Genomic DNA, 55,038 nt, shown 5'->3' with positions numbered 1-55,038 from the left:
GCGGTCAGCGGCATGACGTCGTTGGCCCCGATCATGATGACCACGATATCGGGCGCGGATTTGCCTACGAGCTCCCGCAACCGGGCCGGCCAGTCCAGAAGCTCCGGGCGGCTTAAGCCCGTGGAGCGCTGACCGTCGCGGGAAAAATCCAGGCCGGGCGCGCCGGCCAGGGCGTGTTCGAGCTGTTCGCCAAGGCTGATGGACAGGGAATCGCCGATCACGAGCAGGCGTTTGGCCCGTGTCTGGGACGACTGGGGCGGTGACGCGGTCTTGGCCAAAGGTGAGGCCTGGGTCGCCGTTTTGGGCGCGTCAGCGGATTTGGGCGCTTCGTCCTGGCCGCAGGCCGTGCCGAGCAAACAGGCCAGGCAGGCCAGGGCGGCCAGGATGCGGCGGGCCGGGCCAGGGGCGGCCCGCCGGGCGGCCTGCTCTCGGCGAACGGTCGCGGCCGGCTGACAGGCTGGCGTTCGGCGTTGCGGCCCGGGGGCGGCGTCCTTGGCGGTCGGATTGGGCACGTGGTCTCCAGCCGCCTATTTGGGGGCTGTCTGGGCGGCCTGGGGCGCGGCGGCGGCCGGTTTCTTGGCCACGATCTCCACATCCTTGGCCAGGGCGGCCAGGAAGGCCTGGGCCAGGACATCGCCGCCGGCCACGGTGAAGTGGACCTTGTCGTTGGCCCGCACCTTGATCTTGACCCCTTTGTCGTTGGGCAAAAACGTCGAATAATTGCCCTGATCGTCGGCCAGCAGCGTCCAGGTGTCCAAGTAGGTGCTGTTGCGGAACTTGGCTGCCTCGGTTTTGACGATGTCGTTCATGATCTCGACCTGCTTGGCGTAGGGCGCGTCGCCCATGACGGGCAGGCCGATCCAGTAGTTGCGGATGTTTTTTTCCTGCATGGCGGAAAGGAAATCCTCCACGCGCATGGAAAAGACTTCCGGCCAGGTCTTGTTGGGATTGCCGGGCGAGCGGGGCTTTTCATTGACGTTGATGTACTTGGCGTCGTTGGCCCCCATCATGACCACGACCAGATCGGGCTTGTACTTGTCGAGAAAGACCCGCAACGCCCGGCTCCAGTCATAGTATTTGGGATTGGCCAGGCCGCTTGAGACCTTGCCTTCCTCGATGAGTTCCAGACCCTCGATTTCGGCCACGCTGCGTCGCAGCGACAGGGACAGGCCGATGGCCAGGGAATCGCCGACCACCAGCAGCTTGCGCGGAGCCGGTCCCTTGCCCTGGGTTAGGGCTTGTTCCCCGGAGCCGGGCTGGCCGGAAAGGGGCGGGTGGGCCACGGCCGGCCCGGCTCCCTCGCCCTCGGCCGCGCCCGGTTTGGGGGGCGACAAGGCGGCCAGCAGATTGTCGGCGTCGATGGGCTCGTCGGGCTTAAGCAGAGGCTGGTTGGGGTCCAGGCGTTCGCGTAGGGCCTGGGCGGCGGCGTCGGAGGTCGGCTCCTCGCGGCAGGCCAGGTTGTTTTTATACGTCTCGTCGAAATAGGCAGCTATTTCGCAGTCAAGTTGCCGCCAGTGGGCGGCCAGCTGGGTCTCGCGCCAGAGGTTGCGTACCCGGCGCACCTGCCGGGCCGCTTCCGAGGCCGGGCCGTCGCCCATACGGTCGTCCACCCAGACCGACACCTTTTCGATGTTGGCCAATATGGCGACGACCAGGGCGATGCAGTATACGAGGCAGGCTTTTTTCCAACTCATGGATGTTACTGGGGTGTCGACGTTTGGCGCGCGGGTTGGCGGCGTCAGGGCGCCACGGGCAGGCCGGTGGCGATGCGGTCGGTGAGGAGCTTGCAGCCGGCCGGGCTGAAGTGGACCCCGTCCTTGCCGCGAAGAGAAACGGCCTTGCCGGCCACCGGCTTTTTGGCCGAGAAGTTGCCGGAATTGTCGGCGAAAAGATCCCATGAGTCGATGAAACGGCAGCCCTTGGAGGTGGCGCAGGCGGCCCGCATGGCTTCGTTGGCGGTCCAGGCCTTCTGGCTGAAGGTCTTCTCGCGCATGGGCGGCAGCCCCACCCAGGCCACGGGCACGCCCCGTCCGGCGGCGATGGACAGAAACCGCTCGGCCTTGGCCTGGAAATCCCGGGACCACTCCGGCGTGCCCTTGCCGTTTTTGGCGTCGTTGCCGCCGAGCATGACCACCAGGGCGTCGGGCTTCTCGGCGTCCAGAAATTCGCCCAGGGCCTTTTCCCAGTCATAGAATTTCGGGCTATTGAGACCGCTGGAAACCTTGCCCTTGCTGGCCAGGGCCACCGGCCCCCGGGGCTTGAGGGATTGCTCAAGGGTCATGCCCAGGCCCACGGCGAAGGAGTCGCCGACGATGAGGATTTTTTTGGGAGAGCAGGCCGGTTGGGCCGCGGCGGCCAGGGATTGTGCCGTGGCCGGCTCGGCCTGGGCCGGCTGGTCCTTGGGCTGTTTTTTTGCCCAGGCTTCGGGGGCGAAAACCGCCGCGCCAAGGCAGGCAGCCAGAAGCGCCGCCGTGAAAACTCGGGACAGGAAAGGGGAGGTGCGCCCAGGACAAGGGCGGTCCAAAACATTTCGCATCCGCTGGCGTATAGACGCGGCATGGCGCTTTGTCCAGAAGCGAAGGGGCGGCCAACCTGGCTGGGGCGTCGTCATGTCCCCGAGGTCGCCTGATTGGCGGCCTCGGGGAACAAGGACGTTTGTTTCGGAAAAAGACCGTGTCGGGCGGGTCGCCGCCCATGGCCCAGCTAGTTGAGGTAGCGGCTGGCCACCCAGCCTTCCTGGCCTCGGGTAAAGGCCCAGACATGGGTCCAGTCCCCTTGGTGGCTGAGCACCTGCACCTGTTCGCCGACATTGAGGGAGTTGATGATGTCGCAACGCGTGGAACCGCAGCTGCGAAGGCTCAACCCCTGAGTGTTGACCACGGCGTAGACCGCGTCCGGCGGCACGACCACGCCGGCCGGCAAGGGGATACAGCCGTAGCCCGAAGCGTAGTAGTAGCCTTCGGGGCAGGCCGGCGGCGGCACGTAGACCATGGGCGCGGCCGTGACCGTGCAGCCCGAAAGCGCCGCGACCAATCCCAACAATGCCAAGAGATTCCAGATCGTCTTCATGCAAGCCTCCTGGGCCGGGAACACATGCCGGCCTGTCGCCTCCGCCCCTGCCTCGTTCTGGCCGGCAGACGGGGAGGTTTTCCCATCTGCCGCTTCTAGCACCGGCCCTGGCCCCGGTCAACGCGGCGACAAGGCGGCAGGCCACGGCGGCCATGACAGCGCTTTACAAACGTCGCGGTTGAAGGGTAACGATTTCTTTTTTACCAATTCTGGGAAGTCGCTCCGAAAGGATATCGCAATGCCCCGACATTTTTTGACCATCCTCGATTTCAGCCGCGACGAGGCCGCCCGCATCCTCGACCGGGCCGCTGCCATGAAGGCCGCCGACCACCGCAGCGATCTGCTGGCCGGCAAGACCTGCATTCTCATTTTCGAAAAAGCCTCCACCCGCACCCGGGTGTCCTTCGAGGTCGCCGTGCGCCACCTCGGCGGCTGGCCCATCTTCATGACCCAAAACGATTCCCAACTCGGCCGCGATGAGCCCATCCGCGACACCGCCCGCGTGCTGTCGCGCTACGCCGATTGCCTGATCGTGCGCACCTTCGGCCACGACAAGCTGGTCGACCTGGCCGGCTACGGCTCCATCCCCGTGGTCAACGCCCTGTCCGACGCCTACCATCCTTGCCAGATCATGGCCGACCTGCTCACCATGCGCGAGCACTCCGGCCGCCTCGACGGCCTGAAACTGGCCTACGTCGGCGACGGCAACAACATCGCCCATTCCATCGTGAACGCCGCCGCCCGCTTCCCCATCCGCGTGGCTATCGCCTCGCCCGACGGCTACAAGCCCGACCCGGCCGTGGTGGCCAAAGCCCAGGGACAGGGAGCCGACGTCACCATTACCACCGATCCGGCCGAGGCCGCCGCCGGAGCCGATTACCTTTATACCGACGTCTGGGCCTCCATGGGCCAGGAAGCCGAACACGCCGCGCGCGTGAAGATTTTCGCCGGCTATCAGATCAACGACGCCCTGCTGGCCAAGGCCGCGCCCGGGGCCAAGGTGCTCCATTGTCTCCCCGCCCACCGGGGCGAGGAGATCACCGACGCCGTCATGGAAGGCCCGGCCTCCATCGTGTGGGACGAGGCCGAAAACCGGCTCCACGTCCAAAAGGCCATCCTCGAATGGGTTTTTACGGCGGCCGGCTAGCCCCCGCGCGCCAAGGTTCGCCCCGTATCCAGCAATATTCCGGCCCGCCCGTCGCCGCCGCCTGATCTCCTGGCGGCTCGCCGGCCGGCCGATCCAAGGAAAGCGCCATGAGCACCATCAAGAAAGTCGTCCTGGCCTACTCCGGGGGCCTCGACACCTCGGTCATCCTCAAGTGGATCAAAAAGACCTACAACTGCGAAGTCATCACCGTCACCTGCGACCTCGGCCAGGAAGAGGAACTTGACGGCCTGGAAGAAAAGGCCCTCAAAACCGGCGCGACCAAGGCCTACATCGACGACCTACGCGAAGAGTTCGCCAAGGACTTCATCTTCCCCATGCTGCGGGCCGGAGCCATCTACGAAGGCCGCTACCTGCTCGGCACCTCCATTGCCCGGCCGCTTATCGCCAAGCGCCTGGTGGACGTGGCCCGGGCCGAGGGCGCTCAGGCCGTGGCCCACGGCGCCACCGGCAAGGGCAACGACCAGGTGCGCTTCGAATTGACCACCGGCGTCCTGGCCCCGGACCTGCGCACCATCGCCCCCTGGCGCGAATGGGATTTCGCCTCGCGCACGGATCTGCTCAATTTCGCCAAGGACAACGGCATCCCCGTGCCTTCCGACAAGAAAGGCTCGGACCACAGCATGGACCGCAACCTCATGCACTTAAGCTTCGAGGGCGGCGAGCTGGAAGACCCCTGGAACGAGCCCAGCGCCGACACCTATCTGCTCACCGTGCCCGTGGAAAAAGCTCCTGACGTGGCCGACGTCGTCACCATCGACTTCGAGCACGGCGACCCGGTGGCCATCGACGGCGAAAAGCTGTCCCCGGCCGCGCTCATCAAAAAGCTCAACACCCTTGGCGGCAAACATGGCGTGGGCCGCATCGACATGGTCGAAAACCGCTTCGTCGGCATGAAGTCGCGCGGCGTCTACGAGACCCCGGGCTGCACCATCCTGCACATCGCCCGGCGCGACCTCGAAGGCATCTGCCTGGACCGCGAAGTCATGCACCTGCGCGACAGCCTCATCCCGCGCTACGCCGAAATGGTCTACAACGGCTTCTGGTACGCCCCGGAACGCAAGGCCCTGCAGGCCATGATCGATCAGGCCCAGGAGCGCGTCACCGGCACGGTGCGGGTCAAACTTTACAAGGGCCAGGCCTATCCCCTGGGACGCAAGTCGCCCAACAGCCTCTACAACCCCAAGCTCGCCACCTTCGAGAAAGACGAGGTCTACAACCAGGCCGACGCCACCGGCTTCATCCGGTTGGTGGGGCTGCGGTTGCGGGGACTGGGGCAGTAGCGGGCGAGTAGAGAAGCGAAGAGAAGAGGAAGATGCCTCCGGCGGCCGGGAGGGGGTGACCCCCTCCCGGACCCTCCCCGACAGGGCGTGCGGCGGCTCGGTCGGGAACGTCGGACGGCGGGACGCCGAACGTTTGGGGGCGCAATTTCGGGCAACGCGCCGGCCGCAAAGCCGGCCGACACGTTGCCCGAAATTGCGCCCCCAAGGTGCGCCAGCGGCGAAGCGCCGCATTGGAAGAGGGGGGCGGCAATCCCCTTTGGAGTTTTTTGGGGAGGGAGGGGGCCCGGGGGAGGGAACCCCTTTTTTGCAAAAAAGGGGTTCCCTCCCCCGGGCTTCGTTCTTTCCGGAGGAAAGCGACATGTCCACGAAAATGTGGGGCGGGCGGTTTGGCGAGGGCACCGGGGCCTTGATGGAGGCCTACAGCGAATCCGTTTCCTATGACCGGCGCATGTACCGTCAGGACATTGCCGGCTCCAAGGCCCATGCGCGCATGTTGGCCAAGCGCGGCGTGCTTGCCGGCGAAGAGGCCGAGCGCATCGTGGCCGGTCTGGATCTGGTGCTGGAAGAGATCGAGTCCGGGGTCTTTCCCTGGCGGCTGGAGCTGGAAGACGTTCACATGAACATCGAGCAGCGCCTGACCGAGCTCATTGGCCCCTTGGGCGGCAAGCTCCACACCGGGCGCAGCCGCAACGATCAGGTCTGCCTGGATTTCCGCCTTTACGTGGCCGAGAGCCTGGAGGTGTGGACGAGGCTTTTGCGCGAGCTGGCCGGGGTGTTTGTCGACCGCGCCGCCGAGCATAAGGACACGCTCTTGCCTGGCTGCACCCATCTCCAGCCGGCCCAGCCGGTGAGCCTGGCCCAGCATCTTTTGGCCTACGCCTGGATGCTCAGGCGCGACTGCGAGCGGGCCGAGGACGCCTTGAAGCGCGTTCGCGTCTCGCCGCTTGGCGCGGCCGCCCTGGCCGGCACCACCTATCCCCTGGACCCGTCCATGGTGGCGCGCTCGGTGGGCTTTTCCCACGCCTTCGGCAACAGCATGGACGCCGTGTCCGATCGGGATTTCGCCCTGGAGTCGCTATTTTGCGCCTCGGTCATCATGGCGCACTTAAGCCGCTTTTGCGAAGAAATCATCCTCTGGGCCAACCCGCGTTTCGGCTACGTCGCCCTGCCCGACGCCTACGCCACCGGGTCGAGCATCATGCCCCAGAAGAAAAATCCCGACGCCGCCGAACTCATGCGCGGCCGGGTGGGGCGGGTCTACGGCTCGCTCATGGGGCTTTTGACCGTGCTCAAGGGCCTGCCGCTGACCTACAACCGCGATCTCCAGGAAGACAAGGAACCCTTTTTCGATGCCGACGACACGGTGCGGGCCTCGCTTCGGGTCATGGCCGGGATGCTCGCCGAGCTGCGCTTCCGCCCCGAGCGGATGCGCGAGGCGCTGGGGCAGGGGTTTCTCAACGCCACCGAGCTGGCCGACTACTTGGCCGCCAAAGGCGTGCCCTTCCGGGAAGCCCACCACATCACCGGCCGGGCCGTGGCCCAGGCCGAGGCCCTGGGCATCGGCCTGGAGCAATTGACCTTGGAGCAATTGCGTGTATTTTCCCCGGCCATAGAGTCGGATGTTTTCGAGGCGCTACGGTATGAAACCGCCGTGGCCAGGCGCAACGGACCCGGCGGCACAGGTCCTCAATCCGTGACCAACCAGATGGCGGAACTTTCCCGATGGCTTCAAAGACCCTGAATCTCCAGCTGCATTGCCTCCAGGCAATAAGCGGCATCATCGACCAGGCCCTGGACCTGGAGCAGTCGCTCCAGGACATCCTGCGCATCCTGGCCGAGACGCTTTCCATGAAGCGGGCCACCATCACTTTGGTGGACCGCTCCACGGGCAAGCTGGTCATCAGCGTTTCCCAGGGGTTGTCTCCCGAGGAGAAGCGGCGCGGGGTCTACGGCTTAAGCGAGGGCGTCACCGGACTTATTTTCCAGACCGCCGAGCCGTACGTGGTGCCGGACATCCGCCACGAGCCGCTGTTTCTCAACAAGACCCAGTCGCGCAAGATCGAACGCGACCGCATCTCCTTTGTCGGCGTGCCCATCATCCTCCACGGCCAGCCCATCGGCGTGCTCAATGTGGACCGGCTTTTTGGCGACGAGGTGGACTTCAACGAGGACGTGGCCTTTCTCACCGTCGTGGCCACGCTGATTGGCCAGTTCATGAGCCTCAACGAGAAGTACGAGGCCAAGGTCGAAGTCCTCAAGCGCGAGAACGTTTCGCTGAAGTTCAAGCTCTCCCAGGAATCCCGGGGGCTGTACATCGTCGGGCGCAGCCTGGCCATGCAGGATGTCCAGCGCCAGATCGAAAAGGTCGCCCCGACCCGGGCCACGGTGCTGCTGCTTGGCGAATCCGGCACCGGCAAGACGCTCATCGGCCGCATCATCCACGACCTCTCCGAACGCAAGGACTATCCCTTCATCAAGGTAAACTGCGCCTCGATCCCGGAAAACCTGCTGGAATCGGAACTGTTCGGCTACGAAAAGGGCGCGTTCACCGGCGCGGACCAGACCAAGCCCGGCCGTTTCGAGGAAGCCAACAAGGGGACCATCTTTCTCGACGAGATCGGCGAACTGCCCCTGGGGCTTCAGGCCAAGCTCCTGCGTGTGCTGCAGGACAAGGAATTCGAGCGCCTTGGCAGCAACAAGACCCGGCAGGTGGACGTGCGCATCCTGGCCGCCACCAACAAGGATCTGGCCGCTCTGGCCGAGGTCGGCGCGTTCCGGCCGGACCTCTATTACCGCTTAAACGTCTTTCCCTTGCAGACCCCGCCGCTTCGGGAGCGCAAGGAGGACATCCAAAGCCTCATCATCCATTTCCTCAACAAGGTTTCCAAGGAATACGCCCGCAACCTGACCTTTTCCACCGAGGCCCTGGCCGTGCTCAAGGAGTACGACTGGCCGGGCAACGTGCGCGAGATGGAGAATCTGGTGGAGCGGCTGGTTATCCTGGCGGAAAACGAGCGTATCGACGCCGACCTCATCCGGCCCTATCTCACCATCCCCAGCCGCGACGACAGTTACGAAGCCGAGTACGGCAGCGAAGGCGAAGGCGCGCCGTCGCTCAAAAGCCTGGAAAAGTCCGTCATCATCGACGCCCTGCGCCGCCATGGCGGCATCCAGCACAAAGCGGCCAGGGAACTCGGCATCACGCCCCGGCAGATGGGCTATCGGGTGAAGAAATTCAATCTGGAATCCATGGTGGCCGTGCAGCGGGTGAAAAACCGCTGATCACCAGCCCTCGGACGCATCAAACAACGGCCGCCCCGTAATCGGAGGCGGCCGTTGTCATTTTGGGGAGGTGCAAGGCCTGTTGACTGGCCGTCTCACGCGCCTTCCCCTCTTCTACACTCCGGCCGCAGCCGGCAGGCCAAAGCTTTAGGCCGTCTTTTCCAGATACAACCGATTGAGGGCGTCGAACAGCTGGACGCGAACGGTCTCGAATTGCTCCATGAGGGCCGAGGCTTCGCCGCTTTGGCCCCGGCTGACGAGCCCGGCAATGCGGCGGGCCAGGGCGTGGACCTGCTCGTGATGGCGGCCGATCTCGTCGAAAATCGGCTGGCCGGCGAAGGAACGGCGGCCGTCGGCGTCGTACCACTTGCCGAACTGGCACTGGTGGTGGTCGGCCACCTCCGAGGGATCAAGGCGGATGTGCCCGAGCAGGATCGACTCCAGCCTGGCCCGCCAGGCCAGGTGGGCCGTCTTGACGGCGGCAATGTCAAAGGGCGGCTTGCCAAGGTCGAACTGGCCGATCTGGTCGGTCAGCAAGCCGGTTAAGCGCGTCAGCTCCCGGGACGAGGAATTGACCTGCTGGGAGGCGGCGGCCATGCCGGCTACGGACTCGGCCACGCCGGCCGCTCGGCCGGAGATGTCCCGGGCCGCGTCCAGGCCGTGGCGGGCTTGTTCGCGCATGTTCTCGGCGATGCGCGCCGCGCCGGAGAGGCTTTCGGCAATGGCGGCCGTGGCCTGGGAATGCTCTTCCGTGGCGTTGGAGCTGGTGAAGATCATATCCCGCAGGCTGTCCACGGTTTCGGCGATGGCTCCGACCTCGCCGCCGACGTCGCCCATGGCCCGCATGAGCCCCTCGGCTCCGGCGATCTGTTCCTCGGCCAGCCGGGCGCTGGCTTCCACGGCGGCCACGGCCTGCTCCGTCGCCGCCACGTTGCCCTTGGCCATGGCCTGGATAGAGGTGATGGCCGCGCCCACGTCCCGGGTGGCGGTCATGGTCTTTTCGGCCAGTTTGCGGACCTCGTCGGCCACTACGGCGAACCCCCGGCCGGACTCGCCGGCCCGGGCCGCCTCGATGGCGGCATTGAGGGCGAGCAGGTTGGTCTGGTCGGCGATGTCGGCGATAACGCCGAGCACTTCGCCGATGGATTGGCTGTCGCGCCCTAGCGCCGCCATGTCGCGTTGGAGATTGGACGCCTGGTCGCGCACGCCGACAATGGAGTCGGCCACCTGGCGCAGGCCGGTTGCGCCTGTCGCGGCGCGCTCTCCAAGGCCGGCGATTTCCACGGCGTTGCGACGGGCCGCCTCGGCGGCGCGTTCCACAGCCTCCCTGGCCCGATCCACGCTGGCGGCGATCTCGTCGCTGGCTTGGCGCGTCTGCTCCACCGATGCGGCCACCGAGGCGATGTGGGCGGCGGTATCGTCGGCGGCGGCGTCCATGGTTTCCATGTCCCGGGCGAGTTGGCGGGCCCTGGCGTCGATGGCGGCGGCGTCGTCCTTGGAAGCTGCGGCCATGGCGCTGGCCGCGCTGGAGCTGGACTCGAACTCCCGGGAATAGGCGGCGATGGTGGTGACGGCGTTTTTGTCACTCACGCAAAAGTCGCGGAAGCGGTTGCGGGCGGCCAGGCCCACGGGCGGCGGCGTGGCGGCCAGATTGCCGGCGGCCAGGGCGTCCAGCGTGCCCGTGGCGGCAACGGCGGTTCGGGCCAGTCTGGACAGGCGCGCGTAAACCGTCGCGCCCCAGACGGCCAGCACGCTCCAGCCCACGGCGGACAGGGGGAGCAGGGCGGGCGTGGTTTGGAGCCAATCGGGGGACAGGGACAGGGCTACGGCAAGGCTCAGGTTGGCGGCGGCCAGGGCGGCCAGGGCGGCGGATTGGATCGGCCCGATAACGTCGCGGGTCGGGTGAGACATCGACAACTCCTTGCAGTGTGGCGAAGACAGCACAACGACGACAACAACACCGAAATCAGTTTTACGATTTGCAAGAGTGCATATGGTAAGCCTTTGGCAAGGTTGAAGGAATCAACATGGTGCTCATACTCTTCTCTACTAGTAAATTCGATAGAGAAATGATTGTTTGGTGTCAATATTGTTGTATTTGTTCTTTTTGTCACTTTCATGAAGTACAAGAGTATTTTTGCACTATCGCACCAAAAAGCTTGTGCTGGGAGGTCGTGTCTTCAATGAGGAGGCAATGGCGTTAGATTGGGCGATCTGTCACAAGACTTGGCCGTGATCTGGCAACAAAAAAGCCGCCCGCCCCTGTTGCAGGGCGGGCGGCTGAAGGGCTTTATCCGCGGCGCGAACTAGGCGCGGCTGAAATGGCGGTATTTGATACGGTGGGGGATATCGGCGTCGGCTCCCAGGCGTGCTTTGCGGTCGGCCTCGTACTCGGTGAAGTTGCCGTCGAAAAAGACGGCCTGGCTCTCACCTTCGAAGGCCAGAATGTGGGTGGCCACGCGATCCAGGAACCAGCGGTCGTGGCTGATGACCAGGGCCGAGCCGGCAAAGGAGAGCAGGGCTTCTTCCAGGGCGCGCAGGGTGTTGACGTCGAGATCGTTGGTCGGTTCGTCCAAAAGCAGGACGTTGGCGCCGCTTTTGAGCATAAGGGCCAGGTGCAGGCGGTTTTTCTCGCCGCCGGAGAGCACCTTGACCTTTTTTTGCTGGTCGCCGCCGGTGAAGTTGAAGCGGGCGATGTAGGCCCGGGCGTTGACGTCCTTGTTGCCCAGCCGGATGGTGTCATAGCCTTCGCCCACCACCTCGAAGACCGACTTCTCGGGATCGAGCGCCTCGCGGCTCTGGTCCACGTGGGCCAGCTGCACGGTGTCGCCGAGCTTGAAGGCTCCGCTGTCCACGGTTTCCTGGCCGGTGATGAGGCGGAACATGGTGGTCTTGCCCGCGCCGTTGGGGCCGATGATGCCGACGATGGCGCCGCGCGGCACGGTGAAGGTCAGATTCTCAAAGAGCAGGCGGTCGTCGAAGCCCTTGGACACGCCCTCGGCCTCGATGACGTTCTTGCCCAGGCGCGGTCCGGGCGGGATGAAGATTTCCAGTTCCTTGGCCAGACGGTCGGATTCCTGGGAGGCCAGGGATTCGTAAGCGGCGATACGGGCCTTGGATTTGGCGTGGCGGCCGCGCGGCGACATGCGCACCCATTCCAGTTCCCGGGCCAGGGTCTTGGACCGTTCGCTCTCGCTTTTTTCCTCTTGGCGCAGACGCTCCTGCTTCTGCTCCAGCCACGAGGTGTAGTTGCCCTTCCAGGGGATGCCCCGGCCCCGGTCGAGTTCCAGAATCCAGCCGGCCACGTTGTCCAGGAAGTAGCGGTCGTGAGTGACGGCAATGACCGTGCCGGGGTAGCCGTGCAGGAAATGCTCCATCCAGGCCACGGACTCGGCGTCCAGGTGGTTGGTGGGTTCGTCGAGGAGCATGATGTCGGGCTTTTGCAGGAACAGCCGGCACAGGGCCACGCGGCGGCGTTCGCCGCCGGAGAGCACGTTGCAAGGCGTGTCGGCCGGCGGGCAGCGCAGGGCGTCCATGGCCATGTCCAGGCGGCTGTCGAGATCCCAGGCGTCGCAGGCGTCGAGCTTTTCCTGCACCTCGCCCTGGCGCTCGATGAGCTTATTCATGGCGTCGTCGTCCATGGGCTCGGCAAAGGCGGCGTTGATGTCCTCGAATTCCTTGAGCAAAGCCACGGTCTCGGCCACGCCTTCCTCGACCACCTCGCGCACGGTCTTGGTGACGTCCACCAGCGGGTCCTGTTCCAGGTAGCCGATGGTATGGCCCGGGGTGAGCACGGTCTCGCCCTGGAAATCCTTGTCCACGCCAGCCAGGATCTTGAGCAGGGTGGATTTGCCCGAGCCGTTGAGGCCCAGCACGCCGATCTTGGCGCCGTAGAAATAGGACAGCGAGATGTCCTTGATGATGGGTTTTTTGTCGTGGAACTTGCTGACGCGGATCATCGAATAGATGATCTTATTGGGCTCTACGGCCATATCCTTCCTCCACAAGCGCCGCCCAAATCGGGCGCGCGCGTCAATTGGCGCTTACATGCAGGACAAGGGGCGACAATGCAAGCGGCCCTGCGCTCCGCCCGAAGAACGGAGTGAGGGCCGCCTGAACATGAACCCGGCAGGGCCGGGACTCGGCTTGGCCTCGTTTCGTGGCTTCCCGCAACGCCCTAGACTTGCGGCCTGGACGTTACGGAACAGCATCCCCGCGCCGACGTTTTGCCGGCGCGGGGATGGCCTTACTTCTTCTTGCGAGACATGGCCTCTTGGAGCTTTTCGCCCAGAAGCCCAAGGCCGCCGCTGGGGGCCGCCGCCTTTTCCTTCTTGACGAAGCGCTTCCATTCGTCGGGATTTTCCCGTTCCTTCTGCCCGCCGATCGGGGACAGGGTCATCTTGCGCTTGTCGCTGTCGATCTCGGAGACGATGACCGTGGTCTCGTCGCCGATTTTCAGGCGTTCGTAGGTCTGGGGTTCCAGGGCGTCGCGCAGCTTGGAAGCCGGCAGAAGTCCGGTGACGCCGGGGGCCAGATTGACGAAGATGCCGAACTGCTGGCGGTTTTCCACCGTGCCGGTGACGGTGGCACCGATGGGGAAGGTCTCGGCCACGCCCTGCCAGGGGTCGCCGGCGGCTTCCTTGAGGCTAAGGCCAATGCGGCGCTTGGTCAGGTCGATGTCCTTGACGGCCACGGTGACGGCGTCGCCCACGGCGACCACGTCGCCCGGCTTGGCCACCCGGCGGACATGGCTCATCTCACTGACGTGGATAAGGCCCTCGATGCCCGGGGCGATTTCCACGAACGCGCCAAAGTCGGCCAGACGCACCACCTTGCCCTCGACCTTGTCGCCGACAGTGAACTGGTCGCCGACGCTGTCCCAGGGATCGGCCCCGGCCTGCTTGATGGACAAGGAAATGCGCGGACGGCCTTTCTTGTCGCGGTCAAAGGCCAGCACCTTGACGGTGACGGCTTCGCCCGGCGTCACGGCGTCCTCGGCCTTTTCGGCCCGGGACCAGGACAGCTCGGACAAATGGATGAGGCCTTCCAGCCCCGGAGCCACCTCGGCGAACGCGCCAAAGGCCACCAGACGGCTGATGACGGCCGGCACCACGTCGCCGGGCTGGACCGTCTCCATGAAGCGCAGCTCGGACTCGACCCGGGCCTGCTCCAGGAGCTTGCGGCGCGACACCACGATGTTCTTGCCGTCACGCTCGAAAGTGATGATGGCGAACTGGTAGGTCTGGCCCACGTGGGCTTCGGGATTGTCGGTAAAGGCCAGATCGATCTGGCTGACCGGACAGAAGGCCCGGCGGTGGACGATCTCGACGTCGAAGCCGCCTTTGCGGGCCGCCGTCACCTTGCCTTCCACCGGGACATTGTTCTCGTAGGCTTCGCGCAACGCTTCCGCGCCGCCCTGGCCGGAGAGGGCTTTGGACAGGGCCACTTCGTCGCCCCGCACCGAGACGACGTAGAGGGTGACCTCGTCGCCTTCGCCCACCGTCAGTTGGCCGTTGTCGTCGAGAAATTCCGACTTGTCGGCCACGCCGTCGAGTTTGGTGCCGGTGTCGACCACAAGCGTGGTCTCGGTGACGGCGATGACGGGTCCGGTGATGCGGTCTCCAACATGGATCTCACCGCCGCGCTCGGCCAAAGAGGCCTCCATGAGCGCGGCGAATTCGCCCTCGGCCGGCAATTCCTTGGTGTCCGGCGACTTGTCTGCCATGATCGCTCCGAAAAAAAGGGTGATTTGGGCGCGAATGCGCCGGGGCGCACTGTAGCGCAGCGGCTATCCTTGTCAAATGCGAAAAAAGCCCTATCCTCCCCAAATCCGTCTTTGAAACGTGAGGAAGTTGTCGCATGGATCCAGTTACCCACATCACGGCGGGCGTACTTTTAGGCCAGGCGGCCAAGGATCGTTTCCCGGGCGTAAGAGCCCTTGTCCCCCTTTCGGCACTGGCTGCCTGGATGCCGGATATTGATAATATCGTTACGTTTTTTGGCGCTGAAGCCTACATGCGCCACCACCGGGGCTACACCCATTCGCTGCTTGGCGGGGCGCTTATGGCCTGGCTGTTGGCCCTTGTCGTTTCCCGATTCGCCGGGGGGGCGAAGGCCTCGAGGCTCTTTGTGCTTTTTTATTTAGGCGTGCTCTCCCACCTCTTTCTCGACTGCATCACTTCCTACGGAACAGGCGTTTTTCTGCCTTTTTCCGATGTTCGGGTGTCCGTGCCCTCGGTCTTCATCATTGATCCAATCTACAGCCTGGCCCTGATCGGCTTGGCCGTGGCCGCTGTCCTGCGCCCGGCGGCGGGCAAGAAGCTGGCCGTGGCCGGGCTGGCCGTCATGCTGGCCTGGCCAGCCATCGGCTTTGGCGTGGGCCAGGCCGTGTCCGCCCATGCCCGGGAGCTGCTCGTGGCCCGGGGCGAGAAGCCCACGCGCGTGACGGCCCAGCCCGACGCCTTCGCGCCCTTGTGGTGGAAGATCATCGCCGAGGAAGGCAACGACTATGTACTGACGGGTCTGACCCTGGCCGCTCCCGATACCCTGCTTCCCGAGCGGCGTTTCGAGCGGGCCGGGCGCGACGAGCTGGAGCGGCTGGGCAAGCAGGCTCCGGTGTTCTCCTATTATGTCTGGTTCACGGATTTTCCGGTCAAATCGGCTTCCGCCACGCCTGACGGCACGGCCCTGGCCTTTCAGGACCTGCGGTTTATCGCCGTCAATCCGCTGGTGGAGAAGGTGCGCGGCCCTATGGTGCCGTTTACGCTGACGGCCTATCTTGATCCGGCCGGCAAGCTCACCCGGGCCATGTTTTCCCAGATGGGCAAGGGCGAGTTGATCCTGCCGCGCACGGGCGTGGGGCTGGCCGGCTTCGGCGGCGGCTGATCGTCATTTTTCTCCCCCCAAAGAAACGGCCCGGGACGCGCGTGCGTCCCGGGCCGTTTCTTTGGATGGGGGGTCCGGGGGCCTCAGGCCCCCGGCGGAGAGGTCCAGGAGAGGCAGAGCCTCTCCTGGCCGCCGGAGGCACTCCCCGCGCGCTACCGCGCCGGGCCGATCGGGACGAGGATTTCGGTGAGCAGTTGGTCGGGCGGGGTGGTTTTGGGATCATTGAGGTAGATTTCCATGCTCGGCTCCATGGCGAATTCCCGGCCGCAGTCCGGTCCCCAGACGCCGCACAGCCAAGCGTAGGCCGGGGCCAGGTTCGTGTACGGCCCTTTGACCACGGCGCTGGCGTAGTCCCGGCCGCCGATGGTGGCTACCGGCAGATCGGGCGTGCCGGTGAAACTGTCGGGCACGGTCATGCAGGCGTCGTAGCGGATTTTTTCCGGCGGCGTGATCTGCGGATCGTCATGGCCGATGCCGATGAACTTCGTGTCCGGTCCGAAAAGGCCCAGCGACCCGGCCTTGGCGCAAAGGGCGGTCCAGGCCGGCTCGCACTGGTCGTAGGGGCCGACGTGGCGCACGCAGGCCACCTTCATGACCGGCAGGGTTTTGATGACGACGTCCAGTTCCATGATGACGAACTCCTTTCTAGGGGGCAGGTGTTTGGGGGTTTCGGGCGGCCCCTTGCGCTCCCGGCTGGCTTGCCGCCAGGCCGAGGGGGTCGTGGCGTAGGCGGCGCGAAAGGCCCGGGCAAAGGCTTCGGGCGACTCGAAGCCGGCTTCCAGGGCCACGGCGGTCACCGGCTGGTCGCCGTAGCACAGGCGCTGGGCGGCCCGCTCCAGGCGCAGCCGGCGCAGATAGGCCCCCACTGTCTCGCCGGTCATGCCGACAAAGATGCGGTGGAAGTGGTACGGCGAGAAATGGGCCGCCCCGGCGATGTCGCCAAGGGACAATTCCTCGTCGAGCCGGGCTTCCATCAGCCGCATGGCGGCCAGAACCCGCCGGCGCCAGTCTTTTCGCGTTTCCTCGCTCATGTCCGTTTCCTGCCTGGGAACTACGCGTTCCATGAGGTGTTCGCCTGATATTTTTTGCTTTTTTCATGGGCGACGGCATTTGTCTGCTATCCGTTAAAAAACAATCAAAAATTATCGTTGAACAATAATTCAAGCTTGTTTATCGAGTCTTGTCCGGACTGACGGAAACCCGGGGCGACGTCGGCCGGCGTTTGCCCCGCACCCAACCCGTAATTTGTTTGGAGAGACGCCATGAAAATGATTTGGACGCTGTTGTTGCTTGCCGTTCTGGCCGGCGGCTGCGCCAGGACCACGACCACGAGCCTTGTGGCCGGGAAACAGGCCGACAGAAACCAGGGCCTGGGCAAGACCGTCGTACTGACCTGGTTTGAGTTCGAGGCGACCGACAAGGCTGGAAACGATAAGGCGGCTCGGCTGCGGGGCTTCATCGAAAAGCGCATTGGCGGACTGCCCGGGACCGAACTCGCCCAGGCGGGGGCGTTGACGGCAGCCCTTGGTTCCGACAACTGGCGCGACGCCTCTGACATGGAATTGACCGCAGCCGCACGCTGTGTCGGGGCCGACAGCGTCGCCTTGGTGGAAGTGGCGGTCTGCCGCGGTGCATTGAACGTGAATCTGCCGCTGCCGCCGTATTGGAATGTGGAGACCGCTTTTGCATATCGGGTACGGCTGCTTGACGTCCGGTCCGGTTCCCTGATCCTCTCGGCCATGCGCGCTCACGAGGCCGACAGGCCATTTGCCATGCGCGGCCGGGAGACGCTCTACCAAGAGTTCGAAAAGGATTTGGCTGAACTGATCCAACCCCTTGCCCAACAAGCCGCCAACTAATGGAGTTTGTCATGGATCCCAAGACCAATCTGGAAAGCATCAGCCGTTTAGGCAGACTGCTGGAAACCGTTTGCCTCGTCGCCGCCTTGGTTGTTGCTCCGCTGACTGCCCTGTATTGGGCTGCCTTCAACGTCCTGCCTGCCGATTTGACTCGGGAGGCGGCTGCACTGGCCGTTTCGCCCGAGTTGCCGGGCTGGGTGAGAGTCCTCTGCTTTGCCGCCGCCATGGTTCCGGGCGGGGCGCTCATGCTGGCGCTGTTGCGGCTGCGCCGGCTTTTTGGCCTCTACAAGGAAGGCAGCATCTTCTCCCTGGCCAATGTGCTGGCTTTTCGGGACCTGGCCCGGGCGCTGTGGATATGGGCGGTGTGCTCCGTGCTCGCCACCCCTTTGCATTCCATGGCCGTCACCGCCGCCAATCCGCCTGGACGTCATATGCTGAACCTGGGCGTGGGGACCACTGAATTGGAGTTGGTCTTTCTGGCCAGTCTCGCCCTGGTCATGGCCAGGGTCATGGACGAGGCCCGGCGACTGGACGAGGAAGCGGCCCTGACGGTATAGGCCGGCCATATGGCGATCATCGTCAACCTCGACGTCATGTTGGCCCGGCGCAAAGTCAGCTCCAAGGAGCTGGCCGAAGCCGTGGGCATCACCGCCCAAAACCTGTCCATCCTCAAAACCGGCAAGGCCAAGGCCGTGCGTTTCTCCACCCTGGAGGCCATCTGCGCCTTTCTTGGCTGCCAGCCGGGCGACATTCTGGAATATCGCCCGGACACCGCCGGCCTGCCCGGCGAAGGAGCGTAACCCATGGCGGTCAGCGTTATCCTGGCCCATCCCCGTCCCGGCAGCTTCAACCACGCCCTGGCTGGGGTCGTCTGCGAAACGCTGGCCGACCTTGGCGTCGAGGTCTGGTTCCACGACCTCTGCGCCGAGGGCTTCGAGGCGCTTTTGCCGGCTGCCGAGATTCCACGCGACGCGTCCCTGCCGCCGCTTATTGCCAGCCATTGCCGGGAGGCGGCCGCGGCCGAGGGCTTCGTCATCGTCCATCCCAACTGGTGGGGCATGCCGCCGGCCGTGCTGGTCGGCTGGGTGGACCGGGTCATGCGGCCCGGCCTGGCCTACGAGTTCCTGGAAGGCGACGGCGGCGAAGGCGTGCCGCGCGGCTTGCTGGCCGCCCGCGCGGCCGTGGTCCTCAACACGTCCAACACGGCGGCCCAGAGGGAACGCGAGGTCTTTGGCGATCCCCTGGAACGCATCTGGAAGGACTGCGTCTTTGGCCTGTGCGGCGTGGCCGATGTGCGCCGCCGCATGTTCGAAACCCTTGTCACGAGCAGTTCGGGACAGCGCCGAGGCTGGCTTGAAGAGGCCTCGGCCCTGACGGCTGCCGCGTTCGGCCCGGCCTGACCCCAAAAGGAGAACCCCATGCCCCTGGTCAATATCAAGATCACCCGCGACGGCGCCACCGCCGAGCAGAAAGCCAAGGTCATCGAAGGCGTCACCAACGTCCTGCGCGACGTCATGGGCAAGAACCCCCAAACCACCTTTGTCATCATTGAGGAAGTCGACTGCGACAGCTGGGGCATCGGCGGCGAGACCGTGGCCGTGCGCCGGGCGCGGGGCTAATGCCCATTATAAAACATAACGACAGTTATGTTTTATAAGTATAAAATTTAAATCAATATATTGTTTGCAATGTGCTTTCGCTTGAGAAATGGAATTGGAATAAGGGAAAAGAGAAGAGTGGGGCGCTGCCCCACGCCCCGCTGGGGGCCTAAGGCCCCCAGACCCCCAAACTGGGGATGACAAGCGTTTAAAATCGGATGAGATAGACGCCGGCCAGGAGCAGGACGGACCCGATCAGGCGCTTGAGGTCGAAGGGGATGTGCGGAAAGCCGAGCAGCCCGAAATGATCCAGCGCCATGGAGGCCGCCACCTGGCCGGCCAGGGTCAGGGCGATCATGGCCCCGCCGCCGATGCGCGGGGCCAGGATCACCGTGGCCGTGACAAAAAACGCCCCCATGGTCCCGCCGATCCAGTACCACCACGGCGAAGCCTTGTAGGCGGCCGTAAAGGGCACGCCCTGGCCCGTGACGCCCAAGATGACGCCCAAGGCCAGGGTCCCGACCAAAAACGAGACGAAGGCCGAAGGGATGGCCCCGCCGACCACTCCGGCCAGCTTGGTGTTGACCCCGGCCTGGATGGGCATGAACGCCCCGGCCGCCAGGGCCAGGGCCAAGAGAATGTACTGCATGACGGCTCCGATGGCCAAGGGCCGGTTCTTGTGGAAAGCTGGCCGGCGTTGTGGTGGGCGCGGCCGCCGGGTTGGCTGCTGCGCTGGCCGCGCCCGGTTGACAAGGTGAATCTAGTAGCGTTTGTCGATGACCGTCTTGCCGATGGGGGCCAGGGCCAGGCCGGCCAGCTTGAGGTGCTGCAACGCGAACGGGATGCCGATGATGGTCACGAAGTTGGCCACCGCCGCCAGCAGATGGCCGATGGCCAGCCACACCCCGGCCAGCACGAACCAGATGACGTTGCCGATGAAGCCGAAGGTTCCGGTGCCGAGGTCCGGGCCGGACACGTCGCGGCGGTCCACCACTTCCTTGCCAAAGGGCCAAAACGCCAGGTTGCCCATGACGAAGCAGGCCCGGGCCCAGGGAATGCCGATGATGGTGATGGCCATGACCACGCCGGCCAGATACCAGCCGATGCCAAGCCACAAGCCGCCGAGAATAAGCCACAGGATGTTCATGAAGAAATTGACCGGGGCCATGGAGTGCTCCTTGAGCGGTTGATCGTGAATCAAGAAAGGCGCGTCGGCTTAGGCCTCGGGCAGCCGGGCCAGCAGGTTGGCCACGGCCTTCAAGTGCGCCTTTTCTTCCAGGGACAGGGTTTCATACAAGGTTTTGGCCGTCTTGTCGCCGGTCTGCCGGGCCAGGCGGGTGTACAGATCCAGGGCCTGGGCTTCCACCGAGACGGCCAGTTCCAGGGCCTCCCGGGCCGAGGCCGGCTCGCCGCCGAGCATTTCCAGAAACTGCGAGGCCGGCAAGCCGCCTTCGAGTTCCGGCCCGGTTCCGGCCAAAAGCGCGGCCAGATCGGCTGTCTGGCCGGTCTGCTTTTCATACAGGCTATGGACATGGCGCAAGTGGCGTTCCTCGAAGCCGGCCAGCCGGGAAAACGTGGCGGCGGTTTCGGCGTCCCCGGCCGCCTCGGCCAGCTTCTGGTAAAAGCCGCCCAGCGCCGCTTCCATGCCCAGGGCGGCCAGGAGAATCTGGCGCGGGGTCTCGGCCCCGGATAAAAGCGTCATGCCGGCGTCCGGCGCGCCGACCGCCGCCGCGCCCTGCCAGGCCATGGCTCCGCCGAGCAGGTTGACGATGCGGGGAAAGCCCGCCCCGGCCAAGAGTTTCGCGGCGGCGGCGCTGCGCATCCCCGAGCGGCAATACACGGCAACGGGCTTTGCCTTGTCGATTTCCCCGAGGCGGTCGGGCAGCTCGGGCAGGGGCACAAGCTTTGCGCCAGGCAGATGGAATTCTTCGTATTCCGGCTCCATGCGCACGTCGAGAAGGGTGATCTCGCCCGGTCGGGCGGCGTCGAGAAGACGCCGCGCCTCGTCGGCCGAGACGTTTTGGATGGCCGGGACGGCGTCGGTTGACATGACTGGCTCCGTGTTGCGGGTTGCGCATGGGGCTGCGTGTAGGATAGCAAGCCCTTACGACGGAATATATGCTCGTGGGCGGGAAACCTTGTCAAGGCGGGATGGTATGGCGGGGGTAGGGACGCGGCGGCTTGCGCCGCTTTGGTTGGAGTTGGCGGTCATTGGGATCCTGGGCGTCGGCCTGTCCGTGGCCATGAACATGGCCCGGCAGGAGCCCGTGCCCTGGATCGTGGATTTTGCCGCCCTGGACAAGCGCGACGCCCTGCGGCGCGGCCTGGAGACCATCGATCCCCACGCAGCCGTGACCATGCTCGGCAAGCCCGGGGTGGTGTTTGTCGATGCCCGCACGGCCGAGGAATTTTCCATGCACCGGGTGGCCGGGGCCAAGAACCTGCCCCAGGAGGCCATGTACGGCGATCTCGACGCCGCCGCCGGCAGCCTTGGCCTGAGGGCCGAGGACCGCATCGTCGTCTACTGCGGCAATCTGCTGTGCGACAAGAGCAAGGAACTCGGCGAAGCGTTGCGCACGGCCGGTTTCACCTTCGTCACGGTGATGCCGGAAGGCTTCGACGGCTGGCTGGCCGTCGGCGGACCCACGGAGGGCGGGGCATGAGGGTGTTCTTCGTACTGCTGCGCATGGCCCTTGGTCTGGTGTTTCTTTTCGCCGCCTGGGACAAGATCGTCGACCCCATGGCCTTTGCCAAGATCATCCGCAATTACCAGATATTGCCCGACATGGCCGTGTCCGCCGTGGCGCTCGTTCTGCCCTGGATCGAGGTCGTGGTCGGCATGTGCCTTCTCACCGGCTTCGTGGCCCGGGGCGCGTCGCTTTCGGCCAGCCTCATGATGGCCGTCTTTCTCGCGGCCATGGCCTGGGCCTGGCACAAGGGCATCGCCACCCAGTGCGGCTGTTTCACCACCAAGGCCGATGACGCCATCTCCCAGGCCACCTTCATCCGCGACGGCTCCATCATGGCCGTGTGCCTGCTCGTGACCCTGGACGTCTTCATCCGGGCCAGACGCGCCCTATGACAAAGGGCTTTCGATGGTTCCTGTGAAACGCGATACGTTCTTATCAAGGACGCGACCCTAGGGGGACCATGTCCGGCGTCAAGATCATTCCCATCGGCGCACCGCGCACGGTGCGCCAGCGCATTCTGGAGTCCCTGGGCGACTTGCTCGCCAAACAAGGGTTCGACGGACTCTCCCTCGACCTCCTGGCCCGGACGGCCGGCCTGGAGCGGGGCGTCATCCTGCGCCACTTCCAGGACTTCGACGACGTGGTCACGGCCTTTGGCCAGTCCTCGGCCTTCTGGCCCACCGTGGACGAACTGCGCGAAGACGTGGCCGAACGCTTCGCCGCCATGCCGCCGCGCGCCCAACTGGCCCATTTCTTCAAGGCCACCATCCGGGGCCTTTTAGCCCGGCCGCGTACCCTGGACATCCTGGCCTGGGAACTCATGTCGCGCAACCGCTACACCCGGCTGCTGGAATATCCCCGCGTGCGCTCGGCCCTGGAATTTTTCGAGTCCGTCACCGGGGACGTGCCCGAAAGCCTGGACCTGACGGCCATCGTGGCCGTGCTTGGCGGCGCGGCCATCTTTCTGACCGTGCGCTCCCGCCAAAGCGGCGTCTTCGGCGGCCTCAACCTCTACGACGACGCCGACCGCGAACGCGTGGACCGCGCCCTGGAACTGCTGCTGTCCGGGCTTATCCGTGAGGCCGAGACAAGGGGTTAGGGGGAGGGAAGAGGGGAATGCCTCCGGCGGCCAAAGGGGCTGAGCCCCTTTGGAAACCCCTCCTGGGGCAAGGGGGCGTTGCTGGGGCGGTGAGCGGGAATAGAGCAAAGTTAGTTCCTGGAGCCTGGGGTGAAACGCCGCATGTGGGCGGCCCCAGCCGCCCCAGAGGCATAACGCCGGGCGTCCCGGCAAGGAGAAACCCATGCTGATGCGGGATAAAAAAGTCGTGATTTTCGGCGTGGTCAATGAACGCAGCATCGCCTACGGCATCGCCAAGGTCCTGCGCGAGCAGGGGGCCAGGCTGGCACTGGGCTACGCCGCCGAACCCATCCGCAAGCGCATCGAACCCATCGCCGCCGAACTCGGGGCCGAGTGCATCTTCCAGTGCAATGTCTCCAGCGACGAGGAAATCGCCGAAGCGGCCCGGTTTGTCGGCGAAAAGCTCGGCGGCGTGGACTGTCTGGTCCATTCCATCGCCTACGCCAACCGCGAGGACCTGGCCGGCCGGTTCATCGACACCAGCCGCGAAGGCTTCCGCGTGGCATTGGATGTTTCGGCCTTTTCCCTGGTCGCCTTGTGCCGGGCCTTCGAGCCGCTTTTTACCCCCGGTTCCTCGGTCATGACGCTGAGCTACTACGGCTCGGGCCGGGTCGTGGCCAACTACAACGCCATGGGCGTGGCCAAGTCGGCCCTGGAGGCCAGCGTACGCTATCTGGCCGTGGACCTTGGCAAGCGCGGCGTGCGCATCAACGCCATCAGCGCCGGCCCGGTCAAGACCATGGCCGCCTCGGCCATCCACGGTTTCCGCACCATCCTGGAAACCATCGAGAACCGTTCTCCGCTGGGCCGCAACATCACCTTGGAGGACATCGGCCGCTGTGCTCTCTACCTGGCCTCGGACCTGTCGTCGGGCACCACGGGCGAGGTGATTTTCGTCGATTCCGGCTACAACATCATGGGCGTGTAGGCCAGTCAGGCGCGCGGTTTCGGCTTGAAAGAGCCTTGAAGCCAAAGGGACTCCAAGAAGCGCGGCCTCGGGCCGGGCAGCCGGTAAAAGGGCGTGCCGCCATTGTTCGTTGCCTCCCGAGGGCAAACACCAGGGCCGCAAACATCCTCAATCGCTAACGCAAAGTGGCTTCTCATGAAAAAGGCCGGGTTCCCCCGGCCTTTTTCATTGGATGTCGCGGGCAAGCCTTAGTGGCTGCTCAGGTAGTTCGACTTGACGTACTTGATCTCGTACCAACTGCTGTTGGGGTTGACCGAGCCGTTGATGCTGTGCAGCGAACCGATGATGGACGAACCGCCGGCGGGTTGGATGTTGCCGTTTGCCAGCACCGTGCCGAACCAATTTGTCCCACCGCTTAATGTGAACTCTCCTCCTGTGTAGAGGAAGACTTTCGCAGCTTCAGAAGCGTATGCCTCGTTAATGTTGCTCATTCTGTTGGTGTAGCAATTATTGCTGCTTGCTGTCTTTATGTAGATTTCGCCAGTAATTTTGGCATCTCCTGAGACAAATATATTGATGTCGCCTGATGAGACATCGAGACAATATCTTGTCCAATTGCTTCTCGTGAACGATTTGTAGTAGTGATTTCCTGCGGACAACAAAATGTCTCCATTAGAAGGGAGTGTTGTCGTCGCCGTGAATATCGGCGCCGTGGGCGCGGTGTAGGTGGCGCAGGCCACGGGAGCCGTGGGCGCGGTCGGGTTGGTGTAGGTGTTGCCGGTGAATTTTGTTTTATTCTTATCAGTGGTGACCCCGGTCTTGGCGTACATGTTGCCGTAGACGGTGATGTTTTGCAGGGCGATGTTGGTCTGGCTGTGGATGTCCACATAGATGGTCGAGCCGCCGGTGGCGGTCACCGTGCCCCCGGCGTAGATGTAGCGCTTGACCGTGGAAGAACCAATCTTGGCGCTGGTCAGGCTGACCGAGGCTTGGCTGTGGATGTTGCCGTTGACGGTGGAACCGCCGCTGACGGTCACGCTGCCCTTGGCGTAGATGTCGCCGTTGACCGTGGCCCCGCCGTCGATGGTCACGTCGCCCTGGGAATAGAGCGTGCCGTTGACCACTTGGGAGCCGCCGCTTACCGTGATGCTCGAATTGGAACAGATGACCTCGCCCGTGCCGCCCACGGTGACGCCGCCGCTGATGACCAGCGGCGTGGTGGTCGAGGTCGTGGTGAGGGAACCGGCGACCGTGGAGCCGCCTTGCAGGGTGACGGTGTCGGCCAGGACGTCGCCGGCCACATAGCCGGCCACCTTGGCCGTGCCGCCTGTCGACATGACGTAATCCGACACGCCTCCGGTGTTGGTGTTGCTCGACGCCGCCGGCGTGATGGAAGCCGACATGTAGGCGTTGGCTTCAAGGCCCGTGCCGGGGCTGGACGTGCCGACCACGGTGACCGGATACTTTCCGGTCCCGGTGTTTTTCGCGCCCACGGTCAGGGTGAAGGTGAGGCCGGTGCCCAGGGTGTAGGTGGTGGCCCCGGCCGTGTGCATGGCCGCGAGGGCGCTGTCTTTTTGCACTGCCGCGAACGCGAGGCCGGAAGAGGCGGCATAGCCGGCGCTGTCGGTGCGGTTTTCCGTCACCATGGAACTCGACGACGCGCCAAACTGCTTCTGGATGGCCGCCGCCAGCACGCCCAAAAGGATCAGCGTGCCGATGACGGCTACCATGACGCTGCCTCGCGCCGCATTCGGGCTGGTGATGGGGGGTGTCAATTTGTCCATGTTTCCCCCTGTGGAAGCAAGTCTCGTTCCGCGATCACAAACTCTCCAAGGCGCGCCGCGCGCCAAACCACATTCCACACAGTGCTGCTAGTGTTTCAAATAAGTGACGGATCGGCTCTTGGCAAGAAAAAGCGGCCCGACCCGGGGCTTGGGGTCTGGCGATGCGGGATGGCTTCCCCCCCCTTGACGAGGTCGCGGCATTGGGGCACTGGTTGCAAACAATTGTTTGAAACAACTGTTTTGGAGGAGCCATGGACGCCAGCGAGGCCGGGGTCAAGGACAAACTCTTTTGGGCCGCCCTGCGGACCTTTGCCGCCAAGGGCTACAAGGGGGCCACCGTGCGGGCCGTGTGCCAGGAGGCCGGCGGCGTCAACGTCAGCGCCGTGCAGTATTATTACGGCGGCAAGGACAAGCTGTATCAGGCCGTGCTGGAGGTGCTTTTTACCGCCGCCGACCAGCGTTTCCGCCAGCGCCTGCTGGACGAGGCCAAGGCCGGAGCCGAACCCGAGGAGCGTTTGCGGCTGCTTATTGAGGTCTATTGCCAGGTGCTATTTGCCCACGGCGAGGTCGGCGACGCCTTCCTGCGCCTGTGGGCCATGGAACTGGCCAATCCCACGCCTTTTCTCGGCGACATGGCCGAGCGCCACAGCCGGCCCCAGACCCTGGCCATGCTGGGGCTCATGGCCGAATTCGCCGGCCCGGACGCGCCCGTCACGACCCTGGTGGCCATGATGTCCTGCGTCCTGGGACCCTGCCTGTATCAGGCCCTTTTGTGGCAAAACCATCAGCGCATCGTGCCCGAACATCCGCCCATGGCCGAGCATTGGCCGGTGTTTGCCGAGCAGTGCTTCCGCCACGCCCTGGCCGGCTTGCGGGCCGTTGGCCAAAACCGCCAAGGAGGCGCGTCATGAACTTGGGCCAGGAAACACCTGCTCGGTCTTGGCAGCTTGATGCCCTGCGGTTGGCCGGGGTCCTGGCCGTGGTGGTCCAGCACGCCGCCGTGGCCTACAGCGCCTACGTGCCCTGGTGGTATGTGCGCGATCCGGCCAAGAGCGCCCTGGCGGACCTCCTTTTGCTGGTCTGCGACGGCGCGACCATGCCGCTGCTTTTCGGCGTGGCCGGGTATTTCGCCCTGCCGTCCCTTGGCCGGCGCGGCCTGGGCGGCTTTCTGGCCGGCCGGGCCAGGCGGCTCGTCGTGCCGCTGGTTGGGCTGACGCTCTTTTTCTGCCCGATCATCGCCTACATCGACTATCGCGACAAAGGCGGCCTGGACGGCTTTTGGGTCCACTGGCTGGCCATCGTGCCAACGGCCTTGGATTGGCGGTTCATGCTGTTCGCCAGCGCCGACGCGGCCAAGGTGTCCCAGACGCTTCTGTGGTCGTTTCACCTGTGGTTTTTGGCCATGTTGTTCGTCTTTTGCCTGGTTCTGGCAGCGGCGCGGCTGGCGGCCGGTCCCGGGCTGACCCGTCGTGGAAGTTGGGGGGCATGGAGCTTGGGCCGCATTGGCCTGCTGGCCCTGGGCGTTGGGCTGGCGGCCGGAGTCGGGCAGCTGGCCTGCCCGGACGCGGCCTGGGCCAGACTCGGGCCGTTTCTGGTGTTCCAGCCCACGAGGCTGCCGCTCTATGCCGGATTCTTCCTGCTCGGCGCGTCTTTCTGGAAGCGCGGCTGGTCGGCCGATTATGGCCTGCCCGGCCGGACCTGGGTCTGGGGGCTGGCGTTTGTTTTCACCCTGGCCGCCATGGCCAGGACCGGCGGTGAGGCCATGCAGGCCTGGGCTTCCGGCGCGCCTTCAGTCCCGCTATCCCTGGCCCATGGCCTGGCTCGCACCGCTTTCGCCCTGGCCGCCACGGCCCTGGCCGTGGCCCTTGTCGGCCGGGCCAGGGCCGGGTCGGTCTGGCGGCGGCCGGGCTTGTCACGGACGTCGTTTGATTTGTACCTGTACCACTTCCCGCCGGTGGTGGTGCTGCAGTACGGGCTGTGCGGCACGGCCGTGCCGGTAGTGGCCAAGATCGCCGTCTGCAGCGCCCTGCCGATTCTCGTCTGCCTGGGGACAACCCGGCTGTGCGGTCGCCGGGCCTGGACCCGGCCGGCCCTGATCGGGCTGGCGTTTGTGGGCTGCGCCGTATTTTGGGGATAAAGGCGCGTCGGCGACCCTGGACCGGGATGCCGGCGCACGCACTGGGGCAAAGCGCCTCGGGCCGGCGTGGCCGTGAGGATGAATCAAGACCGAAGGAGTATGGACATGACCGAAGAAGCCGCGTTGCAAGAGCGCATCGCCCCGTGCGGCCTGGACTGCGGCCGTTGCCTGGACAACCCGGACAGCCCCATCGGCCGGCTGTCCCGGGAGCTGGCCCGGGAACTGGGCGGCTTTGGCCAGCGGGCGGCCTTTTTTGCCCGGCTCGATCCGGTGTTTAACGCCTACGCCGCTTTCGAGGGGGTCCTTGAACGCCTGGGCAAGGGCGGCTGCTCGGGCTGCCGCACGGGCAACTGTCTGCTGGGCGACTGCCGGGTCAAGGACTGCACCCGGGAGCGGGGCGTGGGCTATTGTTTTCAGTGCCCGGATTTTGACGGCTGCGACCCGGGGTTGCCGCCGGGACTGGCCGAACGTTGGCGCGACAACAACCGGCGCATGGCCGCAATGGGGCTGGCCGCCTATTGCGCCTGGCAGGCCGGCCGTCCGCGTTACTGAGGCCGGCCCAAGGCTCGGGAGGGCGGCGCGGCTCAGCCGCCGCCCACGGGCGGAAAGATGCCGACCCGGTCGCCGTCGGCCAGCACGGTGTCCAGGGACGCGGCCGCGCCGTTGACGAACACGAGCTTGATTTCTTCCAGGGGAATGTCCAGACGTCGGACCAGTTCCAGGGCGGTCTCCCCGGGGGCGATGGGAAACGCGCCGGCATTGGCCGGCATGAGCGGGGCCAGGGTGGCGAAACAGCGCAGGTCGATGGGCATGGCCGTCTCCTTGTGGGGCCGATGGCGCGGCCTTTTTATGTTCATTTAAGCGTTGCAAGGCCCGGTTGTCCATCGTTGTTGGTTGGTCACTGCCGCTGGTTGGCCAGGGAGGCGTTGCCTCGGATACGCCTGCCGTGTATAGGGTGGAGGATAGCAAAGGCCCGCTTGTCGTTGGCGGGTCGGCATGTCCCAACCGTCACCCTGGCGGGCGCATGAACAAAATCTGGGGCTACATCGCCGTAACGCTGTTTTTCGCCGCGGGCACGCTCCTGGCTCTGGCCTATCTCCGTTCCGGTTCCGTCCAGCCATCGCCGCCCTGGGCCGGCGGGGAGATCCGGGTGGGGTATTCCAGCGAGCCGCCCTACGCCTTCCGAACGCCGGCTGGCGAGGTCACGGGCGTCGGGCCGGAGACCGCCAAGGCCGTGCTGGCCCGGCTTGGCGCCCCGCGCATCCGCTGGGTGCTGCTGGATTTCGGCCAGGCCCTGGCCGCCCTGGAAGCCGGACAAATCGATCTGCTCGCCAACGGACTTTTCATCACCCCGGAACGGGCCGCGCGCGTGCTCTTCAGCCTGCCCTACGCCCGGGTCGGCCAGGGCCTTTTGGTACGGCAGGGCAATCCCCGGAAGTTGGCCTCCTACGAAGACGTCGCGGCGGCCCCGGACGCCGTCGCCGCCGTTCTCGACGGCTCCGTGGAAGAAACCGCCTTGCTCGCCATGGGCCTGCCCAGACAGCGCCTGTTCGTGGTCCCCGACCCTGGCGCGGGACTGGCCGCCGTGCGTTCGGGCCGGGCCGACTGCCTGGCCCTGTCCGGTCCCACCGTGCGCTGGCTGGCCGGCGAGAGCCAGGGCGAGGCCGAAGAAGCCCAGCCCTTTGCCCAGCCAGCGGCCCTGCCGGCCGGGGAGAGCGCCTTTGCCCTGCGCAAGGCCGACGCCCGCCTGGCCGAGGGCATGGACGTCGCCCTGCGGGAAGTGGTCGGCTCCGACGCCCTGGCCGCCCGCATCAAGCCCCTGGGCTTTGAACGGCAAAACCAGCCGCTCTGGAGCCTGTCCCGATGAGCCGCAACGGCATCCCCCCCGGTCGTCGCGCTGGCGTACGTGGCTGGATTGATCTGCACCTGTATGCCATGGCCATGGCCGCCCTGCTGACCGGCCTGCTGTTGTGGTGGACCAATGTTTCCTGGCGGGAGAACTTCGAAGCCTTTCCTCCGGTGCTGGAAGAACTGCAGCAGGTGCGGGTCGATACGGTCAAAGCCTATCTGGCCGTGGAGCGGCGCATGGCCGGGGAGCAGCATGTTCGCCTGCCCGACGTGGACGCGTTTTTCGAACAAGCCGCCCAGGGGTGCCGCGACATCGCCAGGGCCATGGGCCAGGCCGAGCCCGGGGGCGAGGGGCAGGCCGGTTTTCAGGCGTTTTTCGAAAGCCTGGACCGGTATGCCGCCGCCATTGCCGCCTTTCGCGAGCTGTCCATGGGCGGTATAGGGGCCTTGCCCGATATGCGGGCGCGGCTTGGCGTCGAGCGTCAGGCCGCCTTCGCCGCCCTGGAAAAACAGGCCGACGCCCTGAGCGAAACCGTGCGCCGGCGCATGGACGCCGGCGCCAGCCGGCAAACCCGCCTCAACAACATCCTCTTTTTCGCCTGGATCTCCTTCCTGGCCTTTCTGGCCGGCAGTCTGGCCATCGCCGGCTCCCGCCGCCGCAAGGCCGAACAGGCCATGCTGGCCAGCGAAGACAAATACCGCAGCCTGTTCGATCAGGCTCGCGACGCCATCCTGGTCGTCGATGACGACACGGGACGCATCCTCGACTGCAACCGGGCCTTGGCCACCGAATGGGGCTACCCGCCGGAAACCCTCATCGGCCGCACCACCGAGGCCCTGGGCCTGACCAACCCGGCCGACGACGACGCCCCGGCCTCGGTGCTTGGCCAAAACGGCAGCCTCACCACCATCCGGGAAACCCGGATGCGCACGGCCGCCGGCGACGAGCGCCTGGTATCCGTCAAGTCCGGGCGGTTTCGCTTGGGCGAGGCCGAGGTGCGCCTGGACATCTTTCGGGACATCACCGACCTGCGCCGCGAAGAGGAGGCGCTTCGCGGCCGCGAGGCCATGCTGCGAAGCCTGGGCGACAATCTCCCCGACGGCGTCATCTACACCCTGGAAGTGGACACGGCCGGCAACCACCGCTTCCTCTACGTGAGCCAGGGCCTGGAACGCGTCCTGGGGCTGTCCGTGGCCCTGGCCCTGGCCGACGCCGAGCTGGTCTTTGCCCGAATCGTCGAAGACGACCGCGAGCGTCTGCGCCAGGCCGAGAGCCAGAGCATGGCCACGGGCGAGCCGTTCGACGTTCAGGCCCGCGTCCTGGCTCCGGACGGCGGCGTGATCTGGGGGCAGTTCCGGGCCGCGCCGCGCCCGGGAAGCGGCCGGGTGGTGCTCTTTGACGGCTTTTACTTCGATGTCAGCGCGCTGAAGCGCATCGAGGACGACCTGCGCCGGGCCATGGTCGTGGCCGAGACGGCCAGCCAATCCAAAAGCGAGTTTCTCGCCAACATCAGCCACGAGATCCGAACACCGCTTAACGGGGTGCTCGGCATGCTCCAACTCCTCGAAACCGCCGACCTCGGCCGCGAGGAGGCCGGCTATGTGGCCACGGCCCTGAAAAGCGGCCGGGGGCTGACCCGGGTGCTCGGCGACATCCTCGATTTCAGCCTGCTGGAAGCCGGAGCCATGGTCATCAAAGCCACGCCTGTGGACGTGCGCGACGTGGCGGCCGATGTGCTTGGGGCGCTATCCATCGAATGTCGGGCCAGGGGGATTGAGGCCGGGCTGGTCGTGGCCCCGGATGTGCCGGCCCGAGTGCTGACCGACGGCGCGCGGCTGCGCCAGATACTGTTCAATCTGGTCGGCAACGCAATCAAATTCACCCAGGCCGGTTCGGTGCGCCTGGACATCGCCCTGGCTTCGCGGCGCGGCCAGGCGGTGGTGCTCCTTTTCACCGTGGCCGACACTGGCATCGGCATGCCCGAGGACAAGCTCGACGACGTGTTCGAGCCGTTCACCCAGGTTGACGGTTCCTTGACCCGGCAATTTGGCGGCACGGGCCTGGGGCTTGGCATCGTCAAGCGCCTGCTGACGCTGCTTGGCGGTTTTCTCGCCGTGGAAAGCCGGGTGGGCGTAGGCACCCGCATCGATTTTTCCCTGCCATGCAAACTGGAGCAAGCCTCGAAGGATGCGGTGGTCAAGGCGCGGCAGGCGAAAACGCCGGAAGGCCCAGCCCGGGTGCTGGTGGTCGAGGACGACGCCGTCAACCGTCTGGCCACGGTCGCCATGCTCGGCAAAATGGGCTATACGGTCGAGGCCGTGGAAGACGGCGATCTGGCTCTGGACGTCCTGGCCGCGCGTTCCTTCGATGTGGTGCTCATGGATATCCAGATGCCGCGCCTAAGCGGCGACGAGGCGGCCCGGCGCATCCGGCAAGGCGCGCATCCGGGCGTTGACCGGCATGTGCCCGTCATCGCCGTCACCGCCCATGCCCTGGAGGGCGACAAGGAACGCTATCTCGCCTGCGGCATGAACGATTACCTGTCCAAGCCCGTGGACGTGAATCTCTTGCGCGAGGCCGTGGGCCGGGCCCTGGCCGGCCGCACGGGAATTGGTGTAGCCTGAGGCCCGGCGCCGATCACTTTAAGCCGTATCCAGCGGAGGATTTCCATGCCCCAGACCGTCATCGAACTGCTCATGTCGCGCCTCAAGGCCATCGGCGTCACCGACGTCTTCGGCGTGCCCGGCGATTTCTCCTTTGCCTTAAACGACGCCATTGACGACGATCCGGACATGCGCTGGATCGGCTGCACCAACGAACTCAACGCCGCCTACGCCGCCGACGGCTATGCCCGGGTACGCGGCAAGGCCGCGCTGTGCACCACCTACGGCGTGGGCGAGCTGTCGGCCATCTGCGGCGTGGCCGGCTCCTACACCGAACATCTGCCCGTGTTCCATCTGGTCGGGATGCCCAGCATCTCCACCCAGCGCCTGGGCCGGGTGGTCCACCACACTCTGGGCGACGGCCAGTTCGACGCCTTTGCCGCCATGGCCAAGCCCGTGGCCTGCGCCAGCGCCATTTTGACCGCCGAAAACGCCGCCTGCCAGATCGAACGCTGCATCGAGGCGGGACTGACCCGCAACCGGCCGGTCTACATGGCCCTGCCCCAGGATCAGGCCAACAAGGCCTTGCCAGGGGAGTACGTCTGCGCCCCGGAAGCACCGGTAAGCGATCCGGCCGTTCTGGCCGCCTGCCTGGAGGCCATGGCCGAGAAATTCGCCGGGGCCGGCACGGCCGTGGTCCTGGCCGGTTACCTCATCGCCCGGCTGGGGCTACGCCAGACCGCCCGGGAGCTGCTGGAGCGGACCGGGTTGCCTTTTGCCACCATGTTCATGGACAAAACGGCCCTGGACGAGACGCTGCCCGGCTATGTCGGACTCTACGACGGGCGCATCATGAACCCGGAAGTGCGCGATTTCGTTGAGAGCTGCGACCTGGTGCTCAACCTCGGGGCGCACTGGAGCGATTTCAACACCGGAGCCTTTACCGCCCACATCGACCAAAGCCGCATGATCGCCGTCATGCAGCACGAGGTGCGGGTGGGCTACGCCACCTTCCCCAACGTCGAAATGCGCGATGTCCTGGCCGGGCTGGACCGCCTTTTGCCGGCCAAGACTATTAGCCACCCCCGGGCCAAGGGCCTGGGCGAACCCAAGGGCGCTCCGAATGATCCCATCACCCCGGATTACCTCTATCCGCGCTGGGAAAAATTCCTGCGCCCGGGCGACATCGTCATGGCCGAGACCGGCACGGTGTCCATGGGGCTGGGGTTTGCGCTGATGCCCGAGGGGGCGGAATTTTTCAACCAGACCTTGTGGGGGGCCATCGGCTGGGCCACGCCGGCCGCCTTTGGCGCGGCCCTTGGCGCGCCGCAGCGCCGTACGCTGCTTTTCACCGGCGAAGGCGCGCACCAGATGACCGTGCAGGAGCTGGGGCAATTCGGCCTGCATGGGCTTAAGCCCATCGTCTTTTGCCTCAACAACGACGGCTATCTGATTGAGCGCCTGCTGTGCAAGAACCCCATGAGTTCCTACAACGACCTGGCTCCCTGGAAGTACGCCGAGCTTCCGGCCGCCTTTGGGTTGTCGGACTGGTTTTGCGCCAAGGTCACGACCAACGCCGAGTTGGAAGCGGCCATGGCCAAGGCTGAAACCTGCGGCACGGGAGCCTACATCGAAGTGGTCATGGACCGCATGGCCGCCTCGCCCCTGGCCCAGAAGCTCGGGGAGTCCATCAAGACGCTCTACGCCAGCGCCAAATAACGGCGTTCGGCCTTTGGGGTCCCTGGTCAAGTCCTGGCAGCGGCGTTGGCGCGCCGCTGCCGGGGCTTTGTCGTTTGGAGCGCGGGGGCGGTGTTTCGGGCGCGGCGACGTGGGCGCGTGGCTTGCCGCGTCAGCAGATGGACCGGAAAAGCGGGATGCGGCGCAGGGCCGTAATGGTGCCGAGGGAGGCGAGGAAGACGCCTAGCGCCGCCAACGGCACGTACCAGCCAGCCGCCCGCTGGGGCAGGGGCAGGGCGTGGTCGAGGACGTACAAAAAGATCGGATGGATGAGGTAGACGCCAAAGCTCGCCTCGGCCGTCGCGGCAACGAACCGGCTTTGGGGCAACGAAGCGGCGTTTTGCCGGAATAGGCAGAACAGCGCCGCGGTCATGGCCAGGACGGCAACGCCGGAATCCGGCAGCAGATACTGCCGCTGGACCAGTCCCGTGGCCATGACCAGGGCGAAATTGCCCAGCGCCCCGGCGGCCACGACGGCCACAAAAACGCCGCCCAGCAACAGATTGGGCAACCGCCGGTTCAGGCGCGTTTCGAGCACGTAGCCGGCCGCGTAGCAGCCCACGAACCAGGCAAAGGCCCCGGCCCATTCCAGGCGCAGGCCCTTAACGGCCTCGATGAGTTCCGCCGCCTGATGCAGGGCCGCGAAAAAGGCGACCACCGCGAAAAAGGCGACCAGATCGGCCCGTTCGGGCCGTCGGCCGAGGAGCCAGGCGTTTAAAAAGGGATGGACGAGCATCAGCCCGAAAAACATGGGCAGATACCACAAGTGATAATAGGTCGCGCCGGTGACCAGCACGGCATTGACGAAGCGCTCCTGCATATCCAGGCCGTCGCCGCCCGTGGCCCAGGCAAAGAGCAGATAGAACACGCTCCAGAAGATGAACGCGGGCAGCAGGCGGGCGGCGCGTTTGCCGTAGAAGGCGGCGGCGTCCTCGTTATGGCCGAGCAGCAGCGCGCCGGCCAGCATGACGAAAAGCGGTACGGCAAAGCGCATGGCGCAGTTGACGACGTTGGCGATCCACCAGTCGGTGCGGTGCAGGGTCGCGATTTGGGCGTAGAGCGGCGCGGTGACATGGATGACCACCACGGCAAAGGCGGCCACGGCCCGCAGCCAGTCGATCCAGGGCTTGCGGTCGGGATTGGGCCGAGAGGCGTGCGCCGGAGAGGAGTGGCGGGCGTTCATAGGGCAAACGAAAGCGGGCGAAGGAGCATAGGCGCAATGTCGCTGCAGGTGGGCGGGACTATTCCCCGATGATTTTGACCAGCACGCGCTTTTTACGCCGGCCGTCGAACTCGCCGTAGAAGATGCGCTCCCAGGTTCCGAAGTCCAGGCGGCCTTCGGTTATGGCCACCACGACCTCGCGGCCCATGATCTGGCGCTTCATGTGGGCGTCGACATTGTCCTCGCCGACGTTGTGGCGGTAGCCGGACACGGGTTCGTGGGGGGCGAGCTTTTCCAGCCAGACTTCGTAATCGTGGTGCAGGCCAGATTCATCGTCGTTGATAAATACCGAAGCCGTGATGTGCATGGCGTTGACCAGACACAGGCCTTCGGTGACGCCGGATTCCTTGAGGCAGGCCTCCACGTCGCGGGTGATGTTCACAAATCCCCGGCGGCCGGGGACATTGAACCACAGTTCCTTGCGAAAGCTTTTCATGGGCGCGGCTCCGAAGCGTTTTGCTTCGTATAGCCGAAACAGCCTTACTTGTCCCGCCCAGCACCCTTAGTCCCCAAAAGCGGTCCGGGAAGGGGTTTTTTCCCTCCCCGGCCCCTTGAGTAACGCTGAACCTGCCAGATTCAAGCGACAGCCTTTTTAGCGTGCCGACCGGCCAGAGAACCAACCCGCGTCGATCCCCCTTAAACTATTTCTCCAAGTGGGGGGTCCGGGGGCCTCAGGCCCCCGGCCGCCGGAGGCATCTTCCTCTTTGTCTTTCTTTTTTATTCTTGCCTATTTCTCGCGCGCGAACGGCCAGGCGGCCAGGCCGCCTTCCATGACCGTGACGTTGTCGTAGCCGGCGGCCTCAAGAACCCGCTGGGCTTCGTAGCCGCGCATGGACACCTTGCAGTAGGCCACAATGGGGGCGTGTTTGTCTTCGGGCAACTCGCCCAGGCGTTTGCGGAGCTGGCCCAGGGGAACGAGCTTTTCGCCCAGGCCCAGGCGCATTTCCTCGTATTCCTTGGGGCCGCGAACATCGAGCAGAAGCGGTTTTTCGCCGTTGTCCAGCCGGTCCTTGACCGCCAGGGGAGACTGGCCGCGCATCAGCCCACGCAGCTTGTTCTGGACGATGTGGGCCGTGGCGATGGCGTGGTCGATGGCCAGGGAGTAGGGCGGGGCGTAGGGCAGATCGGCCATGGACACGTCGTCCACGGTGAGGCCGCCGAGGATGGCCATGGCCATTTCGGCCACCTGGCGGTTGACGTTGCCCGCGCCGACGCAGGCAAACCCGAGGATGCGGCCGGTGGCGGCCTCGACCACGATCTTGGAGACGATGGGCTTGGCCCCCATGAAGCCCGGGATGTCCGGGCTGGCGTTTAGGGCCGTGACCACGTCGATGCCGGCTTCCCTGGCCCGGCGTTCGGACAGGCCGGTTGCGCCGGCTGCGAAATCGAACACCTTGCAGATGCCGCTGCCGATGGTTCCGGGGAAGGTCGCCGTATCGCCGAGGACCGCGTTTTCGCCGGCCACCCGGCCTTCGAGGTTGGCCAGATCGCCGTAGGGCGCGAGCATGGGCTTGCCGGTCAGGCGATTGGTCACTTCCACGCAGTCGCCGGCGGCGTAGATGTCCGGGTCGGAGGTGCGCATGTGGGCGTCGGTCTTGATGCCGCCGGTGGTTCCGAGTTCCAGGCCGGCGGCCTTGGCCAGGGCAACATTGGGGGCCACGCCGATGGCCAGCACCACCAGCGAGCAGGGTAATTCGCGGCCGTCGGCCAGCCGCACGCCCGTAACCGCGCCGTTTGCGCCCAGGATTTCGCTTATGCCCACACCAGTCAGCACGGCCGCGCCCTTGGCCTTGGCGTGGTTTTCAACGAGCAGCGCCAGTTCGGGATCGAGAAACCCGAGAATCTGGGGCAGGGCTTCGACCACGGTGACGGCCATGCCCGCGTCGGTCAGGGCCTCGCAGGTTTCCATGCCAATCAGCCCGCCGCCGACGATGACGGCTTTGCCGCCCTGCATGGCCTTGGCTTTTTCGCGCAGGCCGTCGGCGTCCTCCAGAGTCGCCAGGGTCGTGACGCCGGCCAGTTCGCGGCCCGGGATGGGCGGCACCTTGGGACTGGAGCCGGTGGCGATGATGAGCTTGTCGTAGGGCAGATGGCCGATCTCGCCGGTGGCGGTCCGTTTCCAGGCCACGGTATGGGCGGCGCGGTCGATGGCCGTGACTTCCGTGCCGGTCAGGGCGGCCACTCCCTTGGCTCCGGCGAAAAAGGCCGGGTCGCGCACCACGCCGGCCGGGGTGCACAGGAGCATGTCGCGCTCCTTGACGCTGCCGGCGACGTAATACGGGTAGCCGCAGGAGGCCATGGAGAGGTTGGGGGCTTTTTGCAGCAGGGTGACTTCGGCATTTTCGTCCAGGCGTTTGGCCCGGGCGGCGGCTTTGGGTCCGGCGGCGGTGCCGCCAATGACGACGATACGTTTTCTGCTCATGGGGCGTTCTCCTTTGGGTGACGCTATGGTATGGCCGCTGCCGCGGCCGGAGGCGCGCTAATTCCGATACTGTTCATACCGTAAATCAAAAAGGCCCGCAAGACCGTTGGCGCCCCCACATGTCTCTGGGGTCAAACCTGCCGTGACTCCGCCCGCTCTTGCAATCCCGCTATCCCCCTGAAACCATTCGGGGGGTCCGGGGGCCTCAGGCCCCCGGCCGCCGGAGGCATGCCTTACTTCGCGTAAGCGGCGGCTTCGAGGGCGGCGAGGGTTTGGTGGGCGGTGCGGTCCCAGGTGAAGCGGGCTTCGTTGGCGTGGCCTTCGGTGATGAGCGTACGGCGCAGGGCGTCGTCGCTAATGACGCGGGCAAGGGCGTCGGTCCAGGCATCGACGGAGGCGGGATCGACCAGCAGCGCGCCGCGTCCGGCCACTTCGGGCAGGGCAGTGGCGTCGGCGCAGACCACGGGTGTGCCGCAGGCCTGGGCTTCGAGGATGGGCAGGCCGAAGCCTTCGAAAAGCGAAGGGAAGGCCAGGACCTTGGCGCAGCGGTAGAGCAGCGGCATGTGCTCGCGCGGCACGTGGCCCAGGCGGCGCACCCGGGACCCCAGGCCAAGCCGGCGGGTGAGCGCGTCAAAGTCTTCGCTCCAGGCCAGGCCGCCGGTGAGGACCAGATCGCAGGCGGCGGCGTCGGCCAGTCGGGCGTAGGCGGCAAGGAGCACGGGGAGGTTTTTTCGCGGCGAGACGTTGCCGCTGTAGAGAATGAACTCGTTGGGCAGGTCCCGGTCGCGGCGGAAGCGGGCCAGGGCGGCGTCATCCACCGGGGCCTTGTACATGGGGTCGCAGGCGAGGTGGGTGACGGCGACGTGTTCAGGCTTGGCCCGGGTCAGGCGCAGGACGTCGCGGCGGGTGTATTCGGAGATGGCGACAAGACGTTCGGCCCGCCTGGCGCTGTAGCGGATGGCGAACTTCATGTAGCAGGTGTCGGCGGCCCGGTACATGGCCAGCGTCGGGTGGAAATAGCCGAGGTCGAGCATGGCCACCACGGCCGGGCAGGGGATGCCGGGCGGCATGTTGGACGAGGGGAAAAAAGCGGCGTCGAAGCGGCCACGGCGCAGGGCCAGGGGCAGGGCCAGCCAGTCGAAGGCCAGCCGGTTGGCCGTGGGCAGGACGATTTCCTCGGCCTCGGGGAATGTGCCCACGTCCTTGGCGTCGGAGTAAAACAGCGTGAAGTCGTGGCCGGCGCGGAGGTCGAGCATGGCCCGCATGAGGCTGAGGAGGTATTCCTTGGGGCCGCCGGAGGCATAGGCAAGGGTGCGGGCGTTGACGGCGATGCGCATGGGCTATCCGGCCAGGCCGTGCTTTTTGCGGGCATAGGCGCGCAGGGGTTCCAGGCGGCAGTTGACGTGGCTGGGCAGCCGCCGGCCTTTGACGATGGCCCCAAGCTGGGCCAGGACCGAGCCCAGGCGCACTTCCAGGGACACGAGCTTGATCATGATCTCATGCAGGAGTCCGGAGCCGTGGCGATGCTGGCAGGCGGCCAGGTCGCGGCGAAAGACCTCCTGCCAGGTGGCGGTCTTGGCCGAGGGGTGCAGGCGGAAGGCGGCCAGCACCTTGGGCAGGCGCACGATGCGGCCTTGACGGCTTATCCGCTCGAACAGATCGAAGTCCATGCAGTAGGCAAAGGCGGTGTCCATGCCGCCGGCCGCCTCGTAGGCGGATTTGCGGAAAAAGGTCGATTGCTGGGGCACGGCCATGGTGTAGCGCATCTGGCGCGAGGAGGGCAGCACCATGTCGATCATGACGGGTTTGCCGTCGGCGTCGGTCAGCACCGTGTCGCCAGTGACCATGACCGCGTCGGGGTGCTTGGCGAAGGCCTCGGCCACGGCGTTAAGCGCGTCGTCGGACCACAGCCAGTCGTCGGAATTGAGCCAGCCCAGGACTTCGCCCGTGGCCATGGCGAAACCTTCTGCCAGGGCGGCGGTCTGGCCGTCGTCCTTGGCCGAGCGCGAGAACGCCAGCCGGCCGTCCCAGGCCAGCAAGATGTCGGGCGTGGCGTCGCTGGAGCCGCCGTCAAGGACGATGTGCTCCACGGCCGCGTTTTGCTGGCCGGCCACGGAAGTCAGGGTCTGTTCCAGGTAGGCGGCCTGATTGAACGACGGGGTGACGATGGTGATCTTGGGCCGCTTGTCGCTTTCCCCGGCCGCCTCGATGAGGGCGTCGAAGACGTTTTGGGCGCAGTCCTGCCAGGAGAACGTGGCGGCACGGGCCAGGCCCAGGGCGATCTGTTCCCGGCCAAGGCCAGGCTCGGCCGTCAGCCGGGCCAGGACGGCGGCCAGGGCGGCGTCGTCGTCCGGGGCAAAGGGCAGGCCGGCCGTGCCGGCCGCTTCGGGCAGGGAGGCGGCCTTGGCGTAGGCCACGGGCGTGCCGCTGGCCATGGCTTCGAGCAGCGGCAGCCCGAACCCCTCGTAGCGCGAGGGAAAGACGAAAGCGGCGGCGGCCCGGTAGACGAGCGGCAGGTCGTCGTCGGGTAGATAGCCCAGGCAGCGCACCCGGCCCGGGCCCAGCCCGGCGGCTAGGGCGGCCACGGAAAGCGCCCCCGGGTCGCCATGGCCGACCACGGCCAGGACGGCGTCCTCGGGGAGCCGGGCCATGGCCCGCAGGGCCACGGCGAGATTTTTGTGGGCCATGAGGTTGCCCACGCACAGGAAAAAGGCCTCAGGCAGGCCGTGGCGGGCGCGGAAATCGGCCAGGGCAGCGGCCTCACCGCCGTCATCGGGCCGGATCGGGCGGAAGCGGTGGTGGTCCACGGCGCACAGGCTCGTCGGGCGGATGCGGGCCGCCCCCTCGCCGTACAGGGCCAGGGCCTCGGCCCGGGTGAAGGCCGAAAGCGAAAGCGGGATGGTGAGGCTTTCCAGGCTCGCCCGCTGGCGCAGGGCGAACACCCAGCGGATGTGGCGCGGCAGGGTCTCGGGGATGCGCTTCCACAGGACGTCGTTTATGACGCCAAGGCTGCGGCCCGTGAACCCGATGGGCAGCAGCCCGTCCGGGGCGTAGTGCACGTCGCTGCCGACTTCCTTGGCCTGCCAGGCCATACCGGCCTGCTGCCAGGCGTAGAGCGAGGGAACCTTGACCGTGGCGGCCTGAATGGCACCGGCCTCAAGCAGGGCCAGGGCGGCGGCGTTGACCACGGGCTGGCCCGATACCAGGGTGAGGCTGTCGCCGCGCGCCTGGGCCAGGGACGCCAGATGGGGCAGGATGGATTCCAGGCAGCGGCCGATGCCGGTGCGTTTGGGATAGGACAAGGAACTGGCGTCAATGGTGATGCGCATGAAGGATCGCTTGGCTTGGGAGGTTGCGGGGCGCGTCGGATGCGTTGACATGCGTCAATTCCATCGAATATGCAACCGGCTCCATGCGTACGCAATCCAAGGTCATGGTCGTGCGGCGGCCCCGGGGCGGCTCCTTGTGGGCCGGCCTTGCCGCGAACCTCGGTCCCGTGGCCTTTGCCCGGGCCTTTTGGCGTCGCCGCGAGCTGTTGGCCGCCTTCACCCGCATCGAGTTCGCCTCGCGCTACCATGGCGCCCAGCTCGGGGCGTTGTGGAGCCTTGTTTCGCCCTTGGTGACGCTGGCTGTCTATACATTTGTCTTTTCAGTGGTCTTCAAGCCCTCCTGGGCCGGGGCCGACGGGGGCGTGGCCGGCTACGCCCTGATCCTGTTCGCCGGGCTGACGGCCTTCGAGGTCTTTTCGGGCAGCGTGAACCGCGCGCCCAGACTTCTTTCGGAAAACGTCAATTTCATTAAAAAAGTCCAGTTTCCCCTGGAGATCCTGCCCGTGGGGCTGGTGTTGGCCGCCTGCCTGGAATCCCTGGCCGCCTTGTCCCTGGTGGTCCTGGGAGTACTCGTCACCACCGGAAGCCTGCACCCGACCGCGCTGCTGGCCCCCCTGGCCTACATCCCCCTGGCCATGCTGACCCTGGGGCTGTGCTGGCTGCTGGCCCCGGTGGGGGTGTTTCTCAAGGACCTGGGCAACATCATTGGCGTGGCCGTGCAGCTCCTTTTTTTCGCCACCCCCATCCTCTATCCGCTCTCGGCCGTGCCCGAGCCGTACCGGGGCCTTTTGGCGCTTAATCCGCTGTATCCCGTGGTGGACCACCTGCGCCGGACCATCATTTATGGTCAGATGCCGGACTGGCCGGCCCTGGGGCTGACCACCGTCATTTGCGCCGTGGTCATGCTGGCCGGGTACTCCTTTTTTACCAATGTGAAGAGGCTTTTTGCCGATGTCGTCTGAGACCCCGGTCATCGACGTACGAAACGTCTCCAAGATGTACGAACTCTACGCCCGGCCCCAGGACCGGCTGCGCCAGATGCTCGTGCCCGGCGGCAAAAAGCTCTACCGCGAGCATTGGGCCCTTCGCGACGTGTCGTTTACCGTCTCGCCCGGCGAATCCTTCGGCATTATCGGCAAGAACGGGGCCGGCAAATCGACCCTGCTGCAAATTTTGGCCGGCGTACTGGAGCCTACCGGCGGCGAGGCCATCCTGCCTGAGCGCACCACGGCGCTGTTGGAACTGGGGTCGGGCTTCAAGCCGGAATTCACCGGCCGGCAAAACGTTTTCGTCAACGCCGCCGTGCTGGGCATCCCCCGGGCCGAGGCCCTGGCCCGCATGGACGACATCGCGGCCTTTGCGGACATCGGGCCGCATTTCGACCAGCCGGTGCGCACCTATTCCAGCGGCATGTTCTTGCGCCTGGCCTTTGCCGTGACCACGAGCCTCACCCCGGACGTCCTTATCATCGACGAGGCCTTGGCCGTGGGCGACGTCTTTTTCCGCCAGAAGTGCTACAAGCGCCTGGAAGGGCTTCTTTCCCGGGGCACGGTGGTGGTGCTGGTTTCCCACGCCATGAACGACGTGGCCCAGTTCTGCCGCCGGGGACTGCTCCTCGAACACGGGCGGGTGGGCTATCTGGGCGACGCGGCGGCGGCGGTCAAGCGCTACATGGTCGGCGGCGGCGACTACGTGCCGACGTCCCTGGGCCAGACGGCCCGGGATCTCAATCTGCCGTCCGAAGGCCCCGACGGCGACGGCTGGCCGGCCGAGGAGGCCTTCCTGGACCTCTCCGGCGCGGCGGTGGCCGAAAACGATTGGGCCGGTTGCACCCATGTGGCCGTGTGCGACGCCTCGGGCCGGCCTTGCCGCAGCTTCGAGCAGGGCGAGACGGTCTCGATTTTTTGCCGCTACGCCGTGCGCCACGACCTGGAAGTGGCCGTGGCCGGGGTGGAGCTCATAAACGACAAGCGCGTCATTGTCTTTGGCAAGAACACCCTGCAATTCGACTGCGACCATGCCCTGGCCACGCCGGCCGGCACGGCGCTGCGGGCGCGTTTCGATCTTAAGCTCGATCTGGCGCCGGGCGAGTACACCTTCAATCTCGGCTTTTCGGCCCTGTCCGTGAGCGATTTCGAGCGCCGGGCCAGCCTGCCCCACGAAGAACTGGAGAGCCGGGCCACGGTCATCTCCATCGTGACCCGGGCCGGGGATTTCCTGGTGACGTTTCGCAGCCGCGACACCACGCCCGTGCAGCTCACCCATCACGGCGTGGCCAATCTGCCCGGCCAGGCGACCCTGCGCCTGTATGGCGGCGAGGCCGCCCCGTAATTCCCCAGCGCGACGGGACCAGCGAACACGGACAATAGTTAACCCACCCCCTTTGGAAAGTTTTGGGGGAAGGTGGGGGTCTGGGGGAGGAAACCCCTTTTTTCAAAAAGGGGTTTCCTCCCCCAGTTTGGGAGTTTTCATATGCGGCAGTGTTGGTGCGGGATGGGCGGGTTGGAGCCGTTTGGGGCCGAGTACATGCTGTGCCCGGGCTGCGGCACCTTGGTGTCGCGGGTCGAGGACGGCGAGCGCTACGGCCGGGACTACTGGTACGACCATCAGGTGGCCGACCTGGGCCAGCCGTCCATTGAGGTCCGGGCCCGGCGCGATTTGCCCGAGCGCTGCCTGGGCTGGCTCAAGTTTCTGCTTTCGGCCTGTCTGCCGCCGGGCGAGACGTTGGAGCTGGGTTGTGCCCACGGCGGCTTCACGGCGCTGTTGTCGCGGGCCGGGTTTCGGGCCAGGGGGCTGGAGCTGGACGGTTCGGTGGCCCGGTTGGCCGGGGAGACCTTCGGCATAGAAGTCCTGGCCGGCCCGCTGGAGGAGCAGGCCATTGCTCCGGGGAGCCTTTCCGCCGTGGTCCTCATGGACGTGCTGGAGCATCTGCCCGATCCCGTTGGTCTGCTGCGGCGTGTGGCCGAGCTGCTCGCCCCGGGCGGGGTGGTGCTGGTGCAGACCCCGCGTTTTCCGGCCGGGGCCAGCCACGAGCGGCTTTTGGCCGAAGCCGATCCGTTTACGCGCATGTTGCTGCCGGCCGAGCACCTCTATCTTTTCAGCCAGTCAGCGGCGCGGGCGCTTTTCACGGCCGCCGGGTTGCCGCATCTGCGTTTCGGGGCCGCGCTATTTCCCTATGACATGCTGTTTCTGGCCGGCAAGGAAACCCTGGCCGACCACGACGACGCGGCATTTGAAAATGCCCTGTGCGCCCGGCCGGACGGCCGGCTGACCCTGGCCATGCTCGATCTGGTCCGTCGGGCCGAGGCGGCCGAGGCCGAGGCGGATCGGCTGTGCGGCGGCGAGGCTCCGGTCATCGGCGGCCTGGAAGGCGTAGTGCGCGAGATGGCCTCGGGCTGGGTGTCCGAGGGGCGGCTGCCACAGCTCGTCAACAAGGCGCTGTTGCGAGTCGGCCGGGTGGCCTGGTTCTGGAACAAGGCCGTCAAATACGTGCTCAAGGAGCGCGGCCGCCGGGCCGCCCCGGCCGCCAAGGCCACGGACAAGGCGCTCGTGCTGGTCGATCTCACCCCGGTGTTGCCCGGGGGCGACAACGGCGGGGCCAAGCTCATGACCATCCTGCTGCTCCACGCTCTGCGCGACATGCGGCCGGACTGGCGTTTCGTGTGCCTGACCGCCGACGCTGCCCATGAGGAGCTGGCCCACCTCGACGCGCCAAACGTCGAACGGGTCCGGGCCTCGACGCTCGGGCGGCTGCGCGGCCTGTCCCACTGGCGCGGCCAGCCTGTTGACCTGTATTTTTGCCCGTTTACCATGCCCTATTTCCACCATCCCGACGTGCCGGCCGTGTCCGTGGTCTACGACCTGCAGTACGCCGCCTATCCGCAGTTTTTTGCGCCCGACGACGAAGCCGGGCGGGAGCGGACCTTTCTCACCGCCGCCCGGCTGGCCGAGCGGCTGGTGTGCATCTCGGAATTCACCCGCCAGTCCGTGTTGGCCCAGGGCAATGTGCCGCCCGGGCGCACGGCCACGGTGCCTATCTCCCTGCCGCGCCGGCTTTCGCGCGCCGCCCCCGAGGCCGTGGCGGCCGCCCGGGCGCGTCTGGGCCTGGGCGACGCTCGCTATTTCCTCTATCCGGCCAATTACTGGCCGCATAAAAACCACCGCATGTTGCTGACCGCTTTCGGCATGTTGGCCGCCGGACGTACCGACGACGTCCGGTTGGTCTTGACCGGGGCCGACACCGGGCTTCGGGCCGAACTCGGCCAAGCGGCGGCGCGCCTGGGATTGGCCGAGCGGGTGACTTTTGCCGGTTACGTGTCCGACGAGGAGCTTTCAGCGCTTATGACCGGCGCGGCGGCCTTGGTTTTCCCCTCGCTCTTCGAGGGCTTTGGGATGCCGCTGGTCGAGGCCATGGCCGTGGGCACGCCCATTGTCTGTTCCGACGTGACCAGCCTGCCCGAGGTCGGAGGCGAGGCGGCGCTGTATTTCGATCCCAAGCGGCCCGACACCATGGCCGCCGCCCTGGCCCGGCTTCTGGACGAACCCGGGCTGGCCGAGGGGCTTGTGGCCAAGGGCCGGGAGCGGCTGGCCGCCTTTGGCGGCCCCGAGGACATGGCCCGAAAGTACCTGGATGTTTTCGAGGAGGTGCTGGCCCGGCCGGTGTCCCAGAGCACGGCCGTGCGCGGGCTGTGGGCCGACGGCTGGTGCGGCACGCGCCTTTTCGCGGCCTATGGCCCGGCAGCCCATCGCCAGTGGCTGCGGGCGACGTTCGCCTTGCCGGCCGAGGCCCCGTCGGCCCGGGTGACGGTGACGGCCCTGGTGGCCGGCCGGGCGGTGGGCAAGGCGCAAACGCTCAAACCCGGCGGCCGGGCGGCGTTTTCGCTGGATCTGCCGCCGGCCGGCGGCTGCGTGGAGTTTCTCTTCGACGGCGCGCGCCGGGGCGAGGGCCAGGGACCGGGCGCGGACCGCCGGCGGCTGTCGGCGCGCTGCGAGGAGCTGCGCCTGACCGACGGCGCGCGCGACGTGGACTTGCGCTACGCTGGAGGTTCCCATGGCCAGGCTTAGCGTCGCCGCCGTCACCCCCTCCTACAACCAGGGGCAGTTCATCGGCCGCACCATCGACAGCGTGCTGTCCCAGGGCGTGGCCGACCTTGAATACGTGGTCATGGACGGCGGCAGCACCGACGAGACCGTGGCCGTGCTGGAAAGCTACGGCGACCGCCTGACCTTCCGGTCGGAGCGCGACAAGGGCCAGCCCGACGCCGTCAACAAGGGCATCGCCGCGACAACCGGCGAGGTCATCGCCTGGCTCAATTCCGACGATGTGTACATGCCCGGAGCGCTTCAAGCAGTGCTTGAGGTATTTGAAGAACATCCTGATGTGGATGTGGTTTACGGCGACGGTGATCATATCGATGTCAACGACGCCTTCATAGAGGCCTACCCGGTGGAGCCTTTCGATTTGGAACGGCTCAAGGAGCGCTGCCTCATCTGCCAGCCGGCCGCCTTCGTGCGCCGCCGGGCCGTGGAGCGCTTCGGCGCGCTGGACCTGCGCTGGCAGTATACCCTGGACTACGAATTCTGGCTGCGCCTGGCCAAGGGCGGGGCGGTCTTCCGTTATCTGCCGCGCAAACTGGCCGGCTCGCGGTTCTACCCCCAGACCAAGACCTCCGGGGCACGGCTGCAAGTCCACGCCGAAATCAACGACATGCTGCGCCACACCTTCGGCACGACCCCGGACCGCTGGCTGTGCAACTACGCCCATGTCCTGGTGGAAGAGCAGTGGGGTTTAACGGGCAGCCGGCTCTTTACCCCGGCCGTGGCTCTGGCTTCGCTGGGGGCGTCCTGGCGCTGGAACCGCTCGATCTCGCCGGGGTTGTGGCGCACCACCGCATCCTGGCTGACGCGGGGCCTTATTCGCCCCGGAGGCGGCCCGGCATGAGGATCGGCTTCGACGTCTCCCAGACCGGCTCAGGCAAGGCCGGTTGCGGCTATTTCGCCGCCGGGCTGCTCTCCGCCCTGGCCCGGGTGGACACGGCCAACGACTACGTGCTCTATCCGGCCTGGGGCGACTTTTTCCGCGAGCCGCGCCCCGGGGCCTGCCTGCGCCCGCAGGGCAGCCGATTCCGCCAGGGGCCGGCCTTTGGCCGCTTTTGGGACCAGAAGCGCTTTTTCCGCCAGCCCCCGGCCGATTTCGAAGCCCGTCTGGGCCGGCCAGACATCGTCCACGCCAACAACTTTTTCTGCCCAACAGGCCTGACCCGGGCGCGGTTGGTCTATACGCTGTACGACCTGTCGTTTCTGGTCGAGCCGGCCTGGACCACCGAGGGCAACCGCACCGGCTGCTTCGACGGCGTTTTTGGGGCGGCGACCCGGGCGGATTGCATCGTCTCCATCTCCGAATATTCCCTCAAGCACTTTTTGAAGGTTTTTCCGAGCTATCCCCGGGAACGCACGGTGGTGGCCCCGCTGGCCAGTCGCTTTGACTTGGCGAGTCCCCAGGCCCGGCCGGCTGCCTTGGACGGAATGGAAGCGGGTTCCTTTTGGCTGTGCGTGGGCACCATCGAGCCGCGAAAAAACCACGAGCGGCTTTTCGCCGCCTACGCCGCCTGGCGGCGCGATACCGGCGGAAGCCTGCCGCTGGTGCTGGCCGGCGGCAAGGGCTGGCTCATGGACGATCTGGCCCGCACGGCGGCCGAGCTTGGCATTGCCGAGCATCTCGTCTTCACGGGCTACGTGTCCGACGCCGAACTGGCCTGGCTCTATGCCTCGTGCCACGCCTTCCTCTATCCGTCCCTGTTCGAGGGCTTCGGCTTGCCGGTGCTGGAGGCCATGAGCCTGGGCGCGGCGGTCATCTGCGCCGACGCCACATCATTGCCGGAAGTGGCCGGTGACGCGGCCGTGCTGGTCGATCCCCTGGACGTGGCCGGTCTGGCCCGGGCCATGGCCGCGTTGAGCGCTGATACGGCAATGGCGGCGACGCTGCGGGAAAAATCCCTGGCCCGGGCCGGGCTTTTTGCCTGGGACAAGACTGCACGCATCGTTCTTGACGCCTACGCGCGCGTCGTCGCCCTGCCGCCGGCCTGGGGCTAGCCCCCCTCGTTGTCGCGGTTTCTGTGGAGGACGAATACGCTGCACCCGTGACGCCCTTGGCGGTCTTCAGGCACAATTTCGGATGCTTGCGCCGTGCCCAAGATAACGGACAGGAGACAGCCCCTCCAGCCAGCCGTTGGCGCTTCTCGTGTCGCGTCCCTAAAAACTACGATGGTTTTTTAAGAAAGATTACGGGGTTTAGCCTGTTGTCTGCGGAATTCCCATGGGCTTTTCGTGGGCGTGTGACACGAGGCCTCCCCTACGGCGTCAAAACGCCCCGCCCTCATCGCAGCCGGACTGCGGGGAGAGCGGGGCGTTTTGCCTTGCCAGGCGGCGCGCGGCGGCGACGCCAGGCTATTCGAACAGCTTCTTGATCTCGGGATCAGCCGGATAGGCCTCGTCAAGGTTCACCACCTCGGCCTTGAAGTTCTCGTTCGGCTTCCAGGCGAAATCCGATCCCTGCGGCAGTTGGAGCAGGTCCAGGCGATTGACGGTCTTGCCCCGGGTGTAGGCCCGGGCGAAAAGCGTCTTGCCGCCGGGGCCTGGCCGGCCGGCCGTGCCGGCGTTGAGGCCGCTGCCAAGCAGCACGTCCAGGACGCCCGGATGGGCGGCCAGGAAGGCTTCCTCGTCAATCATGCCGATGCCGCTGACGCCGATGACCAGCGCCACCGACGGCCGCAGTTTTTTGGCCGCCTCGGCCACGGCGTCGCCCACGGCCGGGGGTGTGGGTTTGGTCAGATCGGCCGGGGCCGGGAAAAAGACGATGCCCACCTTGATCCCGCCCTTGTCGAGGACGGCGGTCACCGGCTTGTCGCCAAGGACCGTGAAGCCGGCCGGGATGGGCGCGTCGGCGCTTTTGAGATAGGCGGCTTCGCTTGGCAGCAACGCCCCGGCGTCGTAGCGAAGGCGCGTCATGGCCTGGCTGATGGCCGGCAGGCGGCGCGGCTCGGGCTTTTTTTCCGGGCCGTCGGACAGGATTTCAAAAGGGGCGGCAATGACCAGGGTACGTTCCTGGCCAGGCGCGGCGCTACGCAGCGATTCGATGAAGGTGGCCCTCCGGGCCAGCCCGCCGACGAGTTTGCCGCCTCAGGACGGGCAGGGCTCGTAGTTGCCGTAGGTGTTGCCGGACAGGACGATGGTCAGCGCCGGTTCCTGGGCCTGGGCCTGGGGCGGAAGGCCGCAGACGACCGTCAGGGCCAGGAACAACGTCGCGGCCAGCAAGCGGTGAAAAACGGTGTGCACGATGGGCCTCGAAAGGTTGCAAGTCGCCGCCCGAAGGGAGGCGGCCGAAATTACTTGAGCATGACCTCGACAGCCGGATCTTGCGGGAAGTTCTCGTCCAGGGGATCGACCTTGGCCGTGAAGTTCTCGCCGATCTTCCAGGCGAACCCCGGCGCGCCCGGCAGGGCGGCCAGATCGAGGCGGTTTACGGTCTTGCCCTTGATGTAGGCCCGGGTCCACAGGGTGCGGCCGTCCTTGGAGGTGCGCGAAGCAAAGCCCGAACCGCCGCCGCTGCCCAAGAGCACGTCCACCGCGCCGGACTTGGCGTTGATGAAGGCCTCTTCGTCCAGGGCTCCCCAGGGGCTTATCCCCACCACCAGGGCGACCTTGCCGCGCAATTCGCCGGCCGCCTTGGCCGCGGCGTCCATCAGCTTGTCGGGCACGGCGGCGCTGATGTCCTTGGGCATGGGGAAAAAGATCAGCCCGACCTGTTTGCCGCCGACGTTGACGATGGCCGTGGCCGGCGTGTCGCCAAGCAGCACGGCCCCCTTGGGCAGGGCGGCCTTGTTGGCCGACAGGATGGCCGCTTCCTGGGGCGTGACGGCCAGGGCGTCGTAGCGAAGCTTTTCGTGGGCCTTGGCCACGGCCGGGAGCTTGGCCGGCTCGGGCGGGGCGGCCGAGACCTCGGGGGCGAATTCCCAGGGGCCGGCCACGGCCAGGGTTTTGCCGGAAGCCCGGGCCGCTTCGAGGGCGCTGGCCCGCCGGGCCAGGCCGCCGAGCTTTTGCGGGCCGCAGGTGGGGCAGGGGTCGAAATAGCCGTAGGTATTGCCGGCGTAGAGGATGGTCAACGCCGGCTCGGCGGCCAACGCCGCCGCCGTGGTCATGGCCGTGACGGCCAGGACCAGCAGCAAGGTGATCAGGGTGCGCATAGGGGCTACTTGTTGAGATATTCCTTGAGTTCTTTGCCGGGGCGGAAGAAGGGGAGCTTTTTCGGGGCCACGGTGACCACGTCGCCGGACTTGGGGTTGCGGCCGGTGTAGCCCTTGTAGCCCTTGATCTTGAAGCTGCCGAAGCCGCGGATTTCCACGCGGTCTTCGTTGATAAGCGCCTGTTTGACGGAATCGACAAAGGCGTTGACGATGTCGGCGGCTTCGTCGATGTGCAGGTCCTTGGTCTCGGCCAGGGTCTTGATGAGTTCGCTTTTGTTCATCGCGTGGTCCTCGCGCTGTTGACGGTTGGCCGGACGCCTCCCCAAACTGGCGGAGTGCAATCGTCCATCTATTTCATACCATTGCCGAAAACAACGGTCCCCCGTCAAGTCCTACTTGCGAATCGTTGGAATTTTTCCCAGCACCGGCGCGCCGAGCAGTTCGTCGTGGCGCTGCTGGCGCACCCGGTGCAGCCGCACCGCGCCGCTGACGATGTCCAGGGCGGCGGGGCTTTTGGGGGCGTGGCGCAGCAGGGGAATCTGGCGGCGCACGGCGTCGGGCAGGGCCTGGTCATGGCGCACGCCGCCGATGAGCTGGGGTTCGAAGCCCAGGAAATGGCTGCAGGCCGCCGACAGCCGGGCAAAGGTGGCCTGGGTGTCCGAGACCCGCTCCACCTGATTGACCAGCACATGGAAGTCCGAAATCCCGTATTGGGTGTGCAGCACCTTGATGACGGCGTAGGAGTCGGTCAGCGAAGTCGGTTCCGGAGTGACGACCAGCACCCGCATCTGGCTCATGGCGGCCACGGACAACACCGTGGGCGAGATGCCGGCTCCGAGGTCGAGCATGAGGTAGTCGTAGCCGGCAAACACGCCGTTGAGCTTTTGGAACAGCACCTCGCGCATGTCGTCGTCCATCTCCAGCAGTTCGGGCACGCCGCTGGCCGCCGGCAGGAAGTCGAAACCGCCGGGTTCGACGGCCAGCATGACCTCGGCGGCGGTCACTTCCGGGCGAAACAGGTCCTGGAGGTTTTTTTCCGGCGACAGGCCGAGCAGCACGTCGACGTTGGCCAGGCCCACGTCGAAGTCCATGAGCAGCACGCGGTGGCCGGCCCTAAACAGGGCATAGCTCAGGTTCAGGGTCAGGTTGGATTTCCCGACCCCGCCCTTGCCGCTTAAGATGGCCACCGACAGGGTGGCGTTGGGATTTGAGGCTTCGGGCATACGCCGTATCATCCTTTGGTCGTGCCGGTGAAAAGAAAGCGCTTTTCATCGGCTCGCACCAGGGTTTTTTCAGGGGTTCCGGTCAGGTCGGCGATGGGGGCGCAGCGGACGCGGTCCTTGCCCTCGGCCTTGGCCATATAAAGGGCCTCGTCGGCCATGGCGTAGAGCTTCTCCCGGCTGATGGCCACCTTGCCCTTGGTGCAGGCGATGCCGGCCGAGAGGGTCACGCAAAGGGGCGTGTCCACGCCCTCGCAGACCACCCGAAGGGTGCGGGCCGATTCGATGAGGCGCTCGACGATGCCTTCGGCCCGGACCATGCCGACGCCCGGCAGGATCAGGGCGAATTCCTCGCCCCCGACCCGGGCGGCGTAGTCGTAGGTGCGCTTTTCGGCGGCCAAAAGCGCGCCCATGGTTTCCAGCACCCGGTCGCCGCAAGGGTGGCCGTAGGTGTCGTTGACCGTTTTGAAATTGTCGAGGTCGAGCAACGCCAGGGCCAGGGGCTGGCCCGAGCGCGAGGAGCGGATGAGTTCGGCGGCCAGGATGCGCTCGAACGCGCCCCGGTTGTGAAGCTTGGTCAGGGGATCGTGTTCGGAGAGAAAGACCAGTTCCTAAAGCGTCTGCTGGATGCGCGTAAGATAGGGGAACGGGTTGGCGGTGATGGGCAGGGCCATCCAGTCGCGCAGGTCGCGCCGCGCGCCAAGCCCCTCCCATTCCTGAAGCGTCAGCCCCGAGCACAGGCGCATGATGACCAGCCCTTCGCCTTCCTCGGCGCAGGCCGGCTTGTCCGTTCCGTCGAGCAACTGGCGCAGCTCGTCTAGCTCGGCGGCCAGGGCCTCGTCCGGGAAGTCCGGCGAACAGCCGCCGTTATTTGCGGGAGTCATCGCCCGACGCCAGGAGGAAGCCGCGAATGAACTTGTCCAGGTCGCCGTCCAGCACCGCTTCAACGTCACCGGCGTCCACGCCGGTGCGATGGTCCTTGACCAGTCGGTATGGCTGCATGGTGTAGGTCCTTATCTGGGATCCGAAACCGATGGCGTTTTTGGATTCGTAGCTTTCCTGCTTCTCGGCCTCAAGCTTTTTGAGCTCCAGGTCATAAAGTCGGGCCTTGAGCACCTTCATGGCCGTCTCGCGGTTGCGGTGCTGCGACTTCTCGTTTTGGCACTGCACCACGATGTTGGTGGGCAGGTGGGTGATGCGGATGGCCGAGGACGTCTTGTTGACGTGCTGGCCGCCCGGCCCCGAAGCCCTAAACACGTCCACCCGCAGATCGTCTTCCTTCACCTCGATGTCGATGTCCACGCCGGCGTCGGGGTAGACGTCCACCGAAGCAAAGGAGGTGTGGCGTCGGCCCGAGGAATCGAAGGGCGAGATGCGGATCAATCGATGGATGCCTTTTTCCACGGCCAGCAGGCCGTAGGCATAGGGACCGGAAATTTGCAGGGTGACGCTTTTGACGCCGGCCTCGTCGCCGGGCAGGAAGTCGAGCATCTTGACGTCGAAACGCTTGCGCTCGGCCCAGCGGCGGTACATGCGCAGCAGCATCTCGGCCCAGTCCTGGGCCTCGGTGCCGCCGGCTCCGGGGTGGATTTCGAGGATCGCGTCGGCGTTGTCCTCGGGGCCGAAAAAGGCGGCCAGTTCGGCGTCGGCCAGATCAATCCGAAGCGTGCCGATCTGTTCGGCCAGGGCGTCGAGGATTTCCGGGCTGCCGTCGTCCTTGGCCATGCCGAGCCACTCTTCAAGGTCGGCCCGGGCGGCCAGCAGACGCTCGCCGTCGGCGACCTTGGCGGCAAGGGCGCTTTTTTCCCGAAGGATCGGGGTCAGACGCTCGGGATTATCCCAGGCGCCGGGCTGGGACAGCTCGGCTTCGATGAGTTCCAGACGCTGGCGGCTTTTATCCAGGTCAAAGACGCCTCCAGAATCCTTCGAATTTTTCCAAAAGCTCGGCGCCCTGGGTGCGCAGTTCCGAATATTGCAGCATGTCGTGAGCAGTCGCTTGGGGTTAAAGGGTCAGTCCGCCGGGGCGGCGGTCGCGGGACCGAACAGGCCTTAAGCAAGCGGCCAGCCCCAGGAGCGCGAACAGGGCCGGCAGGCCCCAGGTGATCAGGCCGTAGTAGCGGTGATACCAGGTCGTTTCCGACACGATGGGCGTCTCCGGGCATGGCAGGGCCAGGGCCGTGAAAAGGCCGCCCTGGGCCATGACGCGCCCCCGGGGGTCGATCACGGCGGAAATGCCCGTGTTGGTGCCTCGGATGAGCGCCCGTCCTTGTTCGACGGCCCGCAGCAAGGCCAGATCGAGATGCTGCCGGGGAGCCGCCGTATCGCCGAACCAGGCGTCGTTGGAGATGTTGACCAGGACGTTGGCCCCGGCTTCCACCCGTTTTTGAGCGAGTTCGGGAAAGATCGCTTCATAGCAAATGAGCGTTCCCAGGGCAAGGTCGCCCTGGCGCAGAGGGGCGGCCGACGCGCCGGGCTTGAAGTCGCCCACGCCCTCGACCAGCTTGCCGATGAAGGTCAGGTACTGCCCCAGGGGGACGTATTCGCCAAAGGGGACGAGGTGTTCCTTGTCGTAGCCGGCGGCCCGGCCGTCCGGGGCCAGCAGGAAGGCCCGGTTGTAGAGCACGTGCCCGCCCAGGGTGCGTTCGTAGGCCGGCGCGCCAAAGACCAGGGGCACTCCGGCCGAGGCGACGAAGTCGCGCACACGCTGGGCCAGATGGCCGCCGTCCTGATAGAAAAAGGGCATGGAAGTCTCGGGCCAGACGAGGAGGTCCGAAGGCGCGTCGGACAGGGCGCGCTTGGACAGGTCAATGTACTTATCAACCGTTTCTTCCTCGGCCTCGGGGGCCCATTTGCGGCTTTGGTCCACGTTGCCTTGGACGATGGTCACATGGGCGGCGGCGATCTTGGGCACGGGGTCGGCCAGCCGGCGGTTGCCGAGAAAGGCCAGTCCGGCCGCAATGAGGATAACGGCCAGGGTCGGACGGGAGAAAAGCCCGTAGACGGCCGGGCCGGCAGCCAGGGCGGCGAGCAGGCCTGAGAGGCCGTAGGCTCCGAGGTAGGCCGCGCCCTGGATGGCCATGGGCCAGGGGGAAAAGGCTCCAGCCAGGGTGAGCCAGGGAAAGCCGGTGAAAAGCGTGCCCCGCAGCATCTCCATGACGGTCCAGGCGGCGGCGGCGTAGGGCACAAACAACCAGGCCGGGAGCCTGGCCGCGCCAAAGCGCCAGGCCAGGGCCAGGGCGGCGGCGTACGCGCCAAGGACCAGACCCATGAGCACCGGCACGGGCGTGGCCAGCACCCAGGGCATGCCCCCGAAGTCGTGGACGGGCAGGCAGGTCCAGTAAAGATTGCCGGCGGCGGTCAGCGCGCCGGTCCAGTAGGCCCATTTGGCGGCCTGCCGGGTGGTTTCGGCCCGGCAGGCGAGGTAGGCCAAGCCGGCCGGCAGCAACAGCATGAACAGCGGCAGGCGGGCGACGGGGTTGGCCAGGCCGAACCAGGCTCCGCACACGGCAAGAAAAGCGGCAAGGATCACGGCGTCACTTCCGGGGATTTGAGGATAGGCGGCAGGGGGGAAGCCTCCGGCGGCCGGGGGGATGATCCCCCCGGACCCCCTCGACGGG

General features: G+C 66.0%; 51 protein-coding genes (1 of these 51 running past the window's edge). 25 read left to right on the top strand and 26 right to left on the bottom strand.

What is annotated here, in order from left to right; genetic code table 11:
• The 4 genes from C3Y92_RS12515 to C3Y92_RS12500 all read right to left on the bottom strand — a co-directional run.
• On the bottom strand, positions 1–512 hold the 5' end (the start) of the coding sequence (locus C3Y92_RS12515) for a DUF459 domain-containing protein (RefSeq protein WP_129353002.1). Its footprint begins 679 nt before the window's first position; 512 of the gene's 1,191 nt are visible here — the first part of the coding sequence; it begins with the start codon at positions 510–512; its stop codon lies off the left edge, out of view.
• Positions 513–527: 15 nt separating this feature from the next.
• Positions 528–1,694, bottom strand: a complete 1,167-nt coding sequence (locus tag C3Y92_RS12510; protein ID WP_129353000.1) for an SGNH/GDSL hydrolase family protein — start codon at positions 1,692–1,694, stop codon at positions 528–530.
• A 44-nt stretch (positions 1,695–1,738) separates the two neighbouring features.
• On the bottom strand, positions 1,739–2,524 hold the full coding sequence (locus tag C3Y92_RS12505) for an SGNH/GDSL hydrolase family protein (RefSeq protein ID WP_235669479.1): 786 nt from the start codon (positions 2,522–2,524) through the stop codon (positions 1,739–1,741).
• Positions 2,525–2,703: 179 nt separating this feature from the next.
• The gene (locus C3Y92_RS12500) at positions 2,704–3,069 is read right to left on the bottom strand and encodes an SH3 domain-containing protein (protein ID WP_129352996.1); all 366 of its coding nucleotides are present in this window, start codon (positions 3,067–3,069) and stop codon (positions 2,704–2,706) included.
• A 238-nt stretch (positions 3,070–3,307) separates the two neighbouring features.
• Here C3Y92_RS12500 and argF point away from each other — a divergent pair, with 238 nt between their 5' ends.
• From argF to C3Y92_RS12480, 4 genes are all read left to right on the top strand, one after another.
• Positions 3,308–4,216, top strand: a complete 909-nt coding sequence (gene argF, locus C3Y92_RS12495) for an ornithine carbamoyltransferase (protein WP_129352994.1) — start codon at positions 3,308–3,310, stop codon at positions 4,214–4,216.
• Positions 4,217–4,323: 107 nt separating this feature from the next.
• Complete coding sequence (locus C3Y92_RS12490; protein ID WP_129352992.1) at positions 4,324–5,517, top strand: argininosuccinate synthase; 1,194 nt, start codon at positions 4,324–4,326, stop codon at positions 5,515–5,517.
• A 358-nt stretch (positions 5,518–5,875) separates the two neighbouring features.
• Positions 5,876–7,258: an argininosuccinate lyase gene (gene argH / locus C3Y92_RS12485; protein ID WP_129352990.1), complete on the top strand. Its 1,383-nt coding sequence runs from the start codon at positions 5,876–5,878 to the stop codon at positions 7,256–7,258.
• The gene (locus tag C3Y92_RS12480) at positions 7,240–8,799 is read left to right on the top strand and encodes a sigma 54-interacting transcriptional regulator (protein WP_129352988.1); all 1,560 of its coding nucleotides are present in this window, start codon (positions 7,240–7,242) and stop codon (positions 8,797–8,799) included. Before argH ends, C3Y92_RS12480 begins: the two co-directional genes overlap by 19 nt.
• Positions 8,800–8,946: 147 nt before the next feature.
• Here the strand turns inward: C3Y92_RS12480 and C3Y92_RS12475 are convergent, their stop codons facing one another.
• The 3 genes from C3Y92_RS12475 to C3Y92_RS12465 all read right to left on the bottom strand — a co-directional run bounded on the left by C3Y92_RS12475 (position 8,947) and on the right by C3Y92_RS12465 (position 14,524).
• Positions 8,947–10,710, bottom strand: coding sequence for a methyl-accepting chemotaxis protein (locus C3Y92_RS12475; RefSeq protein ID WP_235669478.1), 1,764 nt, complete (start codon positions 10,708–10,710; stop codon positions 8,947–8,949).
• A 395-nt stretch (positions 10,711–11,105) separates the two neighbouring features.
• Positions 11,106–12,791, bottom strand: coding sequence for an energy-dependent translational throttle protein EttA (ettA, locus tag C3Y92_RS12470; RefSeq protein ID WP_015861314.1), 1,686 nt, complete (start codon positions 12,789–12,791; stop codon positions 11,106–11,108).
• A 254-nt stretch (positions 12,792–13,045) separates the two neighbouring features.
• A complete protein-coding gene (locus C3Y92_RS12465) occupies positions 13,046–14,524 on the bottom strand; it encodes a 30S ribosomal protein S1 (protein WP_129352984.1) in 1,479 nt (492 codons plus the stop codon).
• Positions 14,525–14,658: 134 nt separating this feature from the next.
• Between C3Y92_RS12465 and C3Y92_RS12460 the strand changes: the two genes are divergently transcribed.
• A complete protein-coding gene (locus C3Y92_RS12460; RefSeq protein WP_129352982.1) occupies positions 14,659–15,684 on the top strand; it encodes a metal-dependent hydrolase in 1,026 nt (341 codons plus the stop codon).
• A gap of 152 nt (positions 15,685–15,836) precedes the next feature.
• On the opposite strand, the gene C3Y92_RS12455 is transcribed toward C3Y92_RS12460, so the two are convergent.
• Positions 15,837–16,715 carry an AraC family transcriptional regulator gene (locus C3Y92_RS12455; protein ID WP_129352980.1) on the bottom strand — a complete coding sequence of 293 codons (879 nt, stop codon included), beginning with the start codon at positions 16,713–16,715 and terminating at the stop codon, positions 15,837–15,839.
• A gap of 237 nt (positions 16,716–16,952) precedes the next feature.
• On the opposite strand from C3Y92_RS12455, the gene C3Y92_RS12450 reads away from it, so the two are divergent.
• The 5 genes from C3Y92_RS12450 to C3Y92_RS12430 are packed head-to-tail and all read left to right on the top strand — an operon-like array spanning position 16,953 to position 19,162.
• A complete protein-coding gene (locus tag C3Y92_RS12450) occupies positions 16,953–17,543 on the top strand; it encodes a hypothetical protein (protein ID WP_235669477.1) in 591 nt (196 codons plus the stop codon).
• An 11-nt stretch (positions 17,544–17,554) separates the two neighbouring features.
• Entirely contained in the window at positions 17,555–18,100 is a 546-nt protein-coding gene (locus tag C3Y92_RS12445; protein WP_129352976.1) for a DUF2975 domain-containing protein, read from the top strand.
• A gap of 9 nt (positions 18,101–18,109) precedes the next feature.
• The gene (locus C3Y92_RS12440) at positions 18,110–18,343 is read left to right on the top strand and encodes a helix-turn-helix domain-containing protein (RefSeq protein ID WP_129352974.1); all 234 of its coding nucleotides are present in this window, start codon (positions 18,110–18,112) and stop codon (positions 18,341–18,343) included.
• Positions 18,344–18,346: 3 nt separating this feature from the next.
• On the top strand, positions 18,347–18,943 hold the full coding sequence (locus C3Y92_RS12435) for an NAD(P)H-dependent oxidoreductase (RefSeq protein ID WP_129352972.1): 597 nt from the start codon (positions 18,347–18,349) through the stop codon (positions 18,941–18,943).
• A gap of 18 nt (positions 18,944–18,961) precedes the next feature.
• Entirely contained in the window at positions 18,962–19,162 is a 201-nt protein-coding gene (locus C3Y92_RS12430; RefSeq protein ID WP_006922317.1) for a tautomerase family protein, read from the top strand.
• A gap of 187 nt (positions 19,163–19,349) precedes the next feature.
• Here the strand turns inward: C3Y92_RS12430 and C3Y92_RS12425 are convergent, their stop codons facing one another.
• The 3 genes from C3Y92_RS12425 to C3Y92_RS12415 form a co-directional block, all read right to left on the bottom strand.
• Entirely contained in the window at positions 19,350–19,790 is a 441-nt protein-coding gene (locus C3Y92_RS12425) for a DMT family transporter (RefSeq protein WP_129352970.1), read from the bottom strand.
• Between the two features lie 111 nt (positions 19,791–19,901).
• Positions 19,902–20,309: a YccF domain-containing protein gene (locus C3Y92_RS12420; RefSeq protein WP_129352968.1), complete on the bottom strand. Its 408-nt coding sequence runs from the start codon at positions 20,307–20,309 to the stop codon at positions 19,902–19,904.
• A 48-nt stretch (positions 20,310–20,357) separates the two neighbouring features.
• On the bottom strand, positions 20,358–21,191 hold the full coding sequence (locus C3Y92_RS12415; protein WP_129352966.1) for a rhodanese-like domain-containing protein: 834 nt from the start codon (positions 21,189–21,191) through the stop codon (positions 20,358–20,360).
• Between the two features lie 151 nt (positions 21,192–21,342).
• Between C3Y92_RS12415 and C3Y92_RS12410 the strand changes: the two genes are divergently transcribed.
• The 4 genes from C3Y92_RS12410 to C3Y92_RS12395 all read left to right on the top strand — a co-directional run bounded on the left by C3Y92_RS12410 (position 21,343) and on the right by C3Y92_RS12395 (position 23,897).
• Complete coding sequence (locus C3Y92_RS12410; RefSeq protein WP_235669476.1) at positions 21,343–21,804, top strand: rhodanese-like domain-containing protein; 462 nt, start codon at positions 21,343–21,345, stop codon at positions 21,802–21,804.
• Complete coding sequence (locus C3Y92_RS12405; protein ID WP_129352962.1) at positions 21,801–22,223, top strand: MauE/DoxX family redox-associated membrane protein; 423 nt, start codon at positions 21,801–21,803, stop codon at positions 22,221–22,223. The genes C3Y92_RS12410 and C3Y92_RS12405 overlap by 4 nt, the downstream gene beginning before the upstream one ends.
• 68 nt (positions 22,224–22,291) lie before the next feature.
• A complete protein-coding gene (locus tag C3Y92_RS12400) occupies positions 22,292–22,930 on the top strand; it encodes a TetR/AcrR family transcriptional regulator (RefSeq protein ID WP_129352960.1) in 639 nt (212 codons plus the stop codon).
• A 202-nt stretch (positions 22,931–23,132) separates the two neighbouring features.
• A complete protein-coding gene (locus tag C3Y92_RS12395; RefSeq protein WP_129352958.1) occupies positions 23,133–23,897 on the top strand; it encodes an enoyl-ACP reductase FabI in 765 nt (254 codons plus the stop codon).
• Between the two features lie 227 nt (positions 23,898–24,124).
• On the opposite strand, the gene C3Y92_RS12390 is transcribed toward C3Y92_RS12395, so the two are convergent.
• Entirely contained in the window at positions 24,125–25,660 is a 1,536-nt protein-coding gene (locus tag C3Y92_RS12390; RefSeq protein ID WP_235669475.1) for a bactofilin family protein, read from the bottom strand.
• 251 nt (positions 25,661–25,911) lie between these two features.
• On the opposite strand from C3Y92_RS12390, the gene C3Y92_RS12385 reads away from it, so the two are divergent.
• The 3 genes from C3Y92_RS12385 to C3Y92_RS12375 all read left to right on the top strand — a co-directional run bounded on the left by C3Y92_RS12385 (position 25,912) and on the right by C3Y92_RS12375 (position 28,349).
• Positions 25,912–26,571: a TetR/AcrR family transcriptional regulator gene (locus C3Y92_RS12385; RefSeq protein ID WP_129352954.1), complete on the top strand. Its 660-nt coding sequence runs from the start codon at positions 25,912–25,914 to the stop codon at positions 26,569–26,571.
• Positions 26,568–27,797: an acyltransferase family protein gene (locus C3Y92_RS12380; RefSeq protein WP_129352952.1), complete on the top strand. Its 1,230-nt coding sequence runs from the start codon at positions 26,568–26,570 to the stop codon at positions 27,795–27,797. Before C3Y92_RS12385 ends, C3Y92_RS12380 begins: the two co-directional genes overlap by 4 nt.
• 105 nt (positions 27,798–27,902) lie before the next feature.
• Positions 27,903–28,349 (top strand): DUF3795 domain-containing protein, encoded by a 447-nt coding sequence (locus C3Y92_RS12375; RefSeq protein WP_235669474.1) that lies wholly within the window; start codon positions 27,903–27,905, stop codon positions 28,347–28,349.
• 32 nt (positions 28,350–28,381) lie between these two features.
• Here C3Y92_RS12375 and C3Y92_RS12370 read toward each other — a convergent pair whose 3' ends face one another.
• Complete coding sequence (locus C3Y92_RS12370) at positions 28,382–28,609, bottom strand: MoaD/ThiS family protein (RefSeq protein ID WP_015861295.1); 228 nt, start codon at positions 28,607–28,609, stop codon at positions 28,382–28,384.
• 212 nt (positions 28,610–28,821) lie between these two features.
• Between C3Y92_RS12370 and C3Y92_RS12365 the strand changes: the two genes are divergently transcribed.
• The 3 genes from C3Y92_RS12365 to C3Y92_RS12355 are packed head-to-tail and all read left to right on the top strand — an operon-like array spanning position 28,822 to position 33,968.
• Complete coding sequence (locus C3Y92_RS12365; RefSeq protein WP_129352948.1) at positions 28,822–29,664, top strand: transporter substrate-binding domain-containing protein; 843 nt, start codon at positions 28,822–28,824, stop codon at positions 29,662–29,664.
• The gene (locus tag C3Y92_RS12360; protein WP_129352946.1) at positions 29,661–32,270 is read left to right on the top strand and encodes a PAS domain-containing hybrid sensor histidine kinase/response regulator; all 2,610 of its coding nucleotides are present in this window, start codon (positions 29,661–29,663) and stop codon (positions 32,268–32,270) included. The genes C3Y92_RS12365 and C3Y92_RS12360 overlap by 4 nt, the downstream gene beginning before the upstream one ends.
• A 45-nt stretch (positions 32,271–32,315) precedes the next feature.
• Entirely contained in the window at positions 32,316–33,968 is a 1,653-nt protein-coding gene (locus C3Y92_RS12355; RefSeq protein ID WP_129352944.1) for an alpha-keto acid decarboxylase family protein, read from the top strand.
• Positions 33,969–34,098: 130 nt separating this feature from the next.
• Here the strand turns inward: C3Y92_RS12355 and C3Y92_RS12350 are convergent, their stop codons facing one another.
• The 5 genes from C3Y92_RS12350 to C3Y92_RS12330 all read right to left on the bottom strand — a co-directional run bounded on the left by C3Y92_RS12350 (position 34,099) and on the right by C3Y92_RS12330 (position 40,959).
• A complete protein-coding gene (locus C3Y92_RS12350) occupies positions 34,099–35,169 on the bottom strand; it encodes an acyltransferase (RefSeq protein ID WP_129352942.1) in 1,071 nt (356 codons plus the stop codon).
• Positions 35,170–35,227: 58 nt separating this feature from the next.
• On the bottom strand, positions 35,228–35,644 hold the full coding sequence (locus tag C3Y92_RS12345) for a secondary thiamine-phosphate synthase enzyme YjbQ (protein ID WP_129352940.1): 417 nt from the start codon (positions 35,642–35,644) through the stop codon (positions 35,228–35,230).
• 291 nt (positions 35,645–35,935) lie between these two features.
• A complete protein-coding gene (locus tag C3Y92_RS12340) occupies positions 35,936–37,630 on the bottom strand; it encodes an FAD-dependent oxidoreductase (protein WP_129352938.1) in 1,695 nt (564 codons plus the stop codon).
• A gap of 233 nt (positions 37,631–37,863) precedes the next feature.
• Positions 37,864–38,967: a glycosyltransferase family 4 protein gene (locus tag C3Y92_RS12335; RefSeq protein WP_129352936.1), complete on the bottom strand. Its 1,104-nt coding sequence runs from the start codon at positions 38,965–38,967 to the stop codon at positions 37,864–37,866.
• A 3-nt stretch (positions 38,968–38,970) separates the two neighbouring features.
• Positions 38,971–40,959, bottom strand: coding sequence for a glycosyltransferase (locus tag C3Y92_RS12330; protein ID WP_129352934.1), 1,989 nt, complete (start codon positions 40,957–40,959; stop codon positions 38,971–38,973).
• Between the two features lie 83 nt (positions 40,960–41,042).
• Between C3Y92_RS12330 and C3Y92_RS12325 the strand changes: the two genes are divergently transcribed.
• The 5 genes from C3Y92_RS12325 (at position 41,043) to C3Y92_RS12305 (ending at position 48,051) form a co-directional block, all read left to right on the top strand.
• A complete protein-coding gene (locus C3Y92_RS12325; RefSeq protein WP_235669473.1) occupies positions 41,043–41,921 on the top strand; it encodes an ABC transporter permease in 879 nt (292 codons plus the stop codon).
• On the top strand, positions 41,911–43,290 hold the full coding sequence (locus C3Y92_RS12320) for an ABC transporter ATP-binding protein (protein ID WP_129352932.1): 1,380 nt from the start codon (positions 41,911–41,913) through the stop codon (positions 43,288–43,290). Before C3Y92_RS12325 ends, C3Y92_RS12320 begins: the two co-directional genes overlap by 11 nt.
• A 141-nt stretch (positions 43,291–43,431) precedes the next feature.
• Entirely contained in the window at positions 43,432–46,023 is a 2,592-nt protein-coding gene (locus C3Y92_RS12315) for a glycosyltransferase (RefSeq protein WP_129352930.1), read from the top strand.
• Complete coding sequence (locus C3Y92_RS12310; protein WP_129352928.1) at positions 46,010–46,900, top strand: glycosyltransferase family 2 protein; 891 nt, start codon at positions 46,010–46,012, stop codon at positions 46,898–46,900. The genes C3Y92_RS12315 and C3Y92_RS12310 overlap by 14 nt, the downstream gene beginning before the upstream one ends.
• Positions 46,897–48,051: a glycosyltransferase family 4 protein gene (locus C3Y92_RS12305; protein WP_129352926.1), complete on the top strand. Its 1,155-nt coding sequence runs from the start codon at positions 46,897–46,899 to the stop codon at positions 48,049–48,051. The genes C3Y92_RS12310 and C3Y92_RS12305 overlap by 4 nt, the downstream gene beginning before the upstream one ends.
• A gap of 354 nt (positions 48,052–48,405) precedes the next feature.
• Here the strand turns inward: C3Y92_RS12305 and C3Y92_RS21865 are convergent, their stop codons facing one another.
• The 8 genes from C3Y92_RS21865 to lnt form a co-directional block, all read right to left on the bottom strand.
• Positions 48,406–49,293 (bottom strand): UshA-like (seleno)protein family 2, encoded by an 888-nt coding sequence (locus tag C3Y92_RS21865; protein ID WP_456242912.1) that lies wholly within the window; start codon positions 49,291–49,293, stop codon positions 48,406–48,408.
• Positions 49,294–49,343: 50 nt separating this feature from the next.
• Positions 49,344–50,201 carry a UshA-like (seleno)protein family 2 gene (locus tag C3Y92_RS12295; protein ID WP_129352922.1) on the bottom strand — a complete coding sequence of 286 codons (858 nt, stop codon included), beginning with the start codon at positions 50,199–50,201 and terminating at the stop codon, positions 49,344–49,346.
• Between the two features lie 5 nt (positions 50,202–50,206).
• Positions 50,207–50,482, bottom strand: a complete 276-nt coding sequence (locus C3Y92_RS12290) for an HU family DNA-binding protein (RefSeq protein ID WP_005993416.1) — start codon at positions 50,480–50,482, stop codon at positions 50,207–50,209.
• Between the two features lie 111 nt (positions 50,483–50,593).
• A complete protein-coding gene (locus C3Y92_RS12285) occupies positions 50,594–51,424 on the bottom strand; it encodes a MinD/ParA family protein (RefSeq protein WP_129352920.1) in 831 nt (276 codons plus the stop codon).
• Between the two features lie 8 nt (positions 51,425–51,432).
• Positions 51,433–52,029, bottom strand: coding sequence for a GGDEF domain-containing protein (locus C3Y92_RS21495; protein WP_268932643.1), 597 nt, complete (start codon positions 52,027–52,029; stop codon positions 51,433–51,435).
• 3 nt (positions 52,030–52,032) lie between these two features.
• Positions 52,033–52,305 (bottom strand): hypothetical protein, encoded by a 273-nt coding sequence (locus tag C3Y92_RS21490; protein WP_235669472.1) that lies wholly within the window; start codon positions 52,303–52,305, stop codon positions 52,033–52,035.
• A protein-coding gene (gene prfB / locus C3Y92_RS12275; protein WP_207213995.1) for a peptide chain release factor 2 occupies positions 52,289–53,402 on the bottom strand; the annotation gives its coding sequence in 2 pieces (ribosomal slippage) (positions 52,289–53,326 and positions 53,328–53,402; 1,113 coding nt in all). The genes C3Y92_RS21490 and prfB overlap by 17 nt, the downstream gene beginning before the upstream one ends.
• Before the next feature lie 21 nt (positions 53,403–53,423).
• Positions 53,424–54,950, bottom strand: a complete 1,527-nt coding sequence (lnt, locus tag C3Y92_RS12270) for an apolipoprotein N-acyltransferase (RefSeq protein WP_129352916.1) — start codon at positions 54,948–54,950, stop codon at positions 53,424–53,426.
• Positions 54,951–55,038: the final 88 nt, after the last annotated feature.

It is taken from the genome of Solidesulfovibrio carbinolicus (genome assembly GCF_004135975.1).
Lineage (GTDB): Bacteria > Desulfobacterota > Desulfovibrionia > Desulfovibrionales > Desulfovibrionaceae > Solidesulfovibrio > Solidesulfovibrio carbinolicus.
This window is presented reverse-complemented; position numbering and strand designations above follow the sequence as displayed.

What these genes read in the sequence shown, in the direction of transcription:
- C3Y92_RS21490 (WP_235669472.1), bottom strand. Translation starts at nt 52,305, where the DNA reads ATGACTCCCGCAAATAACGGCGGCTGTTCGCCGGACTTCCCGGACGAG.
- C3Y92_RS12400 (WP_129352960.1), top strand. Translation starts at nt 22,292, where the DNA reads ATGTCCGGCGTCAAGATCATTCCCATCGGCGCACCGCGCACGGTGCGC.
- ettA (WP_015861314.1), bottom strand. Translation starts at nt 12,791, where the DNA reads ATGGCCGTAGAGCCCAATAAGATCATCTATTCGATGATCCGCGTCAGC.
- C3Y92_RS12510 (WP_129353000.1), bottom strand. Translation starts at nt 1,694, where the DNA reads ATGAGTTGGAAAAAAGCCTGCCTCGTATACTGCATCGCCCTGGTCGTC.
- C3Y92_RS12320 (WP_129352932.1), top strand. Translation starts at nt 41,911, where the DNA reads ATGTCGTCTGAGACCCCGGTCATCGACGTACGAAACGTCTCCAAGATG.
- C3Y92_RS12460 (WP_129352982.1), top strand. Translation starts at nt 14,659, where the DNA reads ATGGATCCAGTTACCCACATCACGGCGGGCGTACTTTTAGGCCAGGCG.
- C3Y92_RS12325 (WP_235669473.1), top strand. Translation starts at nt 41,043, where the DNA reads ATGCGTACGCAATCCAAGGTCATGGTCGTGCGGCGGCCCCGGGGCGGC.
- C3Y92_RS12440 (WP_129352974.1), top strand. Translation starts at nt 18,110, where the DNA reads ATGGCGATCATCGTCAACCTCGACGTCATGTTGGCCCGGCGCAAAGTC.
- C3Y92_RS12450 (WP_235669477.1), top strand. Translation starts at nt 16,953, where the DNA reads ATGATTTGGACGCTGTTGTTGCTTGCCGTTCTGGCCGGCGGCTGCGCC.
- C3Y92_RS12435 (WP_129352972.1), top strand. Translation starts at nt 18,347, where the DNA reads ATGGCGGTCAGCGTTATCCTGGCCCATCCCCGTCCCGGCAGCTTCAAC.
- C3Y92_RS12365 (WP_129352948.1), top strand. Translation starts at nt 28,822, where the DNA reads ATGAACAAAATCTGGGGCTACATCGCCGTAACGCTGTTTTTCGCCGCG.
- argH (WP_129352990.1), top strand. Translation starts at nt 5,876, where the DNA reads ATGTCCACGAAAATGTGGGGCGGGCGGTTTGGCGAGGGCACCGGGGCC.
- C3Y92_RS12315 (WP_129352930.1), top strand. Translation starts at nt 43,432, where the DNA reads ATGCGGCAGTGTTGGTGCGGGATGGGCGGGTTGGAGCCGTTTGGGGCC.
- C3Y92_RS12420 (WP_129352968.1), bottom strand. Translation starts at nt 20,309, where the DNA reads ATGGCCCCGGTCAATTTCTTCATGAACATCCTGTGGCTTATTCTCGGC.
- C3Y92_RS12290 (WP_005993416.1), bottom strand. Translation starts at nt 50,482, where the DNA reads ATGAACAAAAGCGAACTCATCAAGACCCTGGCCGAGACCAAGGACCTG.
- C3Y92_RS12350 (WP_129352942.1), bottom strand. Translation starts at nt 35,169, where the DNA reads ATGAACGCCCGCCACTCCTCTCCGGCGCACGCCTCTCGGCCCAATCCC.
- C3Y92_RS12285 (WP_129352920.1), bottom strand. Translation starts at nt 51,424, where the DNA reads ATGCCCGAAGCCTCAAATCCCAACGCCACCCTGTCGGTGGCCATCTTA.
- C3Y92_RS12305 (WP_129352926.1), top strand. Translation starts at nt 46,897, where the DNA reads ATGAGGATCGGCTTCGACGTCTCCCAGACCGGCTCAGGCAAGGCCGGT.
- C3Y92_RS12345 (WP_129352940.1), bottom strand. Translation starts at nt 35,644, where the DNA reads ATGAAAAGCTTTCGCAAGGAACTGTGGTTCAATGTCCCCGGCCGCCGG.
- C3Y92_RS12340 (WP_129352938.1), bottom strand. Translation starts at nt 37,630, where the DNA reads ATGAGCAGAAAACGTATCGTCGTCATTGGCGGCACCGCCGCCGGACCC.
- C3Y92_RS12355 (WP_129352944.1), top strand. Translation starts at nt 32,316, where the DNA reads ATGCCCCAGACCGTCATCGAACTGCTCATGTCGCGCCTCAAGGCCATC.
- C3Y92_RS12480 (WP_129352988.1), top strand. Translation starts at nt 7,240, where the DNA reads ATGGCTTCAAAGACCCTGAATCTCCAGCTGCATTGCCTCCAGGCAATA.
- C3Y92_RS12295 (WP_129352922.1), bottom strand. Translation starts at nt 50,201, where the DNA reads ATGCGCACCCTGATCACCTTGCTGCTGGTCCTGGCCGTCACGGCCATG.
- C3Y92_RS12500 (WP_129352996.1), bottom strand. Translation starts at nt 3,069, where the DNA reads ATGAAGACGATCTGGAATCTCTTGGCATTGTTGGGATTGGTCGCGGCG.
- C3Y92_RS12335 (WP_129352936.1), bottom strand. Translation starts at nt 38,967, where the DNA reads ATGCGCATCGCCGTCAACGCCCGCACCCTTGCCTATGCCTCCGGCGGC.
- C3Y92_RS12390 (WP_235669475.1), bottom strand. Translation starts at nt 25,660, where the DNA reads ATGGACAAATTGACACCCCCCATCACCAGCCCGAATGCGGCGCGAGGC.
- argF (WP_129352994.1), top strand. Translation starts at nt 3,308, where the DNA reads ATGCCCCGACATTTTTTGACCATCCTCGATTTCAGCCGCGACGAGGCC.
- C3Y92_RS12375 (WP_235669474.1), top strand. Translation starts at nt 27,903, where the DNA reads ATGACCGAAGAAGCCGCGTTGCAAGAGCGCATCGCCCCGTGCGGCCTG.
- C3Y92_RS12380 (WP_129352952.1), top strand. Translation starts at nt 26,568, where the DNA reads ATGAACTTGGGCCAGGAAACACCTGCTCGGTCTTGGCAGCTTGATGCC.
- C3Y92_RS12370 (WP_015861295.1), bottom strand. Translation starts at nt 28,609, where the DNA reads ATGCCCATCGACCTGCGCTGTTTCGCCACCCTGGCCCCGCTCATGCCG.
- C3Y92_RS12415 (WP_129352966.1), bottom strand. Translation starts at nt 21,191, where the DNA reads ATGTCAACCGACGCCGTCCCGGCCATCCAAAACGTCTCGGCCGACGAG.
- C3Y92_RS12310 (WP_129352928.1), top strand. Translation starts at nt 46,010, where the DNA reads ATGGCCAGGCTTAGCGTCGCCGCCGTCACCCCCTCCTACAACCAGGGG.
- C3Y92_RS12445 (WP_129352976.1), top strand. Translation starts at nt 17,555, where the DNA reads ATGGATCCCAAGACCAATCTGGAAAGCATCAGCCGTTTAGGCAGACTG.
- C3Y92_RS12455 (WP_129352980.1), bottom strand. Translation starts at nt 16,715, where the DNA reads ATGAGCGAGGAAACGCGAAAAGACTGGCGCCGGCGGGTTCTGGCCGCC.
- C3Y92_RS12360 (WP_129352946.1), top strand. Translation starts at nt 29,661, where the DNA reads ATGAGCCGCAACGGCATCCCCCCCGGTCGTCGCGCTGGCGTACGTGGC.
- C3Y92_RS12430 (WP_006922317.1), top strand. Translation starts at nt 18,962, where the DNA reads ATGCCCCTGGTCAATATCAAGATCACCCGCGACGGCGCCACCGCCGAG.
- C3Y92_RS12490 (WP_129352992.1), top strand. Translation starts at nt 4,324, where the DNA reads ATGAGCACCATCAAGAAAGTCGTCCTGGCCTACTCCGGGGGCCTCGAC.
- C3Y92_RS12330 (WP_129352934.1), bottom strand. Translation starts at nt 40,959, where the DNA reads ATGCGCATCACCATTGACGCCAGTTCCTTGTCCTATCCCAAACGCACC.
- C3Y92_RS12465 (WP_129352984.1), bottom strand. Translation starts at nt 14,524, where the DNA reads ATGGCAGACAAGTCGCCGGACACCAAGGAATTGCCGGCCGAGGGCGAA.
- C3Y92_RS12475 (WP_235669478.1), bottom strand. Translation starts at nt 10,710, where the DNA reads ATGTCTCACCCGACCCGCGACGTTATCGGGCCGATCCAATCCGCCGCC.
- C3Y92_RS12395 (WP_129352958.1), top strand. Translation starts at nt 23,133, where the DNA reads ATGCTGATGCGGGATAAAAAAGTCGTGATTTTCGGCGTGGTCAATGAA.
- C3Y92_RS12405 (WP_129352962.1), top strand. Translation starts at nt 21,801, where the DNA reads ATGAGGGTGTTCTTCGTACTGCTGCGCATGGCCCTTGGTCTGGTGTTT.
- C3Y92_RS12385 (WP_129352954.1), top strand. Translation starts at nt 25,912, where the DNA reads ATGGACGCCAGCGAGGCCGGGGTCAAGGACAAACTCTTTTGGGCCGCC.
- C3Y92_RS12425 (WP_129352970.1), bottom strand. Translation starts at nt 19,790, where the DNA reads ATGCAGTACATTCTCTTGGCCCTGGCCCTGGCGGCCGGGGCGTTCATG.